This is a genomic window from Microcoleus sp. Pol11C3 (assembly GCF_036701485.1).
Taxonomy (GTDB): domain Bacteria; phylum Cyanobacteriota; class Cyanobacteriia; order Cyanobacteriales; family Microcoleaceae; genus Microcoleus.
The window spans coordinates 1-56,186 of sequence record NZ_JAUBQW010000026.1 but is presented as its reverse complement, the minus strand read 5'-3'; the positions used below and the strand labels follow the sequence as shown (position 1 = coordinate 56,186).

Annotated in this window: 43 protein-coding genes, 2 pseudogenes and 1 riboswitch; of the genes and pseudogenes, 21 read left to right on the top strand and 24 right to left on the bottom strand. The window is 45.2% G+C overall.

The window, feature by feature from the left end:
• Positions 1-84: 84 nt before the first annotated feature.
• From QUA40_RS09150 to hpsA, 6 genes are all read right to left on the bottom strand, one after another.
• On the bottom strand, positions 85-279 hold the full coding sequence (locus QUA40_RS09150; protein ID WP_333124276.1) for a hypothetical protein: 195 nt from the start codon (positions 277-279) through the stop codon (positions 85-87).
• Entirely contained in the window at positions 258-896 is a 639-nt protein-coding gene (locus tag QUA40_RS09145; RefSeq protein WP_333124273.1) for a Uma2 family endonuclease, read from the bottom strand. The genes QUA40_RS09150 and QUA40_RS09145 overlap by 22 nt, the downstream gene beginning before the upstream one ends.
• 112 nt (positions 897-1,008) lie before the next feature.
• Positions 1,009-1,617: a GspH/FimT family pseudopilin gene (locus tag QUA40_RS09140; RefSeq protein ID WP_333124271.1), complete on the bottom strand. Its 609-nt coding sequence runs from the start codon at positions 1,615-1,617 to the stop codon at positions 1,009-1,011.
• A 58-nt stretch (positions 1,618-1,675) separates the two neighbouring features.
• Complete coding sequence (hpsC, locus tag QUA40_RS09135) at positions 1,676-2,704, bottom strand: hormogonium polysaccharide secretion pseudopilin HpsC (RefSeq protein ID WP_333124269.1); 1,029 nt, start codon at positions 2,702-2,704, stop codon at positions 1,676-1,678.
• 85 nt (positions 2,705-2,789) lie between these two features.
• Positions 2,790-3,428 (bottom strand): hormogonium polysaccharide secretion pseudopilin HpsB, encoded by a 639-nt coding sequence (hpsB, locus tag QUA40_RS09130; RefSeq protein WP_333124266.1) that lies wholly within the window; start codon positions 3,426-3,428, stop codon positions 2,790-2,792.
• A 40-nt stretch (positions 3,429-3,468) separates the two neighbouring features.
• Positions 3,469-8,481, bottom strand: a complete 5,013-nt coding sequence (gene hpsA, locus QUA40_RS09125) for a hormogonium polysaccharide biosynthesis protein HpsA (RefSeq protein ID WP_333124263.1) — start codon at positions 8,479-8,481, stop codon at positions 3,469-3,471.
• Between the two features lie 553 nt (positions 8,482-9,034).
• Here hpsA and QUA40_RS09120 point away from each other — a divergent pair.
• A complete protein-coding gene (locus QUA40_RS09120; RefSeq protein ID WP_333124260.1) occupies positions 9,035-9,925 on the top strand; it encodes a sulfotransferase domain-containing protein in 891 nt (296 codons plus the stop codon).
• A 4-nt stretch (positions 9,926-9,929) separates the two neighbouring features.
• On the opposite strand, the gene QUA40_RS09115 is transcribed toward QUA40_RS09120, so the two are convergent.
• The 3 genes from QUA40_RS09115 to QUA40_RS09105 form a co-directional block, all read right to left on the bottom strand.
• Positions 9,930-10,337 (bottom strand): hypothetical protein, encoded by a 408-nt coding sequence (locus QUA40_RS09115; protein WP_333124258.1) that lies wholly within the window; start codon positions 10,335-10,337, stop codon positions 9,930-9,932.
• 408 nt (positions 10,338-10,745) lie between these two features.
• Positions 10,746-10,934: a plasmid partition protein ParG gene (locus tag QUA40_RS09110; RefSeq protein WP_333124255.1), complete on the bottom strand. Its 189-nt coding sequence runs from the start codon at positions 10,932-10,934 to the stop codon at positions 10,746-10,748.
• Between the two features lie 458 nt (positions 10,935-11,392).
• Positions 11,393-11,518 (bottom strand): hypothetical protein, encoded by a 126-nt coding sequence (locus QUA40_RS09105; RefSeq protein WP_333124252.1) that lies wholly within the window; start codon positions 11,516-11,518, stop codon positions 11,393-11,395.
• 28 nt (positions 11,519-11,546) lie between these two features.
• Between QUA40_RS09105 and aroF the strand changes: the two genes are divergently transcribed.
• Together aroF and QUA40_RS09095 are read left to right on the top strand one after the other, a co-directional pair.
• Positions 11,547-12,398, top strand: a complete 852-nt coding sequence (gene aroF / locus QUA40_RS09100; RefSeq protein WP_333124249.1) for a 3-deoxy-7-phosphoheptulonate synthase — start codon at positions 11,547-11,549, stop codon at positions 12,396-12,398.
• A 140-nt stretch (positions 12,399-12,538) separates the two neighbouring features.
• The gene (locus QUA40_RS09095; RefSeq protein ID WP_333067593.1) at positions 12,539-12,739 is read left to right on the top strand and encodes a heavy-metal-associated domain-containing protein; all 201 of its coding nucleotides are present in this window, start codon (positions 12,539-12,541) and stop codon (positions 12,737-12,739) included.
• Between the two features lie 2 nt (positions 12,740-12,741).
• Here QUA40_RS09095 and QUA40_RS09090 read toward each other — a convergent pair whose 3' ends face one another.
• A complete protein-coding gene (locus QUA40_RS09090) occupies positions 12,742-13,149 on the bottom strand; it encodes a metalloregulator ArsR/SmtB family transcription factor (RefSeq protein ID WP_333124246.1) in 408 nt (135 codons plus the stop codon).
• A gap of 145 nt (positions 13,150-13,294) precedes the next feature.
• On the opposite strand from QUA40_RS09090, the gene QUA40_RS09085 reads away from it, so the two are divergent.
• Together QUA40_RS09085 and QUA40_RS09080 are read left to right on the top strand one after the other, a co-directional pair.
• Complete coding sequence (locus QUA40_RS09085; protein WP_333124244.1) at positions 13,295-13,462, top strand: metallothionein; 168 nt, start codon at positions 13,295-13,297, stop codon at positions 13,460-13,462.
• A 289-nt stretch (positions 13,463-13,751) separates the two neighbouring features.
• The gene (locus tag QUA40_RS09080; protein WP_333037090.1) at positions 13,752-14,012 is read left to right on the top strand and encodes a DUF7219 family protein; all 261 of its coding nucleotides are present in this window, start codon (positions 13,752-13,754) and stop codon (positions 14,010-14,012) included.
• Positions 14,013-14,123: 111 nt separating this feature from the next.
• On the opposite strand, the gene QUA40_RS09075 is transcribed toward QUA40_RS09080, so the two are convergent.
• Positions 14,124-15,173 carry a metal ABC transporter solute-binding protein, Zn/Mn family gene (locus QUA40_RS09075; RefSeq protein WP_333124240.1) on the bottom strand — a complete coding sequence of 350 codons (1,050 nt, stop codon included), beginning with the start codon at positions 15,171-15,173 and terminating at the stop codon, positions 14,124-14,126.
• 90 nt (positions 15,174-15,263) lie between these two features.
• On the opposite strand from QUA40_RS09075, the gene QUA40_RS09070 reads away from it, so the two are divergent.
• Positions 15,264-15,983 carry a metal ABC transporter ATP-binding protein gene (locus tag QUA40_RS09070; protein ID WP_333124237.1) on the top strand — a complete coding sequence of 240 codons (720 nt, stop codon included), beginning with the start codon at positions 15,264-15,266 and terminating at the stop codon, positions 15,981-15,983.
• A 96-nt stretch (positions 15,984-16,079) separates the two neighbouring features.
• Positions 16,080-16,916, top strand: a complete 837-nt coding sequence (locus QUA40_RS09065; RefSeq protein WP_333124235.1) for a metal ABC transporter permease — start codon at positions 16,080-16,082, stop codon at positions 16,914-16,916.
• A 76-nt stretch (positions 16,917-16,992) separates the two neighbouring features.
• On the opposite strand, the gene QUA40_RS09060 is transcribed toward QUA40_RS09065, so the two are convergent.
• The 5 genes from QUA40_RS09060 to QUA40_RS09040 form a co-directional block, all read right to left on the bottom strand.
• Positions 16,993-18,090: a WD40 repeat domain-containing protein gene (locus tag QUA40_RS09060; protein ID WP_333124233.1), complete on the bottom strand. Its 1,098-nt coding sequence runs from the start codon at positions 18,088-18,090 to the stop codon at positions 16,993-16,995.
• Positions 18,091-18,092: 2 nt separating this feature from the next.
• Positions 18,093-18,233 carry a hypothetical protein gene (locus QUA40_RS09055; RefSeq protein WP_333124231.1) on the bottom strand — a complete coding sequence of 47 codons (141 nt, stop codon included), beginning with the start codon at positions 18,231-18,233 and terminating at the stop codon, positions 18,093-18,095.
• A gap of 46 nt (positions 18,234-18,279) precedes the next feature.
• Positions 18,280-19,251, bottom strand: coding sequence for a GTP-binding protein (locus QUA40_RS09050; RefSeq protein WP_333124228.1), 972 nt, complete (start codon positions 19,249-19,251; stop codon positions 18,280-18,282).
• A gap of 181 nt (positions 19,252-19,432) precedes the next feature.
• Entirely contained in the window at positions 19,433-20,467 is a 1,035-nt protein-coding gene (gene cobW, locus QUA40_RS09045; RefSeq protein WP_333124226.1) for a cobalamin biosynthesis protein CobW, read from the bottom strand.
• 186 nt (positions 20,468-20,653) lie between these two features.
• The gene (locus QUA40_RS09040; RefSeq protein WP_333124223.1) at positions 20,654-21,064 is read right to left on the bottom strand and encodes a DUF1636 domain-containing protein; all 411 of its coding nucleotides are present in this window, start codon (positions 21,062-21,064) and stop codon (positions 20,654-20,656) included.
• Between the two features lie 22 nt (positions 21,065-21,086).
• Positions 21,087-21,233, bottom strand: a riboswitch (cobalamin riboswitch).
• 148 nt (positions 21,234-21,381) lie between these two features.
• Here QUA40_RS09040 and QUA40_RS09035 point away from each other — a divergent pair.
• Positions 21,382-23,379 (top strand): serine/threonine-protein kinase, encoded by a 1,998-nt coding sequence (locus tag QUA40_RS09035; protein ID WP_333124221.1) that lies wholly within the window; start codon positions 21,382-21,384, stop codon positions 23,377-23,379.
• A gap of 58 nt (positions 23,380-23,437) precedes the next feature.
• Positions 23,438-24,700, top strand: a complete 1,263-nt coding sequence (locus tag QUA40_RS09030; protein WP_333124217.1) for a serine/threonine-protein kinase — start codon at positions 23,438-23,440, stop codon at positions 24,698-24,700.
• Here the strand turns inward: QUA40_RS09030 and QUA40_RS09025 are convergent.
• The 3 genes from QUA40_RS09025 to cynS all read right to left on the bottom strand — a co-directional run bounded on the left by QUA40_RS09025 (position 24,692) and on the right by cynS (position 27,428).
• Positions 24,692-25,141, bottom strand: a complete 450-nt coding sequence (locus QUA40_RS09025) for a type IV pilin-like G/H family protein (RefSeq protein WP_333124214.1) — start codon at positions 25,139-25,141, stop codon at positions 24,692-24,694. The genes QUA40_RS09030 and QUA40_RS09025 overlap by 9 nt on opposite strands.
• A 233-nt stretch (positions 25,142-25,374) precedes the next feature.
• Entirely contained in the window at positions 25,375-26,757 is a 1,383-nt protein-coding gene (gene clpX, locus QUA40_RS09020) for an ATP-dependent protease ATP-binding subunit ClpX (RefSeq protein ID WP_333124211.1), read from the bottom strand.
• A 227-nt stretch (positions 26,758-26,984) separates the two neighbouring features.
• Entirely contained in the window at positions 26,985-27,428 is a 444-nt protein-coding gene (gene cynS, locus QUA40_RS09015; protein WP_333124208.1) for a cyanase, read from the bottom strand.
• A gap of 439 nt (positions 27,429-27,867) precedes the next feature.
• Here cynS and QUA40_RS09010 point away from each other — a divergent pair, with 439 nt between their 5' ends.
• The 4 genes from QUA40_RS09010 (at position 27,868) to QUA40_RS08995 (ending at position 34,142) form a co-directional block, all read left to right on the top strand.
• The gene (locus QUA40_RS09010) at positions 27,868-28,212 is read left to right on the top strand and encodes a slr1659 superfamily regulator (RefSeq protein ID WP_333124205.1); all 345 of its coding nucleotides are present in this window, start codon (positions 27,868-27,870) and stop codon (positions 28,210-28,212) included.
• 147 nt (positions 28,213-28,359) lie between these two features.
• Positions 28,360-30,498: an ATP-binding protein gene (locus QUA40_RS09005; RefSeq protein WP_333124202.1), complete on the top strand. Its 2,139-nt coding sequence runs from the start codon at positions 28,360-28,362 to the stop codon at positions 30,496-30,498.
• A 603-nt stretch (positions 30,499-31,101) separates the two neighbouring features.
• The gene (locus QUA40_RS09000) at positions 31,102-31,428 is read left to right on the top strand and encodes a hypothetical protein (protein WP_333124200.1); all 327 of its coding nucleotides are present in this window, start codon (positions 31,102-31,104) and stop codon (positions 31,426-31,428) included.
• A gap of 131 nt (positions 31,429-31,559) precedes the next feature.
• Positions 31,560-34,142 (top strand): PAS domain S-box protein, encoded by a 2,583-nt coding sequence (locus tag QUA40_RS08995; RefSeq protein WP_333124197.1) that lies wholly within the window; start codon positions 31,560-31,562, stop codon positions 34,140-34,142.
• A 96-nt stretch (positions 34,143-34,238) separates the two neighbouring features.
• Here the strand turns inward: QUA40_RS08995 and QUA40_RS08990 are convergent, their stop codons facing one another.
• From QUA40_RS08990 to QUA40_RS08975, 5 genes and pseudogenes are all read right to left on the bottom strand, one after another.
• Positions 34,239-34,700, bottom strand: a complete 462-nt coding sequence (locus tag QUA40_RS08990) for a VOC family protein (protein WP_333124194.1) — start codon at positions 34,698-34,700, stop codon at positions 34,239-34,241.
• Between the two features lie 493 nt (positions 34,701-35,193).
• On the bottom strand, positions 35,194-35,679 hold the full coding sequence (locus QUA40_RS08985; RefSeq protein WP_333124192.1) for a glutathione peroxidase: 486 nt from the start codon (positions 35,677-35,679) through the stop codon (positions 35,194-35,196).
• A 373-nt stretch (positions 35,680-36,052) separates the two neighbouring features.
• Positions 36,053-36,748, bottom strand: a pseudogene (locus QUA40_RS28980) (ISL3 family transposase).
• 241 nt (positions 36,749-36,989) lie between these two features.
• Complete coding sequence (locus QUA40_RS28975; protein ID WP_445301136.1) at positions 36,990-37,196, bottom strand: transposase family protein; 207 nt, start codon at positions 37,194-37,196, stop codon at positions 36,990-36,992.
• Positions 37,197-37,490: 294 nt separating this feature from the next.
• Complete coding sequence (locus QUA40_RS08975; protein ID WP_333124279.1) at positions 37,491-38,624, bottom strand: succinylglutamate desuccinylase/aspartoacylase family protein; 1,134 nt, start codon at positions 38,622-38,624, stop codon at positions 37,491-37,493.
• Positions 38,625-38,862: 238 nt separating this feature from the next.
• On the opposite strand from QUA40_RS08975, the gene QUA40_RS08970 reads away from it, so the two are divergent.
• The 8 genes and pseudogenes from QUA40_RS08970 to QUA40_RS08935 all read left to right on the top strand — a co-directional run bounded on the left by QUA40_RS08970 (position 38,863) and on the right by QUA40_RS08935 (position 55,947).
• Positions 38,863-41,601, top strand: a complete 2,739-nt coding sequence (locus QUA40_RS08970; RefSeq protein ID WP_333124190.1) for a DEAD/DEAH box helicase — start codon at positions 38,863-38,865, stop codon at positions 41,599-41,601.
• Positions 41,602-41,928: 327 nt separating this feature from the next.
• The gene (locus tag QUA40_RS08965; protein ID WP_445301137.1) at positions 41,929-44,670 is read left to right on the top strand and encodes a family 10 glycosylhydrolase; all 2,742 of its coding nucleotides are present in this window, start codon (positions 41,929-41,931) and stop codon (positions 44,668-44,670) included.
• Between the two features lie 513 nt (positions 44,671-45,183).
• Entirely contained in the window at positions 45,184-49,128 is a 3,945-nt protein-coding gene (locus QUA40_RS08960) for a PAS domain S-box protein (protein ID WP_333124185.1), read from the top strand.
• Positions 49,129-49,135: 7 nt separating this feature from the next.
• Positions 49,136-50,560, top strand: coding sequence for a response regulator (locus QUA40_RS08955; RefSeq protein ID WP_333124182.1), 1,425 nt, complete (start codon positions 49,136-49,138; stop codon positions 50,558-50,560).
• Positions 50,561-50,770: 210 nt separating this feature from the next.
• Positions 50,771-51,164, top strand: a pseudogene (locus tag QUA40_RS08950) (response regulator).
• Positions 51,161-53,731, top strand: coding sequence for a response regulator (locus QUA40_RS08945; protein WP_333124181.1), 2,571 nt, complete (start codon positions 51,161-51,163; stop codon positions 53,729-53,731). The pseudogene QUA40_RS08950 and the gene QUA40_RS08945 overlap by 4 nt, the downstream one beginning before the upstream one ends.
• Positions 53,706-55,364: an adenylate/guanylate cyclase domain-containing protein gene (locus QUA40_RS08940; RefSeq protein ID WP_333124178.1), complete on the top strand. Its 1,659-nt coding sequence runs from the start codon at positions 53,706-53,708 to the stop codon at positions 55,362-55,364. Before QUA40_RS08945 ends, QUA40_RS08940 begins: the two co-directional genes overlap by 26 nt.
• A gap of 67 nt (positions 55,365-55,431) precedes the next feature.
• Positions 55,432-55,947, top strand: a complete 516-nt coding sequence (locus QUA40_RS08935) for a DUF1499 domain-containing protein (RefSeq protein ID WP_333124174.1) — start codon at positions 55,432-55,434, stop codon at positions 55,945-55,947.
• The last annotated feature ends 239 nt before the right edge of the window (positions 55,948-56,186 follow it).

Genomic DNA, 56,186 nt, shown 5'->3' with positions numbered 1-56,186 from the left:
CGTCTCTATTTTCAGCGCGGCTTCTTGGCTCTATCCTTTATGCAGCAAGCATTATAGGTACGTTGTCACCCGCTAAGTGAAAATTTATGCGAATTTAAAAAAGCTGGGGGTAAGGAGATGGCAGTGGCGTTTCCCTACAGAAAATTTGTCGATCGCCCATATTGATTCGATCGCCGGTAGTGATTCGATCGCCCGTATTGATTCGATCGCCGGTATTGATTCGATCGCACGGTGTGGGTTTTGCCCGATCGCCCCCGCTAAATTTGCGCTTTCACCCAAGATCGAAAGGCTTTCATGGCGACGTTTCTGCCGGCTGTTTTGCTTTGTTCTAAATATTGGGGGATGAGCTCGGTGATGGGGAAGTTGGGAAACTGGAGACTGCGATCGGACTGTATGTATTTTCCATTTTGCAATACACTGATTTGCAGGTTGCGGCCGTTGTAGCGCCACAATTCGGGTACTCGTAATACTTCGTAGTTGTTGAACTGAGTGCGGGAGGTGAGGTCGATTTCTATGGCTAAATCGGGAGGTGGGTCTGTTTCTAAGTCGATGCGATTTTTGCCTCTGACTGCGGCTTCGTTTTGGATGTAGAAACAGGTATCTGGTTCTACTCCTTGAGCCATTTTTTGATTTTTGAAGGTGGTGGAACCTAGAGACCAAAATTCTCTGTCTAATTCTTCAAGGAGAATTTTTACTAAGTCCCCAATATTTTCTTTGCCAACTTCGTGTTCGGGTAGGGGAACCATGATTTCTAATGTTCCTTTGCTGTAGGAAAGTCTGGATGCGCGACTTTCTCCCAATTCCGTTAGTAGGGTTTCAAACATGGGCCAGGTTATGTCTTTGAGTAATAGTTGATTTCCTGGCTGGATGATTATTTGTTTTAGTTCTAACTGCATATTTTGACTGTTTTAATATGATTTGAAATATAAAATAATTTAAGTTAATATATTTTAGCAATTCTGCATTTATGCGGAATTGATGCTATGGATTAAAAAATATCTAGGGGGGCTACTTACAACCCTTTCCTGTTGAGGTATCGAATGTCCCTTCATCTGTTCTCATTCCTCCTAGAAGAGTGTCCACAATTACACACTGCTTTGTACCGCCGCGAGATGGAGCAACTGTGACATAAAATGGAGTTATACCTGTGGTGAGATTGCCTTGGTAATCAAAAACGATCGAGTTTGGAGGCGTGGTAGGAGCAGCAGGTGTATTAACGGTAAGCGCAATGGTTTGGGGTTTAATTTCGCCTCCGGCATTTAACTGCTGGGTAATATTATTGATCGTAACGGTTGGCGGATCAATAGCGGGACTAGCATTAGGAGCATAATTGAATGTAACTGTGACACTGCTCTTCGTTCGCTTTGCTTCGCTTTGTGCAGTTCGTAATGATTGGAAAACTCGATCGTTCACAGTGCGGACTCTTTGTCTGTTGATGAATGCCAGCCAGCTTGGAGCGGCGATCGAGCTTAATATACCTATGATTAACGCTATCACCAGCACTTCTAGAAGGGTGAATCCTCCATCGCCTTTTCTGGATACAGTTTTGTTGAAATTAGGGCTGGGCTTGGCAGCCAAGTTATGCAAAAATTTTAATAATATTGGTGGGGTTTTCATGGTATTATCCTATTGTTTATCGGCGGGCGGCGATTCGGAAATGTGTTTCCGGCATCAGTTACTTTCCTCGTGCACCTAAACCTTGTACTTGAACGGTTGCTGTTGGGAAATATGCCGAACTGCTTGTTTTGAACTCAGCATCGTTTGGTTGAAGGCGGCGCAGGCTATTTCCTCTGATAGTAACTCGGGCTATGTTTTTAGCTGTATCTACACAAGCGTAGAAGCTATTGGTTGAGCCGTCGGCTGTTAATAAATCTCCTTGAGTTAATGCTGGTGCTGGTGCTGGTAGGTCTGTGACGCCAAGAGTAGTTTTGCACTGTGGTGGAACTGGAACGTTGGCTGTACTGTGGTCGATGTAATTAACCAGAACTTCCGGATTTTTTGCTGTCTGTCCCACAACAGTCACATTTTCTGTTGGCTTGCTGAGATCGAACAGTGAGTTAAAAGCTGGATCTTTCTTTTGAGCATCTGTTGTCTCAGTGTCAGGGTAATAAGCCAAAGTTGACGGGTTTTTTACTCCATCTCTAATTTCATAGCGGGCAATACGGGTAGGACAAGTGCCTCCTGAAGGTTGACACCAAGTAAGGTTATTGTCTTTAAACTGGTAGTACGCAACTAATGAAAGTACGTAGGTGTCGTTGCATTCACCAGGCTTAGTATCGCAGGTGTTTGGTTTTGCAGTAACAGTCGGATTAATAGGAACAGAATTTTTTATCTGTTGTCGCTTCCAGAACACGAGGATTGGAGTTCCGTTAGCAGGAGCAGGTAATTTTCCACTCGTAGGAAGAGTGCTATTATTAACAGCATTGATTCCTTTCTGATCGTAAATATAAATAGCTTGACTCAAATCTTGGGCGATGAAATCAACGGCGGCCTGAAGGTCTTGCTCGGTGTTTGACTTGACTTGTTCCCTCCTGTCGGTATTGAGCATATCGACTACAAAACCGAGCATCGGGGTAATGATTAAAAAGGCCATAATCGCTCCGACTAATAGCTCGACCAGAGTCATGCCCTTTTCGGTTTGAGCTTGCTTAAAGTGATTTTTTTGGTGCTGACTTTTGAGAAGCAACCTGAGTAAACTTTTCATTTTTACTTCTTCCTTTGCCGAGTGATTGGGAGGGATTTTAAGCTAATAACACTCACTGTAGTTATGGGCATACAGTAGTTCATTATTATTTGAGGCGATCCAAGATTGACTTATACGAAGGATTTCCGGTAGCGGGAATCTCTGTAGACATTTCTACTACTGGCCTTGTCCGATCGCCCAAACCAGAACCCACAACAGATTGCTTCGCAGTCTTTGGGGTCGGATTCAAAGTTACACCCGAAGCAAAGGAATCAGCCCTGTAAACTCGGACTAAGAGCTGATAGCCTTTTAATGTGGGATCGTTATTAGTAATAGATGGATCGGGATTTAGCCAAGCGCCCTGGACGTAAAAATCTTTAGTGCTACTCGTCTCACAAAGTCCTGTTCCATCCATGTCAACGCAGTATAAATCGGCGTTATTTCCCGGAACTGGTGCGTTAGCCAAATCTGCCTGAGTTGTCGCTGTGTATCTAGCGGGAAACCCTTTTATTGTGGCGTCATTAAACTTAATTGACTGCGATCGCAAACCGTCAATGTAAGCTTTAGCCGCCTGCGTGGCCAGTTCCGTCCGCCGCGCTTGGACGCGAGTTGCTACTGAGAAAGCCATTACAGGGGCGATCGCAATCATCAGCACCGAAACTACAATCATCGCTACCAATGACTCGATAATCGTGTAGCCACCATCTCGTGACTGGGATAAATTTTGTTGTTGTCGCTTAGTCATAAATAGGACTCCAGTAATTGCGCGGCGGAAAGTTAGAGGGTTAAGTGGAGCAGTTATTTCGCTCGGCAGTTGTGAGGGTGTCGGTGGCTTTCGTGGTGGTATTTTCTACCACTCCGCACATCAAAGTTTTTACCCACTCGTCATTCCGAGGTACTTCCCGGAAATACTCGGCCGGGGTAGGTGTTGAGGGAGGAGTCGTGAACTTTCGGGTAAACAAGTCGGGCGGCTGAGATAGCAGACCCACGTCAAAACCCCAACTCCGCAGGGGCGGCGTGAAGAAGGGAAGGCGACCTACCTGATTGCCACTAACGGTGATGTTGGCGTTACTGGTTCTGTAATAAGGCAATGGAGTACCGCCACTGTAAGTGATACTTGGTGCAGGTGGGCTCGGTGGGTTTGGCGATGAATCGAAAAGACTGCGCAATTTAGTTTGAGCACTCTGCTGCGGAGCCACCGGATTAAGAATTGGGATATAGGGCGCGGTGCTGTAGGCACTCCGGTTGAACTGGATAAAGGCACCCTGGATTACCGATGATTCTACGTTCGCATCCCAGCTTTCCAAGAATCGGGCCAAATTTTGCACACCGCCATTAGAGTCACCGACGCCACTACCAAGCGATCGGGAAGGAGTATCATTCGAGCCTACAACCATATTAGATGTTGTCTTTACAGCCTTGGGTATCCAACCGGTAGCGGCCACGACACCTGCACCTGATGGCAAGCTGGTCGATGAAGTAGCCACTGGTGCTGTCGTCACAGTTTGGATCTGCAAAACCGGCATTAGTAGCGGCTGCCATTTGTCATTTGTGGCTAATTGTGGCAGATCTGCACCGCTCCCGTCCTTCTTAGCCTGGTTAAACACAAAGGGAAATTTTTCTGAACCGTAAGTCACCGCATTAGCGCCTGATGTAGCAGTCGTGCCAAACCACAGAGAATTAGGTGTTGTTAGATTTGTGCCTGGCCCATTAGCAACTGTTGTGCCGCTAATCCCTAATGGCACAGGAGCCGTTGGCGTATCCAGCGGGTCACTTGTAGCGGTACGAAGACTTCTCAAAAAAGCAACACGGCGGGGGAAGCGCTGCAATTCTGGCGCTGGCGCAATAGCAGTTGTTCCTGCCAGATATTTTTTAGCGATAATGTCCTCACCAACTGTTGCCTTGCCAAGTGTTGCCGGATTTACATACCAGTCCTTATCCTCACAGGCAGAAACTGGGATTTTGTTACAAACTTCCATTACATACTCTGGGAAAGCCCCGCGTCGCTGTACTGGAGTGACGAAGTTGTTGAAGTAAGAACTATTAACAGGATTGCTGTTGTTTGCGTAATTTGCATCCGTAAGTGCTGTGCCTCCTGTGTTGACTAATTTGCCGCTCGTAGCTGTGAATGCCCCGCTGGAAAGTCCGTTTGTGACAAAGTTGTTGCTGTAAAATCCTTGCTGTTTGCGAGGCATTACAGCAGCAGCACCGGCATTATTTCGGAGGTCAAAATCTCCCTCGTTGCGGAAGCCAAAACGGTAATTTTGTGAAAGCAGGGTGACAGCATCTGATAGTACGTTTGCGGGACGCCAAGTATCGCCTGTTGTACAATTACCAGCTAATCGGGGGTCATTTGGGCGACAGGCAAAGTTTTTATCGAGGTTTGTACGATCGTAAAAGCTACTCAAATCACCGGGCGGATCAAACTCTTGGTGGGAGTGAAGGTTAAAATCACCTTGGATATAAACGGGCAAATTAGATGCCAAAGTCAGCCCCTTTTCTAGGACTACATCCGCCACAGTAGGAGTAGTACCGGGGCCGGGAACTCTGGCTAGCTCCTTACCATTAACAAGTAGAATTCCGTTGGGCTTGCGAGTAGGATCTAGTAGGGAATCTGTGGGGCTGACTGTTGCGCTCCTACTTTCATCTATGCCACCTGTGGCAAGAGCTGGGCGAAAACTGCGATCGGGCAGCGCGTCGTCGCGACTGGCATAAATAATCCCGCTGTTTGGCAGTAAAGGCTCGTTGATTCCAGAAGGTTTAGTTCGCCGCAGTAAATCGAGGTCTATCCGAGTAGCGCGAATTTCTAGGGGTTCCCGTTCTTCTAAAGGCAGATTATAGTTCCCTGTTAATTTTGCTGCTTGCGCTACTGTGGTGGGGCTGCTCAGCGTAAAGGCTTCGTTAACGTTTGTTGTCCAGTCATCGCGATCGATCGCCTTGATTTCTCGACCGTTCAAAAATGCTACTTCTCTGATTGCCCCGTGAGGAATCAATGCCGGATTGGGAGCTATAGTACCCTTGAGAATTCCCAGAGCGCAAAGAGTAGAGTCAATAGCAGCTTTTTGTGCTAAAGTGCGAGCGGCGGGAGCCACCACAAGAGCCTCTCTCAACGGCTTGTTGGCAAACCGACCGTCAGGGAAGACTAAATTAGCTTGCGCGTCCAACGCCACATTTCCGCTACCGCTCAACAACCCATTAGCAGCGACTGTGGCAGTTCCGCTTGGTCTGGCTCCCACTCCTGGGGAGGGGTAGGTGATGCCGTTATTAGACCCAATTTGACTGCCGCGAACTCCTAGTTCTCCAAAAGGATCTCCTACAGGCTGACCGCTGACATCTGGAAGTGTACTTAAATTTCTTGCCGTCGAAGCCGTGCTGGGGTCATAATAGCTGCTGATGCAGGCTAGCGGTTTGTCATTCAACTCTCCCTTCGCCGGGGGACTATCTGCATAGTGATAAACTACTGTTGCCCGCATCCGCAAATCGCCCTTGGCATACTGGGGAGTGTTGGGGTCGATCGAGCCTGTAACGGGGGATGGCAGCCCAAATGGCGGTAGTCCTCCCGGAGGATAAGGAGTGGCTGGCGCGGTTCCGACAAAGGGAACCCACTTTGTCGGATCAAAAGGGCCTGGAACACTATTGTTATAAACTTGAGACCCTAAACCCAGTGGCGACATCGGCATAGAGTCCGGCCAGACGACGGGGAACGTTTCTGTAGCGGGAGTTGCCGGGTCGTCGTAAGTTGCCGTGTCCCCAGTTACGGTAGTCCCAGCAGAATTTACCCAACTGGGGGGTGGCAGGAAAGAATATTTGCGCTCGTAAACCCCTGCACCAGTAATGACACGCAAGCCGCCATTGCCGTCTAATGGATTTTCCGGGTTTCTCGCCGCTTCTCCTTCCCAGAAACCGTCGCGATCGATCGCTCCGACATCCGCGAGCTTCGTCACCTGTGGCGATCTTTCCCGCGTAGTGCCGCCGTCGGTCGGATTCCACTTCGCTGCTACTGTTTCCGGTGTCTTGATAAATTTGGCGCCGTCCCATCTGAGGGCTGGCAAGTTGTTGCCAGCCACAACGCGATCGCCCAGCAATTCTTCTTCAGTAGGAGGTTCTGGTATGGGGTTGGTTGCGTATAGCTTATCCAGCTTTAGGTTGATGTTGGTGTCTCCAGGGTTTGGAAGGCTCCATTTGTCTACAGGTCTTAGGGTGTCTTGGGTGCCTAGAATGGGTGGGGTTCCGGCCGGTGTTGCCCATGCAAGACCGTACCCTGCCGTTGCGTCTCCTCCAACAAGAGGCACTTCCGCAAAAGGAACCTTCCGGGTGAGCTGTTTAAAATATTCTGTCAGCGCTTGTTTGCGATCTTGGGTCTGCTTAGGCCGCTGCTGCACTAACAACGGATCGTTAGTCTCGGGGTTGGGGCTGGCGGGGTTTCCCATCTGCGCTTCTACTAGCAAATCTAGGCGCTTTGTATAGGCTTCGTTGTTGTAAAGAACGTCTAAGGTAGGATTGCTAGCTGATTCCTCACTGGTCTTAATTTCTAATTTTTTACCCAGCATGAATGCCGTTCTTCCGCTCCCAGGCAGGCTAGCTTTTTTGTAAAGGTGTACGTCCACTGCATTTTTGGTCGTGTTGTCAGTTGACAGACCATTTACTACATTGCCTGCGACAACAATTTTGCTGTTTTCTTGCTCGTAGAAACAAGACTCTGGGCTGCTGACCTGATAGAGTTTGATGCTGTTAGCGTTAGCCGCCCCTGATACCAGTAAATTACTGTTTGTAAATAGCCGCCCATTTAGATTCAGCGGAGGTCCCGGCGATATTTCTAAATCGTCTTCATAAACCACCGCGTTGTTGGCGATAGGAATGCGGCTTTGGTCTTGCTGATATTCCAGGGCTGAAATGCTGGTAGTGCCTGTGAATTTTTGATAATTACTACCCAATGCGGTCGCTTCGGTATCGGTTATGGGTACGTTAACTGTATAAACAAAAAAACTTTTTTTAAGTTTGCCGTCTAGCCTGTACCAGCCTGAGTCGCCCGCTAAACTAGCAGCAGTACCTCCACCCTGCAAGCACTTAGGATTAAGTCCGGCCACCGACATCGGCGGCGTTCTTGCTTCCAGCGGTTTTCTTGGTCTTAAGAACTCACCCAGAGTAGGGCTAAGCTTAGTGTCGTCCCTTGGGGGGGTGCGGAAGAATATGCCGTAGAGCGTAAAAGTGTCAAATTTGCCGTCGTTGTTCGTATCGACGGGATATCTCCAAGCAGTGTTTATAGATTCATTTGTTTCGATATTAAAATTAGGATCGTTAACGCGAAGATCGGGAGTTATGCCGCCGGTACCGTCTAGGTTATACTGAAGTTTCAGACGTTTTTCGTCCCCGAAGGTATAATAATCGGTTACAGTCCCACTTGTTGGAATTGGGTTTGCTATCAGCAGGTACAAATCTGCATCGGAAGGAGTACCCCTACCCTGGCTTTGATCCAGCATAAACTGAATTTTTGCTTTTGCCCGATCTAGCGCGGGAGTCGCGGCCGCCAGCACCTGCTGGTTCACGCGCACGTTACGCGCCGTATTCGCCCGATCGAACGATCGCAGCGTAATCGCCACAGTCAACAAAATCACTACCAGCAACACCATCGTCACCGTCGGCAGCACAAACCCCGCCATCGGTAGTTTAGCCCTGCGGCCCATAGCCATCAGCGCTTGCAGCATTGCTCTCATCAGCCGCTTAGCCCCGGATCTGGTAACACCAGCAATCCGCCGCAGCAGGGATACGATAACTTTGGATAATTTGCTCTTAAACATTGACGCCTTCCTGAATAATTTCAGAGATGGTATTGCAGGTAGTTACTGCTCGACAGTACAATCCCATCTTTATTGTTCCCATTTTTTGCAACTTACATATCAGTCTCTTGCACAAATTTAAATCTGTACTTTGGCTGAAAAATAAAACCCACAAACCCGCAACCAAAACCACCCCCGATAATATATTTTTCCGAGAAAGATTTGCCCCGCAAGGATGAGAGTTCCCTAACTCCACTCTAATCTAGTTAAATAGAAATGTCAGTACCAAGATCGAGAGTGAATTAGATCACCCCAAAACAGTGATCGCGATCTTATCCGATGTATTTCCCAGCCCGCCCAGACGGGCTTTGTTTGTGTAAGCTCGGTTTCAACCACCGGAATCTAGAATGTAAAGTGGGCGATCGAATTGTGGTTAGGCGTATCCGTGCGATCGAATCTAAATTGGGCGATCGAATTTCCGCGATACCTCAAAGTGCGATCTCAAATCTTGCACCCTTGCCAATCAGCCTTTTAGGGGCGGGATCTTCGGCCCACCCCACAAGAAAATTGAACTATGAGTGGAACAGGCATCTTGCCTGTTCTCCAAAATGGTGCAAGATGTCAGTGCGATCGAATTTTCGTTTTACCCCCCGGCACACTGTCAGTACAAGTGCCAAATATCAACCTACCATCCCCACCAATGAAACAACCCTCCAAACCCCCCGACTTCATCATCATCGGTGCCCAAAAAGGCGGCACAACCTCTCTGTACAATTACCTAATCCAACATCCCCAAATCCTCCCCGCCGCCGAAAAAGAAATCCATTACTTCGACTTAAACTTCGACAAAAGCCCAGACTGGTACTATGCCCAATTTCCCCAGTCCCAAACAGGCGAAAATCTACTAACCGGAGAAGCCAGCCCCTACTATATCTGTCACCCCCAAGTTCCGCGACGAATCCACGATTTATGCCCGAAAGTTAAAATAATCGCCCTGCTGAGAAACCCAGTAGAACGCGCAATTTCCCACTATTATTACTATATCAAAATAGGCTACGAATCCCTATCATTAGAAAGTGCGATCGCCTCCGAACCCGAAAGACTCCAAGGCGAAATAGAAAAACTCATAGCCAACCCAAACTACTACAGTTACGAACACCAACACCACAGTTATTTAACCCGCGGCATTTACGCCGATCAACTCCCAGCCTGGATGAAACTTTTTCCCAAATCACAACTTTTAATCCTCAAAAGCGAAGACTTGTATACCAATCCCTTCGGCACATACAACAGCGTCTTAAAATTTCTAGAATTGCCGCCGCACCAACTACAAACCTACGAAAAGTACAACGCCACCCAATATCCGCCCATCGGCGAGACAGTATACGACCAATTGAGAACATATTTTCGATCGCACAACCAAAGACTGGCCGAATTGTGCGATCGAGATTTCGGCTGGGACTAAAATATTAAGCAGTGGCCGTAGCATTTGCTTGCAGAGGCTCGATTTCCTCCGGCGTAGCGTGACGGCGCGGATCATTAAAGCTGCGTGCCGCTAGCCAGTTAGGATTTTGGGCCCCCTCGCAACCAATCACGTAAAGCGAAGATTCGTTAAAAGCAGCCCAGAGAGCATCACAAGCCTGTTTATCCATCAGTGAATCTGCGATCGGGCGATCGTGAATTAGAGCAAATAAATCAAACTCATTTCGTTTTGGATTCCACTGATATTGCAAAGTAGGAGCATAACCCATTTCGATCAATTGTACGATCGCGCGATCGGGCGTATATCCGTCCAAATGCACCCGATTGAGATAGATAGACACTTGGACATACTCATCTCTGGCAGGTAGCAGTCGGTAATTCGAGTTAGTCATCATTATTTGTCTCCGTGCAGTAGTAATAAGAGCGGCCTGCAATATCGGGGCGTTTTTCAGCCTTCATTTTTTGCTGAACACATCGTCGCTTAGCATAAAGGTCTTTTTCAATTTTCAGTTTCGCCGGGGGCATAAAAAGGACGGTGAGGAAGCAGTTCGGCTTCTAAATCCTCCCAAGATTTCTCTGGGTTATCTGAATCTCTCAGCATTTGCCCCTCGCGGTTGGTTCGAGGATGCCGTTTATTCGATATAGTCCAATACGGTTCAGATAAGACAGAGCCCCCCTAGCCCCCCTTAAAAAGGGGGGGACAATAAATTGCTCAAAGTCCCCCTTCTTAAGGGGGATTTAGGGGGATCTCCGGGGAATTAGCAGTGTTAACTGAACCGTATTGCGATATAGTCGATCGGTCATCAGTCTGTTTCCTCAGTTTTGGCGATCGTCTTGACGCGCTGGGGCTTTGGGTCTAAAACGGGTTCATTTTCATGTAACCAAGTTTCGATGTACTCCAACAGAACCTCATTCATGCTGAGGCTACGCATGGCGCAAGATGCTTTGAACTTGGCTCTTGTCTCTTCAGGTAGATAAATTTTTACGGACACAGTTTTACTTGGAGTCAAAGTTTCCATATCGCTATATCGATTTGTCTATGTGTCTAGCCTGACACACAGGCGCGCGATCGGATAGGGTCGTTTGTCGATATAAGGACTTATCGTTTTGTCCCTATGTCGATATAGTAACAGACATAGCCAAAAAAACGACAACCGCGCCGAGTTAAACGGCAATGCCGTTTCGCTACATTTTGCAAAAAAATGCTTGACATTCCTACCAGTCTGTGCTAGCTTGTCAAGTAGTATTGTGTTTAATCCACAAATCGCAGCACTTCACCTATGTTCACAACAAGCAGCAATTTTTATTTTTGGTACTGGAGAGTTCGCCCGGAGTGAATTTACAATTCACTGTGAACATCCGGGCGAACCGCAGATTAACACCTGCGGTTTTGTTTTTTCTACTTTTTTCCCCAACAACCAATCGAGTACAAGCGAAAACAGCAATGACATTATTCAGTAACTGGTACTACAGCTTTTATTTTTGGCCCCACAGGAGTTCTGGGTAAATTGTCGCGCTGTCTTTTCGCACCAACCCGGAACTCCTTAAAAGTTTCGGGTTTTTTGTTGTCAACCATCCACTTAAATTTCCAGGAAAATACCCTCATGTTAGAAGCCAAACTCGTCACCAAATCTCATCCCGAACACCAAACAATAGTCAAACTCTCAGAAACAGTCTCAGTCGGTGGCACAGAATTATTAATCATCGGCGGCCCCTGTACCGTCGAAAGTTCCCAACAAATGGAAACAGTCGCCAGCCAACTCTCAGCAGCATCGGTGCAAGCTTTGCGAGGCGGAGTCTACAAACCTCGCACATCTCCCTATGCTTTCCAAGGGATGGGAATTGAGGGACTCAAAATTTTAGCCGATGTCAGCCGGCGTTACGGTTTACCTGTGGTGACAGAGGTAATGTCGATCGCCCAAATCGAGCCAGTTGTCACTTATACTGATATGCTGCAAGTAGGCAGTCGCAATATGCAAAACTTCGAGTTACTAAAGGCGATCGGTCAAGCCGGAAAACCAGTCCTGCTAAAACGCGGCTTGTCAGCCACAATCGAAGAATTTGTGATGGCCGCCGAATACATTCTCAGCCACGGAAATCCTCATGTAGTTCTCTGCGAAAGAGGCATCCGCAGCTTCGACAATTACACGCGAAACGTATTAGATTTAGGTGCAGTCGTAGCGCTGAAACAGTTAACTCATTTGCCAGTAATTGTAGACCCTTCTCACGCTGTCGGCAAGCGAGAATTAGTCGCACCACTCGCCAAAGCAGCGGTTGCTTGCGGTGCAGACGGATTAATTGTTGAGTGTCACCCGCAACCGGAAAAATCGGTTTCTGACGCGCGGCAAGCTCTTTCTTTGGCAGATATGGTAGATTTAGTTGCGAGTTTGCGGCCTGTAGCCGTCGCCGTTGGGCGGTGCATACCCGATACTAAGTCATTAGTCATCAGTCATTAGTCATCAGTCATTAATCTGCGCCGGAAGAGATACTTCTTGTAGCGTCAGAATTTATTCTGGCGCCCTTTTGCTTTGAAAGCGAAATTAGATTAAAATAAAAGCACAATCAATACTGTCATCTACAAGAGTTGGGTTTTATTATGGCACTGGTACTCAAAGTTCCGTCGATCGTCTGTTCTGGCTGCGGTGATACAATTACCAAATCCATCAAAACAGTTGACTCCGATGCTTCTGTCAATGTCGATGTGGCAGCTAAGACTGTTACGGTTGAGGCTCAAGCTTCTGAAGAATCAATTAAACAGGCGGTTGTGGTGACAGGCCACACCATCCAAGGAGAATAATATTAGGCTTCGTCTAAGTGTTCGGCGACTGCTTGGTAAAGTTCAAAAACGTGGCGATCGAGTAAACTATAAAAAACTTGTCTCCCAACCTTGCGGTAACTTACCAACCGCATCGCCCGCAATGCCCGCAACTGATGCGATACTGCTGACTCGCTCATACTCAACGCCGCAGCTAAGTCACACACGCACAGTTCTTGTTTTGCCAAAACCGACAGCAGCCGCAGGCGGTTGGCATCTCCCAAAAGACTGAAAAACTCTGCCATCCGCTGCGCTTTTGCGGTGTTGAGAACTTGTGTTTGGATGTTCCCGGTCCGCAAACAGTCAACTAGGTGCGATGGATCGCACGTTGGTGTATCGTTTTGTTCGCGAGGCTGACGTATCGCTCCATTAACAGCAGAGTTGGGTGACATCTTTTCCCGCCTGGTTTTAATTCTCATTTTCATTTTAGTGCGATCGGCAAACCTTTTGTTACAAAAGTTTTACATTCCCTTGACTTATATCTGAATATGTGTTCAGATATAATTATCAACAAACAAACCACGAGGGAAATCTAAAATGACTACTGCCACCCAAACAAAATGTGCCTGTCCTTCATGTTCGTGCGTTGTCAGCCCCAGCGAAGCCATTGAAAAAGACGGCAAAACATACTGTTCCACTGCTTGCGCTGAGGGCCACCCCAACGGTCAAGGCTGCGGCCACGCCGGCTGCGAGTGCCACAAGTAAATATTCGGCTTCAGAAAAGGTTAATCAACCACTTTAAAATCTATCTAAAGGGAGATGCGAATAGCGCATTTCCCAATTTTTTTGCTTTTAGGTTAAAGAAAAGTTAAAATAAAGCTAACTTAAGGTTAAGACTGCATTAATAGACTAAATACAGAGCGAAAAAGCACAATTGCTACTTACGCAATACAATAGAAGCAAGTTAGCGCCGCGATACTGAGTACAAATAGTGCTATTAACAGCAGAGACCGAACCAAAAGTTGAATACCAAAAGTTTAATTAGGAGGGGGCAATGAAAGAGCGGGAAGATTTTTTACATCCTCGCAATCGCTACTACGGTGATTTCACGCCAGAAAACTTGGCGTTTAATGCCAACTTGCAAGAGTTTGCTCAAAAAATAACTTATATTTGCTCGCTAGAAACAGGGGGGAAAATTAGCGCTGAGAAAGCCTATAAAGATATTAAGATGCTTTGGAAAGACTTAAAATCCTCTAAGAAGCAATTAGGAATTGGCCAAAAACCCCCCAGTACCGAGGAGCCAAATTCACCTTAAATTCCTCGCAGCAAACGCTGCGCTTGCAATCGAAAACCCCTGCGATTGCGAGCGCTGCTTTTTGCTGTGTACCCAATAAATGTAAGGGGTACACGAAGCACCCTAAGAACTCTATGGTTTGGGAGTTGGTATTGCTTCTGTTGCAAAAGGAGTGCAATTGCCGCCCAGGCCAGAAATAATCGCGCAAGTATTATTTTTCAGCATTCCCTGATATGTATCAGCACCAGTGCCGGGGCCGCCCAACTCGTCGCTGTAAAGTTCCTTGTCCGAAATTTTGACATTTGCCTCCCTCGCCACAGTCTCCATCAACTTCGGATTAGTTGTAGTTTCAGCAAAAATTGTCGGCACTCCTGCGGTCTTAATTTCTGAGGACAATTGGGCAATTCTTGCTGCGGTGGGCTGTTCCTCTGTTGTCACACCCTGCAAAGCTCCCGCAATCTCCAAACCGTAAGCATCGGCATAGTAACTCAGAGCATCGTGAGTTGTTACTAACTTGCGTTTGTGGGCTGGAATAGTCGCAATCTGAGATTTTATCCAAGTATCTATTTTTTGCAACTCATCTGTTAAGCTTGCTGCATTTTTTGTATAAAGTTGAGCATTGGTGGGGGAAACTTTAATCAATTCATCCCGAATTGTTTTTACCATACGGATACCATTTTGAGGGTTATGCCAAACGTGAGGGTCAGGGACTTTTTCACCTTCTGCATGGGGTTGGTTTTCCGCTTTATCTTCGCCGTGTTCGTGCTCGTGTTTGCCCATCAGCGGTTTGGGAACGGCGAGTTCGTGTACGGCAATTTTGGGGGCGGAATTACTGCTGAATTGAATTAACTTAATGATGCTGGGTTCGTGGTTGTAGCCGCCGTATAAAATGAGATTTGCTGTTTCAATGGCTTTGCGGTCTTCCGGCTTGGTTTGGTAGGCGTGGGGGTCGTCTCCCGGCTTGATGAGACAGGTGGTGGCGATCGAACTTTGAGCAATTTCTTTAGTTATGTCGCAGATAACGCCAGTCGTAGCGACGACTTTGGGCAAGTTGGCGCCGGGACTCTCTGACACCGGATTGCTGGCGTTCTGTCCTCCACTGCATCCAACCACTCCGCAGCCAATTACCAAAACAGCCGCACCGCACAATCTGCGGGTTTTTCCAGCCCAGTTCGTTAACATTTTTACCTTTGGAACGATAATCGTTATTGCTTTTTCGAGTTATCCTATTCTAGTAGCTACGAACAAGAATCGTTCTCAAAATCTCTAATTATGCTAGAAGTGCAAGACTTGGCTGTCAATTATCGAGGAATTTCGGCCCTCAACAGCGTGAATTTCCATTTAGAATCGGGACAATTAACCGGTGTGTTCGGCCCCAACGGCGCGGGGAAAAGCACGATGGTGAAAGCGATGCTGGGATTGATCCCGGCCTGTCGGGGTTTGGTCAAATATCAGGGGCGGCTGCTGAAAGAACAGTTGTCGCGGGTGGCTTATGTGCCGCAGCGATCGCAAATTGACTGGGATTATCCGATTACGGTGTGGAATGCGGTAATGATGGCGCGAACTGTCCAGACTGGTTGGTTTCGCAGCCCCTCGAAGCAGTCGCAAGAATTGGTGAAAGCTGCTTTGCTGCGGGTGGGAATGTGGGATTTGCGCGATCGACAAATTGGCGAACTGTCTGGCGGACAGCAGCAGCGGATTTTTTTAGCAAGGTCGATCGCCCAACAAGCCGATTTATTCTTCTTCGACGAACCTTTTAACGCGATCGACAAAGCAACAGAAGAAATTATTTTCGATATTTTTGCAGAACTCAAAGCCGAAAATAAAACATTGCTAGTAATCAGCCACGATTTAGGCGAAACTTTAAAACAGTACGACAATTTATTGTTGCTAAATAAGCATTTAATTGCAACTGGCTCCTGCCGAGAAGTTCTCACCGCAGCCAATATTCAAAAAGCCTATGGATACGATTTAAGTTTGGTTTCGGCGTAAGGAAAAAAAGATTTATCTTTAAAATTGATTGTGGCACGGGTATCCTGCCTGTGCAGTTAATTGTGGTTGAAAAAACCCTATTATTAACCTAATTCAATGTTAAATTTTCTAATTGAGCCGCTACAATTCGAGTTCATGCGAAATGCGATCGCCGTCGGCATTTTGCTAGGCATTCTCTGCGCCGTTGTCGGATCGTATTTAATTGTACAGCAAATGGGAATGATGGTTGACATGATTGCCCATTCAGTATTAGCAGGATTGCCGGTAGCTTTTTCTTTAGGTTTCAATATTTCTATAGGCGCGTTTATATCGGGAATTATCAGCGCTGTGATTATGGCGTGGATTCAATCACAATCTCGTTTAAAAATTGATGCTGTAATGGCATTAATTTTATCTACATTCTTAGCAATTAGCGTCACGCTGATTAGCCTGTTGCGGACAACCAAATTAGACTTAGATGGGTTTTTGTTCGGGAATATCTTATCAGTTGCACCTAGTGACGTGCAGCAGACTTTTGTCATAACTTTGATTATTTTGGTGGCGGTTAAACTCCTTTACAAAGAATTGCTCTTTTATACTTTTGATCCGCTGGGGGCGCAAGCGTCCGGTTTGCCTGTAAACTGGATTTATTTGGGGATGATTTCGGCGATTACGCTGACGATTGTTGCGAGTTTGCAAACTGTGGGCGCGCTGTTAGTAATTTCGCTATTAATCGGGCCGGGAATTACGGCGTATTTATTGGTAAAAGAGCTACATTTAATGATGGGATTAGGAGCCATTATTGGGATTACAGCTAGCGTGGCTGGTATGTATCTCAGCTATTATTTGAATATGCCGTCTGGTGCGGCAATTGTATTAGTTGTTTTTGGGCTATTTTTACTGGCTTTGCTGTTCAGTCCCAGTCAAGGAGTTTTGACAAGAAAGAGAGGATAACACTCTTGGACGCATAGCCTCTATCTGTTGTGCGTTTTTTACGCTTACTTACGCAAAAAGTAATTTAACGCCCTACTTATAACAGCTTGCTGAGCCCGAAATCTTTGCCGCCCATAGATTGTGACCAAACCAACAATTCACCTCCACAGCCGCCCGCGACCAGAAACTGGCCTTCGGGATGCCATGCGAGACAGGAAAAACCGCCCTCTGCACCTTCTAGAATTTGCAGCAATTGTTCTGCTTCGTACCACAAACAAACTTGACCGTCTGCGGCGGCGGAAGCTAATAAAAACGTGCTAGGTTGAAAGGCGATCGCATTTACCACTTTTTCATGTACCTCCAACGCCCTACCTTCCCAACCGACACTTTCATCAGTGTCTCTTTCCCAGACAGAAATGCCTTGAGAACTCGAAGCAGCTAACAAAGGTGCACCCAAAGAATTAGTTTTATCCGACCAAGCTAACTCCCGAACTTTCCCCGGAAAACCCTGCATTACCCACGGTTCAAAATTACCCCATTCATTAACAATGAGAGTATTGTCCATATTGCCACAAGCTAAATATTCCCCTTGTGGCGACCAAGAAACTGCACCTGTTGCAGAGGGTACTGATAAAATTTCCGGGTCTTCGTCCCAGTCTTCGCCATGCCAAACTTTGACACCTTGATAGCCGCTAACTGCCAGATATTGAACCATCGGATGCCATGCTAAATCCAGGATAGATGATGAGTCGAAATTCAGCGTTACTTCAACAACATTATCCTCAGCATTCCATACTTGAACGTAGCGGCCCATACTGAAAGCTAACTGGTTGCAGTTGGGACTCCAAGCTAACTTATCAACCCAGACGCGCTGGTTATCCAAATCAGCAATTAATTCCCCAGAATTAACGCGCCAAATTCGCACTTTTCCGTCTTGTCCGCCAGCAGCTAGGAATTGACTGTCGCGGGAAAAAGACAAGCAATCGGCTGATTTACCCGTGGCAGTTTGTAGCGTTTGCAAGGACAATTCATTAACTGCCCCTACTTTCGCCAGCATCACTTCGCCCGCAGCAGAAGAGACTGCTAAAGTTGTGCCATCCGGCGACCAAGTAACAGCAGTTACGTAGTCAGACAGCATTGTTTTGGCATGAATTTCCAGGGTTTGTTCACTTTTATTTGTCTTTTTGTTACCCATATTTATTGAATCAGAGATGTTGCACTATTCTTAAGAACGGGCAAGATGCCCGTTCCACAAGAGATGAAGTTTCTTCTTGTGGAACAGGCATCTTGCCTGTTCCGTTCCACAAAAGATGAATTTTCTTCTTGTGGAACAGGCATCTTGCCCGTTCCTCAAAGGCTGATTAAAAATGCTTCAATATATCAGTTAAACCAGACATTTACGGAAATCCTCTCGCAATTGATTTTCCTTTAAATTGCGACCGATGAATACAAGCTCGTTTTTCGGAGTTTCTGTAGCTTTCCAAGGTCTATCCGGTCGGCAATCAAACACCATGTGTACTCCTTGGAAAACAAACCGCTTGTTGTCTCCGGCGACATTCAAAATGCCTTTTGTCCGAAAGATATTCGGGCCTTGAGTTCGCAACAATTCCTCCATCCAATCGCTAAATTTGTTGCGGTCAATAGCGCCGGATTCTACTATTGCTACTGAGGTAACTGTTTCGTCGTGTTCGTGAGTGTGTTCGCCCAAAAAGTCTGGTTCGATTTCTAAAGCCCGGTTCAAATCAAATGCTTTAACGCCCAACAAAGCATCCATTTCTAATTCAGCGTTGCGGGTGCGGTGAATTTTTGCCATTGCATTCATGGCGCGAATCCGCTTTTCTAATTCGGCCAGTTCTTCCTCAGTTACTAAATCGGTTTTGTTTAGTAAAACTACATCGGCAAAGGCAATTTGTTCTTGAGCTTCGTCTGCGTCCCAGTGCTGCCCGATGTGCTTGGCATCGACTACGGTGAAAACTGCGTCTAGCAGTAATTTGTCCCGCATATCTTCGTCTACAAAAAATGTCTGAATTACGGGTGCTGGGTCGGCTAAACCTGTGGTTTCGATGACTATGTGGTCGAATTTGTCTCGCCGCTTCATCAAGTTACCGATAATCCGAATTAAATCGCCTCGGACTGTACAGCAAATGCAGCCGTTGTTCATCTCGAAAATTTCTTCATCGGCATCAATTATCAGTTGGTTGTCAATGCCTACTTCGCCAAATTCGTTGACGATGACTGCAACTTTTTTGCCGTGTTCCTGTGTTAAAATGCGGTTCAGTAGCGTAGTTTTGCCTGCGCCGAGATAACCCGTGAGAACGGTAACAGGAACTGATTCGATCGCCCCAGCAGTCACCATACTTGACCTCGATTATTTTACAATGATAACCATTATCGCTATTTTACACCAGACTTGCTGGCAGTAGTCACAATATTAAATAATGTTAATAAATTGTTCGTGAGAGCTTCTAGAGGCGAGTGTTACCAATAATATTTGCTGCAATTCAAAATATCGATCAACCCGCCCCCTCAAATTACAATTAATTGTTAATCATAGCTGCAATTCGATCGCGCTCTAACTCTCTACCAATAATCACCAGTTTGGTTTGGCGGAGTTCGGAAGGTTGCCAAGGACGATCGTAAAAATATTCTATGCGTGATCCGACACCTTGCAACACCATCCTCATCGGTTTCTTGGGAACCGCCACAAACCCTTTAATCCGATAGATTTCCTCCTGCTGCATCAAGGATTGCAGCTTTTTCACCAAAGCTTCAGGTTCAAATTCGCGATCGGCAATAAAGAAAGTCGAGTTAATATCATCATCGTGTTCGTGTTCCTCCTCAGTGTCATGGTGACTCGGGCGAGACTCCAAATCATCCTCAACCGCCGCATTAAATCCCAACAGCACATCAGGGTTAATTTCGCCACCTTTGCAGGGCACAATTTTCACACTCGGACGTAACTCTTGCTGCAACCAGCTTTGGACTTTCTGGTGAGTTTCCGCATCTACGCGATCGACCTTCGTTAAAAGTACCATATCGGCACAGGCTAACTGATCTTCAAACAATTCCTCGATCGGAGTTTCGTGGTCTAAACTAGAATCAGCCTGCCGCTGGGCCATCAAAGCATCGATATCACCGACAAAAGAACCGCTAGCAATAGCTTCGCAATCGACAACAGCAACAACACCGTCTACAGTAGCACCGGTGCGAATTTCCGGCCAGCGAAAAGCTTGAATTAAAGGTTTAGGAAGTGCGAGACCAGAAGTCTCTATTAAGATACAATCAATTTGTTCTCTACGCTTCAACAATTCCTGCATAGTCGGCAAGAATTCCTCTTGAACAGTGCAGCAAAGACAACCATTTGTTAGTTCAACAATATTGCTGCTTACATTTTCTTCTTCGTCGCAAACTTGGCAATCGCGCAGCAGTTCTCCGTCAATTCCGATTTCGCCAAATTCGTTAACCAGAACAGCAATGCGGCGACCTTGATTATTTTGCAATAAGTGGCGAATTAAGGTAGTTTTGCCGCTACCCAGAAAACCAGTGATGACAGTAACAGGAATTTTGTGCATTGATAATTTTGTGCTTATTTGGTGATGGGATATCTTCCAGGCTCTGCCTGGGAATACTAATCTAGAGGATCTGCCTCGCTGGAATAAAGGAGCGCTTTTAATACCAAGCAGAGCCTCTGCGTATGCGTTACCAGGCAAAGCCTAGGAACGAGAAGGAAAAAACTAAAGTCCTTACTACAAACCTATCTAATTTCCCAGTGGTGGAATCTTCGCCAAAACGCCTTTTTTCAAAGCTTGAGGACGCTCAGACCAAGGCAACAAACCATCCGGTTTAGCATAGTATTGACCCGCGCATTCGAGAACCGCTTCGACGCTTTCCGACTCATTTGCAGGTAAATCACCAAACAGATAAGTGTACTTTCCCACAGCCGCAAAAGACACCGCACAAGAGTGACTGCAAGCACTCATGCACTCAACTTCTTGAATCTCAAATTTATCAGAAAACTCCCAATTTTTAGCGAGTTGCGACAAATTTTCCATAAATTGTTGGCCGCCGCTTTTACCTTCGCGCTTGCCGTTTTTCCAAACACTAGCGCAAGCAGTGCAAACAAATAGACTGTGCTTTGTGCGTACAGCCGCATTAATTCCATCCATCATCCGTACCTCGCAGATGCGTTCAAAAGTGAGTTAGATATCGGCGGGCATTCTGACTTGAGAAACCACAAGGGTTTCATTACAGTTGCGGGACAGCGCCGGACTTGCACCGAACTTTCCCCGTTTCCTCTAACGGCTGCTCCCCGCTAGAACCGATCGCGAATTCAAATCTTACCACACTTGCCGCCCTTTCCCTAAAAAGTTATCTTGGTAAGAGCGCTTTTTAATATCTACCCACATAAATTAACCCCGTTCGTAGTAAGGACTTTAGTCCTTCTTAAATAACGGTTAAAGGACTGAAGTCCGAACGATCAAACCTTATGAACGCTTTTCCCGACTTTTCCACACATGGCTATCAAGTATCCCGCGAACTCGGATACAACAGTTTGGGCGGCCGCGTCACCTATCTCGCCACAAAAATTAACACAACAAACTCTGTTGTCATCAAGCAATTTCAATTCGCCCAATTAGGTGCTAGCTGGGCGGAATACGAAGCTTACGAACAAGAAATCAAAGTGCTGGAAAGTTTGGATTTTCCAGGTATCCCCCGCTATTTCGATGCTTTCGGGACTGACAGCGGATTTTGCATGGTGCAGGAGTACAAAAATGCTGAAAGTGCGATCGCCCGGACTTTCTCGCCGCCGGATATTAAACAAATTGCGATCGCCACTTTAGAAATTCTAGCTTACCTGCAATCCCAGAAACCGCCCGTAATCCACCGCGACATCAAACCGGAAAACTTGTTAATCGATGACGAGTTAAATGTTTACCTAGTAGACTTCGGTTTTGCCCGCTTAGGAGGCGGAAACATCGCCGCCAGCAGCGTAGTCAAAGGCACGATGGGATTCATGCCACCAGAGCAAATGTTTAACCGGGTATTAACACAAGCATCCGACCTTTACGGCTTAGGGGCGACGCTGATTTGCTTATTGACTGGTACAAAATCTGTGGATATCGGCAACTTGATCGATGATAATTATAGCATTCATTTCCGGCATTTAGTTCCACCATTGCCGCAGGGTTGGATGAACTGGCTGGAGAGGATGGTAGCACCGAGATTGCAAGACCGATACAAGTCAGCCGCTGATGCTTTAGCTGTTCTTCAATCTCTGGATGTTAGCTGTTTGCCGAAAGTGAGAAGTAATCGCGATCGGCTAAATAGTATTGCTACGGACTATAGAGAAATATTAACACAATCCCTCGTAATCAGCAACCCAATTCCAGATACAATACTTTGCGGCAGATGGGAAGTCGCACCACATCCGAGTGACCCGCCGCACACACCTTACGACCACCCTTGGATCTCCTTTGAACCGCAGAATTTTGAAAACAATGAGGTTGATTGCCAAATCATAATTGATACTGGTAAATTATTGGCTGATAAAATTTACAACCGTCAGCTTGTATTGCACGCAAATTCTGAGCCTGATACTTATACAATAGAATTGCAAGTCACAACATCTCCCCTACCCATACCCCAAAATACTACTTTATTAGCTAAGGGAAGGCTGAATTTTATGTGCTGCTTTGTATTAGCAGGTTTTCTGTTGAACATGATTGCACATCTCTATTTAACCGACTACAACTATTTGACTGCTCTCGGTATTTTTTCCACTGCATTATATGGACTTGCTATGGCTGAAATCACAATCATGGCAAAATCAAATAGACTTAAGTCTAATTATTGGTTTGGAGCGTTACATAGATGGTTGACTGGATTAATTTTATATATTTTGACCGTCGTTATTTTAGTCATGTTTAACTTAATAATCTTTGACGATAATACAAGATATCAATTATTAGGTGCATTTATTGTAATAATGATTGCTCCGATCTTAACTTTATTTGGACATTTTTTGGGAAATATGAATAGACCTGTAAGTATTTTATTTCGCTTTTTATTGTCATCTGCATTATGTTGTGTATCCTATAGTTTTCTGGAATTAATATTTGGTGGAATTGATATAAAAATCCTAGGTTTTATTTTCCTTGCTCCTCTTTTTTACCTAACTGCTAATTCGGTAGTTTACAATCTAATTTCAGAGCTGACGACCCAAAAATATATTAAAGTAGATGCTACCAATATAGCCTTTATCACTGCCGGATTTGGTACTAGCTTAGGAGTAGTATTGCCAGTATTTTTAAATTTTTACACTCAACTAGAATGGGTTGAGCCAATGGAAATGGTAGCTTTAGGAGGAGTGACTATCGTCTTTCTATCAGTTACTGCTATTCCATTACTTGAACTGATTGTTTTTCGACCCAGAAGAATTCTTGCCAACTATCGAAAATTAGAACCAAATTTAATTAAGCCGTAACCAATTGTTCGGTGATATTGCACTCTTTTTAAGGAGTGAAGTCCTTAGTACGAAACCTATGAATGATTTTCCTGATTTTTCCAACTATGGCTATCAAGTAACTCGCGAACTCGGACACAACCGCGCGGGCGGTAGAGTTACTTATCTTGCTACCGAAATTAATACTAAACGTTCCGTTGTTGTCAAACAATTTCAATTTGCCCAGACTGGCGCTAATTGGGCGGAATATCAAGCTTATGAAAAAGAAATTCAGATTCTGCGAGAACTAGATAACCCCAATATTCCCCGCTATTTAGACTCCTTCCAAACTGCATCGGGTTTCTGCATGGTACAGGAATACAAAGATGCTAATTCCCTCGCTACTTCGCGCCAGCAAACACCGCAGCGAACCAAGCAAATTGCTATCTCTGTTTTAGAAATACTCAAATACTTGCAAAACCGCGTTCCGCCAGTGATTCACAGAGATTTAAAACCGGAAAATATCTTGGTGGACGATCGCCTAAATGTCAGCCTTGTCGATTTCGGATTTGCTAGAATTGGTGGGGGAGAAGTAGCAGCCAGCAGCGTTGTCAAAGGAACTTTGGGCTTTATGCCACCCGAACAAATGTTCAACCGCCAGCTAACAGTCGCATCCGATTTATACAGCCTAGGCGCCACGCTAATTTGCTTGCTAATCGGCATCAATTCTACCGAAGTTGGCAGCTTGATGGACGACACGGGGCGGATTAATTTTAAACATCGCTTACTGCAGCTAACTCCAGAATTTCTTGACTGGCTGCAAAAAATGGTGGAACCCAATTTTAAACACCGCTATGCTTCAGCAGATGCGGCCCTAAATGCCTTGATTCCCCTAGAGATAGTTCGCCAGCCTAAAAAGTCAAACATTGCACTGATATCAGTGGGATTATTGACAGTAATCCTTGGTATTTTTATCCCATTTTTCATGAAATCTCTTCAACCTCAAAAAGTAGTTAAACTCAAACAGAAGTTAAAACCTCAGACTCAAGTGATGTTCACTACCCAGCTAGAAGAATCTCAAAATGTTAAAGATTTTGTGTTGGTGAAACAACAACAGAAAGTCTATTTTGTTGTAAGCTTTACCAAGTTGCCCTCCCGAGAATATGAAGGTGTTTGTAAGGTATTTGACTCTCAAGGAAAATTGGCAGCCCAGGGTGAATCTTATTTAACAACAACGGCAGATAGACTAAATACTTGGTGCTGGTACAACTTTAAATATGATGACAAGCCTGGGAATTGGCAGTTTGAATTTTATTTAGACGGTCAAAGAGTGGTGCAAAATAGTTTAAAGGTATTACCTTAAGATAGTTGTACCGGGCGGGCAGTGAATTGTTTTGCCGTCAAGAGTTGGCGGAATCAGAGTTAATCCATCACCTTTGCTTTCGCAGATGGCCGAAATTGTTATTAGTTGATTGCTGCTAACATCTTTTTTGAATTTGAAAGCAAATACTGCTCCTGTGTATGATTGGCCGCCACTGCTTTCAGGTCGGGCAATCACGATCGCGCTTTCAAATTGTGCTGGTTCGCGTTTATTGTACGAGGTTTGAACTGGGCCCATTGATGACAGGATTGTGTAATTATAGGTGTTATTTATTTTTTCTTGAGCTCTGACTCCCAACTTGTCAAGGGAATCACTAAATTTGTTATTTTCTGCATAGTAAGCTTGCTGCCTTTCATTAATCGAAGCAATATATTTTTGTACTTCTGTCGCAACATTAGATTGTTTGGATTCTGAAGATTTCACACTGTTTGACATTACATTTGATTTGACAATAGTGTTGAGTTTGAAATCGTAAAAAGACGATATTATGCCAGCTAAAAAAACGCTATAAATCAAAGTACGTAACAGCCAACTTGATAGTGAAAAGCTGGATGTTTTACTTTTTTTAGCTATATCTGTTGACATTTTTTTAAGTTCTCATAAGGTACACCTGCTAAGTATGTAAGGTACGCAGCGCGCACCCTACAAACTACAAATTAAGCTGTTTCGTGCTGTTTGCGCCATGCGGGATGCCACAGCAATTCGGCAGTCGATCGCTTCTCGACCATTTCAGGAGTAATCATACAGTTAGCCACATCCTTGCGAGAAGGCAACTCGTACATCACATCCAGCATTAACTCTTCTAAAATGCTGCGGAGAGCTCTCGCGCCAGTTTTGCGACGATAGGCCTCCTGGGCGATCGCCCGTAGCGCTTCCGGCTGGAATTCCAATTCCACGCTGTCCATCTTCAACAGCTTTTGATACTGCTTCACCAGCGCATTCCGGGGCTCAGTCAATATCTGCATCAAAGCTGCTTCATCCAGCGGCGAAATCACCGTCACCACCGGTATCCGCCCGACAAACTCAGGGATCAAACCAAACTTAACTAAATCGTCAGGCTGTACCTGCTGCAAAATATCAGCGGCGCGCTTGTCTTTCGCCGGCAAAGTCGAGTTGCTGTCAGTTTCTGTTGGCTGAATAAAGCCCAAAGATTTTTTACCCAAACGCTGTTCAACTATTTTTTCCAAACCGACAAAAGCACCGCCACAAATAAATAGAATTTTGCTAGTGTCAACTTGAATAAAATCTTGGTAAGGATGTTTGCGGCCGCCTTGCGGGGGAACATTAACCACCGTTCCTTCCAACATTTTTAGCAGCGCTTGCTGCACTCCTTCTCCCGATACATCCCTGGTGATCGAAGTGTTTTCGCTTTTGCGAGCAATCTTGTCAATTTCATCAATATAAATAATGCCACGCTGTGCCGATTCGACATCAAAATCCGACATTTGCAACAGCCGCAGCAAAATATTTTCTACATCGTCGCCGACATATCCAGCTTCTGTCAGCGTCGTTGCATCGGCTACCGCAAACGGCACTTCCAGCATTTGCGCCAAACTTTGCGCTAACAAAGTTTTGCCACAACCTGTGGGCCCGACTAGCAGGATGTTGGATTTTTGCAATTCTACATCGCTGTCAGGGGAAGACTTGTCGCTATCTTTAGCTTGGTCAACGCTCAAGCGCTTGTAGTGGTTGTAAACTGCTACAGAAAGGACTTTTTTTGCTGAATGCTGACCGATGACGTGGTTGTCTAAATGCTGCTTAATATCTGTCGGTTTCGGAATTTGAGCTAAAACGATTTTCGATTTGTTCGATCGACCCGGGCGCCGCGTTCCTTGTCCCTGAGACTCTCGCACCTCTGATTGGGGAATCTGTTGACCAATTGTTTTACTGGAGTCAAAGAACTCCTCCTCTAAAATTTCATTGCACAGTTCCACGCATTCATCGCAAATGTAGACCCCGGGCCCAGCTATTAACTTGCGGACGTACTCTTGCGACTTGCCGCAAAAAGAGCATCTCAGATGGGAGTCATATTTTGACATATTTGCCTCTTACTTTACGGTTGCGGTTGCTTGTTTCGACTGAGGAAGTTGCAGGGGGAGCGACCTTAGCTTTGCCCTAGAAGGGTTTCCCGATCGGACACCCAAGCCAGTCAAGCTTCGCGATCTCTATTTCTAAGTTAACACTTTTGAGGCTTTAGTCATTAGTCATTAGTCATTCGAGCAAATTTTAATTTTTAATTCTCACTTAAAAGTAAAGCCACACGGGCTTACCATTTTTTGTATTCCAAAAATTTTCCCGACATAATTATTTTCACTCGATCGCCTTTTGGGTCTGCTTCTTTCTCGACATCCAAAGTAAAGTCGATCGCGCTCATAATCCCGTCACCAAATTTTTCGTGAATCACTGCTTTGAGTGGCATCCCGTAAACTTGCAAAATTTCATAGAAACGATAAATCAGGGGGTCAACTGGAACAGAGGCCTCCAAAGAACCTTTTAACGCAGGTTCACAGAGAACCGCAGTCGTCTCGCTATCTAGTCCCAAAGCCGAGACAATTTTCTCGGCTTCATCTTCTGATGCGGTAGCTTGACGGTAAATAACCGCCGCAATCCAAACTTCGTCGCGCCCCAAAACTTTTTCCAAATCTGCAAAACTAATTCCCTTAGCTTTTTTAGCCGCCAAAAGCTTTTCTGTAATTCCTGAAATTGCCATTAAATATTCTCCCCTTCACTTCTGTGTCAGATGTGAAATATGTCTCACATTTTGGTGATTTTGTCAATACTAACTTTAGAAAAAAAATCGAATTGATAGCTCGGAACTTCAGCAAAAGTTGGTCTCGTTAACCCCCGCAACTCCTACAATTTGAGATTTGAGATGTTAGATTCGCAATGACTGATGACTACCAGGGTTGAGAGCTAGTCAACAGTTGCATTCTTTTTTCCAACTGGTATCACAACTGGTAAATCCTAAAATAACTCATAACTGCCTTGTGGCAATGGTACAGTTGGCAGTATATGTAATAAAAGTTACACGCGCAAAGGCATTGGGCATTCGGCAAACGGCTGAATTTTGATCGTGCCAGCCTGAAGCTCAATCCTCGCTCACGCAGCCAAAGCCCCTTTACCACTCAAAACCGGCAACTGACAAAAGTATGGAGATTCAGACCAAAGATTACACGATCCAGTACGATCGCGATACCCAAACAGTCACCTGTAGCGGCTCGTTCCGACTCAGCCAGGTGGAAGAATACGCGCCGATCGTCGATCTGCTCAACGAAGTGGCTGACTCCTGCCCAAACACGGTGACTCTAGACTTGCGAAAGCTAGAATTTTTAAATAGTTCAGGAATTAATATTGTCTCAAAATTTGTGATCAGAGTGCGCCAGCAAAAAAATATTCAAATCGCCATCAAAGGTTCTAAACAGATCCCCTGGCAGATAAAATCCCTGAAAAACTTGCAGAGGCTGATGCCTTCCTTGCACTTAGAATTGGAATAGTAGAGAAAAAGGTAAAGATGAGCCCCATGCTAAGTCCGGGAACGAGGATCAGGGTGGCTCAAGTTAATGAGAATAAGTCATAGTTAAACTGGCACAAAACCCTAAAAAACTTCAGAACAGACTAGAAATTACCAATTTTCAATTGCTATGCAGGAAGAACCATCGACAGAACAGCTACTTTTGGACGTTCAGCGACTGAGTGCAGAACTAGACAACTTGAAGCGCGAAAAGGCTGACCTAGAAATTATGCTGGAGACTACCACCGAACATTCGGATACGATGGAAGCTCACTTGCTCAGCAAAGCTGAGTTGGCACTGCGTTCAAGCCAAGAGCAGTTTCGGGCGATCGCCTCGGCAACTCCCGTGCCCGTATTAGTTTCTCGCCTCTGTGACGGCTTAATTCTGTATGCGAACGCTCAATTGGCTTCTCTCCTGAACCTACCCCTAGAAAAATTGATCGGCCGCAGCACTCCAGACTTTTACTTCAACGCCGCCGATCGCCCAAAGGTACTTGAGGCACTTGCTAAAGAGGGATACCTGCAAAACTACGAACTCCACTGCAAAAAATCAGACGGCACCGCTTTCTGGGCGATGCTCTCGGTTCAGTCGCTGATGTTTAACGGGGAGCCGACGGCATTGTGCGCCTTGTACGACCTCACCCAGCGCAAGGAAGCAGAACAAACCCTCCAAGAGAGCGAAAAGCGGCTCCGCCGCCAGAGTTTGGCTTTGTTGCAGCTAGGTCGGCAGAGGACTCTCAACAGCGGTGCGCTGAATGTGGGAATTCGCGAAATTACTGAGGCTGCCGCCCGCACTTTGGATGTGGAAAAAGTCAGCGTCTGGCTTTACAACCCTGGAAGATTTGGAACTTGCTACCCGATCAATCCTCAGCTAAATTTTACCGAGAGAGCGATCGCCCACAACCAAACACAATCACTCGATACAGAGACGGCCGCCCCAGAGGAACACGAGTCGGTCAATCGTTCTAAATTTACAATCCCCAACCTCAAATTAGTTTGTCTCGACTTGTACGATCGCACTCAGGAGAATCATTTGAGCCGGGAGTCCATATCGGCAAGCGATTTAAATTTATCAAATTTAGATGTGGAAGGCGACGCACCGGGCGAAAATTTGCGATCAGACAATGCTTTAGAACCTACGACAAAGACTCAAAACTCTCTAAAAACAAATTTGTCCCACTTATCTTCGGTAGCGGAACATTCCGCTGTGCTGCCGAATTCCAGCCAGCCAAATTCATCCATCTTAAATGTAGCAATTAGGCTCGGTGGGCAGATCGTCGGTATCCTGTCTCTCGAACATATCGGCGCGCCCCGCCAGTGGGCTCTGGAAGAGCGCACATTCGCCGATTCTTTGGCAAATTTGGTAGCGCTGGCGATCGAAGGATTTGAGCGCCAGCGGGCTCAGGAAGCACTCTCCAAAGCCAAAGCGCAGCTAGAAATGACCGTCGATCAGCGCAGCGCTCAACTCACCGCCGCCAATAAACTGCTCCGCATCGAAATTGCCGAGCGCAAAAGAGCCGAAATAGCTTTGCAAGAAGCCTTACACAAAGCTGAAGCAGCTTCTAGAGCTAAAAGCACTTTTTTAGCCAATATGAGCCACGAGCTGCGGACGCCGCTCAACGCGATTATCGGTTACAGCGAAATGCTACAAGAAGAAGCACTCGAATCGGGACTCGAAGATATCCTTCCCGATATCCAAAAAATTTTTAACGCCGGCAAACACTTGCTGACTTTAATTAACGATATTCTCGACCTTTCTAAGATAGAAGCGGGTCGGATGGAACTTTACTTAGAAAATTTTGACCTAGGCAATTTAATAGAAGAAGTCGTTGCAACTTTGCACCCTTTGGTCGAAAAAAATCACAATCAATTGCAAGTTTCTTGCTCTGAAAATTTGGGAGTGATGTATGCCGATTTGACTAAAGTCCGGCAAATTCTGTTCAATTTGCTCTCGAATGCCCTGAAGTTTACCGAAAATGGAACCGTTCTGTTGAGCGGGACTCGCGAATCAGCAGGTGGCAGCGATTCGGTTTATTTGCAGGTATCCGATACGGGGATTGGGATGTCGGCAGAACAGCAGCACGGTTTATTTCAACCTTTTATTCAAGGGGATGCTTCGACTACTCGCAAGTACGGCGGCACTGGTTTAGGATTAGCCATTAGTCGCTTGTTTTGTCAGATGATGGGCGGCGATATCACTGTGGAGAGTAAGTTAGGTGTGGGTTCTACTTTTACTGTTCAATTAAAGGCAAAAGTTGATATTAGTTAGAAGGAAGTTTGGCAACGGATTGTGTACGGGATTTGATGGATTTTACGGTGGGGGTTCGGCAACGGATTGTGTACGGGATTTTACGGATTTAAGGAAAGGAAGAGATGGAAGAATTCTCCATTACCAATTCCCCCCTTACCATAAAAAATTGGTTTAAAGCCTCTCCCTGATCGGGAGAAATTAAAAGAAGACTATTCCTTACTCCAATCCTCTTCTTCCAGGTAGAGGTCGCTATCAACTGTCAACTGTCAAATGTCAACTGTCAACTGAACAATTCCCTTTTTAATTGTGACACGGATCGCGATTAACCTCTGTTGCCGATCACACAGTAGAATTTTTTTCCCGCCTAGAATACCTGTATTATCCCAAAATTTTCCCGCAGGCAGGATCTGGCTCCTCGCTGCATTCACAAGTCGCACCTCAACCTGATTAACGGGGTGGGGGGTTGCTTACAGCAAGGCAATTTGGTAAAAGTAATGCTATGGTCGGGAACCAGTAGAAGGCAAAGTTAACAGGAAATCAGGAATTATCAAAAATCTCTGGACGCAGAAACACAATTCTGCTTTTTGCCTTCATACTCTTGCTTCTACTGGCGAGATAGCAATGCTGCTTTCAGCAGCGCGCAAGTTCTCAGAATCAAAGGAGTGCATCTACATGATTAAACCTTGCAGTCAACCGCTAAAAATAAATCCTTTCACTTGTTATCGCGATCCCGCTACAGGCAGGTGGACTACTGTAGTTACAAGTGTTCAGAACGCTTGCGAAACAGACTCTAGTTTGAAAGCAAAAGCCGAAGGCGAAAACGAAGGTAAAGCAGAAAGGCTCGTTTCTGCTTCTCCTGCTGTCTCACTGCCGAAAAAAGGTCTTTCCTTCTCCTTGTCTCCGTTTAAAAACCGTTCAAAAAAATCTGCTGTTAGTCTCAGCAGGTAGCTATAACAGGGGTCTAATCTAGTTTCCACGGTTAGTCCCCGGCGATCGCCAAACAAAAAAAAACGAACTTATCCCTACCATAAATTGCCAAAAAGCGATATACTGGCAGCAAACTTTCTCCTTCAATATCCGTGAAGTATTTGCTCGATCGCTGCCTCCAATTTGTATGGACGGACCGACCAATTCGCCAGCGGGGAACAGTCATCATTGCTATCCCCGTGATTTGTCTGTTTGCTTCGCTGATAGCAATTGCAGGGCTCCGGGATAGTACCCTAGAACTCAGAAAGCGGGCAGATACTAATAGGGAAATACTTCAGGAAACTAACCACTTGTTAACAATGGTGGTGGATGCGGAAACTGGCATTCGGGGTTACGCCTTGACGAAGCGCCGGGCATTTCTAGCACCATACTTAGAAGCAAAGAAGAGTTTGCCTCCGCTGCTGGCTAAACTCAAAGTTATGGTTCGAGGAAATAAACTGCAAGATCACCGACTTGAAGAAATAAAAAAAAGTACCGCACAGCAAATAAATTTCTTGCAAAACACTTTGAATAAGCTCGACAGTTCGGCAACAAGCGTGCCGTCGTCGGAAATAATTCAGGTGTTTGCTCAAGGCAAATTGAAGATGGATAAGCTGCGCGCAAACATTGATGCCTTTGCTGATGCAGGCGAAGCCCAGCAGAAAGCTTTAGATAAGCAAAGACGAGAGTTGATAGATTTAACTAATTTCGTGCAAGTTGCTGGTTTGCTTTTCGGCTGTTTGGGTGCAGGGGCTTCCTGGTATTTATTTGATAGTTTAGAGAAGGAATTGAGGAAGCGGGAAGCTGGCTTGCAAGAAAGTAAAACTCGCATTCAAGCTGTAGTAGATAATGCGGCTGACGGGATTATTACTTTGGACGAATGGGGAAAAATTGAGTCTTTTAATAGGGCAGCAGAAAAGATTTTTGGCGAGACCGCTCGAATAATTGGCTCGAACCTGCGGCGGCTGATAGCTCAACCGCAGCCGCACAACACAGCGGGGGATTACTCGATCGAATATTTTATGTTAAATCCCGATGCCAAGCTGAAGACTTACCAGCAAGAAACAGTTGGACTTCACAGCGACGGAAGCAAGTTTCCGATGGAGTTGTCGGTCAGCGAAATGCGTCTGGCAAATCAACACTTGTTTATTGCGATTTGCCGCGATGCCAGAGGACGAAAACAAGCTGAAGAAACTCTACGCAAGCAAGCGCAAATGCTGGATTTGGCTAACGATACGATCGCGGTACTAGACTTGAATGGGGCAATTTCTTATTGGAATTTGGGGGCGAAGTGGCTCTACGGGTGGGGGAAGTCGCAAGCAATAGGAAAAAATATTCACGAGCTTTTGCAAACAGAATGGACCCAACCTTTTGAGGTAATTCAAAAAGTATTTTTCGAGAAGGGTTCTTGGCAAGGGGAACTGCTGCGTACCAAGAAAGACGGTACAAAAATAATGGTGGCAAGCCGGTGGACTTTGCAGTACGACGATCAAGATCAACCGTTGGCTATTTTGGAAATCAGCAACGATATTAGCGATCGCAAGCGCTCAGAAATTGCTTTAGCCCAAAGCGCGCAGCGGTTTCGCGCTACTTTTGAGCAGGCGGCAGTCGGCATGGCTCAAAAGACTCTAGAAGGCAAATTTCTGTTAGTCAATCAAAAACTTTGCGAGATTTTGGGCTACACCCGCCAAGAATTGATGGAAAAAAGATTTCAGGACATTACTTGGCCGGAGGATTTGGCAGGCGAACTGGAAATTTTGCGCCAATTATTAGCAGGAGAAGTTGAAAATTATGGTATGGAAAAGCGCTACGTCCGCAAAGATGGAGAGTTGGTGTGGGCAAACTTAACGGTTTCCCTGCTGCGAGAACAAGATGGCAGTCACTTTCTGATGGGTGTGGTAGAAGATATTAGGGAACGCAAAAAAGCTGAGGAATCGCTGCAGTTGCACGCTCAAGAATTGAGTTGGATAACGAACTCACTGGCTCAAACTACGAATGTTTTGAGAAAGCGGAATCAAGAATTAGACCAGTTTGCTTATGTGGTTTCTCACGATTTGAAAGCGCCACTCAGGGCGATCGCAAATCTCAGCAGTTGGATAGAAGAAGACCTCAGCGAGTCGATGACAGAGGATACTATCCACCAAATGAACCTGCTGCGCGGCAGAGTTCACCGAATGGAAGGTTTGATTGAGGGACTGCTGCAATATTCCCGCGTCGGACGCATTCAAGTGCCTTCAGAAATGGTAAAAGTTGAGAAGTTATTAGCAGAAATTATTGATTCGTTGGCGCCGCCCTCTGGATTTGAAGTGAAAGTTGAACCGGGAATGCCAACTTTTGTGACGGAAAAATTGCCGTTACAGCAGGTTTTTTCTAATTTAATTAGCAACGCCATCAAGCACAATCGAGGTGAATCGGGTCACGTAAAAATATCGGTTAAAGAGTTAGATGATTTTTACGAGTTTTCTGTGGGGGATGACGGGCCGGGCATTGCTCCTCAATATCACGATAAAGTTTTTGTAATTTTTCAGACCTTGGAAGCTCGCGATAAAGTAGAAAATACTGGGATTGGTTTGTCGCTGGTGAAGAAAATTGTCGAAGGTCAAGGAGGCTGTATTTCCCTAGAATCTGCTGAAGGTGAGGGAGCAACTTTTCGGTTTACTTGGCCGAAGCAACCTATTAGCAAAGACCGAAAATAAAACAACTTTAAACGTAGGATGTTTAGGGAGCGCCGCGATCAAAAGAGTAAATTTAGTAGGGTGCACACGGACTACCGAGAACGCCAGAGCGACTGTTTAAACTGCATCACAACGGATTTCGATGATAAATCCATCAGGATCGTAAAAGTAAACGCCGCGTCCTGTAGCGCGAGTGACGGGGCCGCTATCGATCGCAATTTGATTTGACTTTAGCACTTCCAGAGCGCGATCGAACAAATCCGGCTCGATATCGAAGGCTAAGTGGTTGGCGCGGGTAAAAGCTTTCTCCGGGTCTGGGTTTGGCGGTTCTAATTCGGGCTGCCAAAATAAGTCAATAACAGTGCCGTCAGGGGTGACGAAACTAGCGACTTTACCAGCGGCTACCATTTCTGTTAAAGTTGCGGGAATTTCTGCACCTATTAGTTCGTGCAAACCCAGAATTGTACCGTAGAAGTGGCGGGAAGCTTTCATGTCGCGCACGTTTAAAGCGATATGGTGAACGCGCCGCAAGTTCCCCGGCGCGAGGACAATTTTGACGTTGTTTTCCGTAGTTTGCATGATTGTCAATTGCGAATGTTCAAATTGAATGTAGTTGGATTTATTCAGATGGTGCCCTGTAAAATAAGCATTTTAAGTTGGTAGTGAGGACTGGACTCCCTGGATTTCCAGGAAGACTTCAGTCCTCACTACCAAAACTTTTATTCGAGTCGTGCGATCGCACATCATAATCCATTAGTATTATTTTTCTTTAGGAAACGATGCCATGCCTACAAAAAGCATGGCCAGGCCACCTGCCAGAATTGCGAAAGCAAGTAAACCTACCACTAAATCTAATCCCGATGTATTTTCCATTAAATTAAACTGTTCTCCAATTAAATACAATCATCAGTATTTGTTCATGGTTGAGTGCTTGCACACAATGGGGAAGAACACAAGAAAAAAATTAGCTCTTAACTTATTAGAAAAAAAGCCTATTAATTTCTTCCCTCTTCCCTAAACATCCATCCGTTAAATCAGTTAAATCCTGTACACAGGTTAGTTGCCGAACTTCTTATTTTGCCAATTCTCGATCGATAGCAGCGATCAGTTCGGGCGAATCGGGGCCAACACTGCTGCGGAATCTGGCAACCACTTCACCCTGTTTGCTAACTAAGAATTTCTCAAAATTCCAGGAAACCTCACCCTTGGGATCGACTGCATTCGTAAGCTTAGCGTACAGCGGGTGCTGCTGAGTACCTTTAGCGCGTACTTTGTCAAATAATTCAAAGGTGACGCCGTATTTGGTAGTACAGAAATTGACGATTTCTGGATTACTTCCGGGTTCTTGAGCTCCGAAGTCGTTGCACGGAAATCCTAAAACACGGAGTCCAGCCGCGCTGTACTTCTGGCTCAATTCTTCGAGTCCTTTATATTGATGTGTATAGCCACATTTGGAAGCTACATTAACTATCAAGAGTACCTTACCAGCGTACTCTCCTAGCTGCTTGTCTTCGCCTGCGATCGTTTTTACTTTAATATCGGAGATTGTGCTGGGCATTTCCAAATACTTTTAAATTTGACCACCACAATTTTACCGCAAGTCGGTACAATGTTGTCTAGAGGTCGATCGCTAAAAATTTTAATATCCCGGTCGGGGCGGGTTGACGGCTCTCGCGCTGATATTATATATATGGGTGAACCCGCGCCTACCAAAATTACGGTTAATTTACCGAACAGGATCTTAGTAAATGGCGGTCAAGTTTCGCCACAAAACTGATCGCCACAGTCCGCTGTTAGATTTCAGTTTCTCGCTAATAGCGATTTAATGTGAAGTTGCACCTATCTCGATCCCCCTAAATCCCCCTTAAGAAGCTATGCCTTACTCACATCTTTCTTAACAAAACTGGTTCTTCCTTACTTACTATGCCAAACTAACAATTAAAATGCTGCGTAAGCAAACATCTATTTTTGTAATTCTCAAAATTCCTAAAGCCATATGCCGAACGTTTTATTAACTTGAGCTTGTTATTGATACCCTCAACAACACCACTTGTTGTTTTACAATCAAAGTAAGCAATTATTTCCTTTGTGCCAATTGGTAATAGTCTTCACACTTTCAGGAAAATATTGTTGAGCTCTTTTCTGCCAGCTCCCAATTCTCAACAATCCCCTGAACCAATTACTTTTTTATTTTCAAATATTTCTCGGAACTTTTCTTTTAATGTAGGTATTTTTGCGAGAGGAGGACACACTTTTTTAACTGATATTAATTTGAGCTTTTGCTTCTCTTTTAAACTCGTTTCATTCTTGAGTAAGGAATATTTACTGTCATTTAGTCCGGACAATATTTCTTAATAGTCAGCTATTTTTTGGAGCAATTTGTTGTTTTTACTTGCATCTACTACTTCCCTTCTTTCGCGCTTTCTTTGTGTGTCTAACTCCTTGTTGACTTGTACCATTAAATGAAATCTGTCCGCTACTACTTGAGAATTTGGCATCAGTTTTTTTACTAGGGTTTTGTAGCTTTTCCACAAATCTATACTTACTTCTTCTATTTTTTCGCTTGACCTCTGAACCCCAGGATTTAAGCACTGGCTCGATTTCTGCTTGCGTTCTTCCTCTGACAATTGTAATCAATTTAGATGTTTCTAAATCAATTAATACGGCACAGTAATTTCCTTGACCTTTGATTAAAGCTATTTCATCACTTCCTAGTTTTTTTAAATTTGATGGTTTTGACGATAATTCTTGTGAAGCATCTGACAACATTCTTTCTATTTCTTCTGTGGTTACTACTCCTTGTTTTGCTACACTACTAATATCACTTTATAAAACTAATTTTATCATGCTATTTGCTAGTCGTTTTGTCTAAGTTATTCGGTTGTTCACAAAGTCTAATTTTTCGCTAAATGGTTTGCCACATTTTTTACATTTAAACTGTCGCCTGTTTATTTCTAAAAATACTGGCTGCTCTCCCCAGGATAAATCTTTTACTACATCTCGATGATTTTGATGTAATCTATTACTTTTTGTCCCGCAATGATGACAATGACTTTCTCGCTCGGTTGACTCCACCTGTAATATTATTCATTCTAATTCCCGGTAGTTGGCTCATTTGAGTTACTTTAATTCCTTGTATGTTCAGGAGCTCTGTTAGAACTTTAGTACCCTTTTTGGTGGTCATGACTGTAATTCGATGTCAAAAAAATTGGAACTATTTATAATAGACAATTAAACCAGCCTTAATGTCAAGCCTGACAAGGAGTTGATTTACATTTTGACATATTTATTAAATTTATTTTACTGAGGTAGCTATTGATTTAGCATAGTAAGTAAGGAAGAACCAAGAAACCGGGTTTCTTGGTATTCTCAATCTGCCATCACAGACAACACATACTCTCCTTGATTTACTGAGTGATTGATCGAAACATCAAAAATGAAAACATCCGACTCAGCACAAACATCAACCAAACTCGGAAATTCCCCATTCTTATTAAAGCTGAGAATTTGATATAGCCGATCGCCCTTTGTGACATAACTCCCCAATTGCACTCGACTTTGAATCATCCCGCCCGCTGGCGCATAGTATTTGAACACAGAATTCTTGGGGGTGAAAATAACTTGATGATTCGCTGTTTCCGGGAGAGGAAATCCATCTATTTTCAATAAGCTTTTACTTGCTAAGTAATTTTTGATGCCCCGCAAGCCATTCGCCACCGACTCGGGATTCATTTCCATCCCCGAACCTAATTCTAAAGTCCAAGCTTCCACATCAAATTCAATGGCACTTCCCAACTCTGCCAAAATCTTCTCCAAAGCCAGCCAAGGCTTGAGAAACGCCTCGTCAAAAGCATCGCCGTCGTACTCGTTCATCAAGATTGCCCGATCGAGCAAAAAAGCTTTTGCACTCTCCTCGCGGGAATTAAAACAGTAAAGGTAATCTAAACTTTGATTCGTAGAACTGTGCAAGTCCAGCACATAGTCAGCATCCAAACACAAAGATTGTAGCTGATATCGGTAAAGTTCGCTGTAGGGACGGCAACTAGGAGCGTTGAGTTTTGCCAACTCTTTGGCAAAACTCAAAGCAATCGCTTTTCTGTAATGAACTTTGACAGTATCGGCATCGAGATGAATGTGAGAATTAGCAAAACCCAGAATATCTTCCCCTTGTTTTTCAAAATCCCAGAAAATCCGGTTCCAATTTACCCCATCATAAAGATTGTAGCGACCAGGGGAAAAATGGTGTGATCGCTGACTGACACCCACAGGATTGCAAACAGGAACTAGCCAAATTTCCCCGCTTAACTGGCTGCTGTCCAAAGACATTAAAAACTCAATTAATTGGTAAATCACAGCATTACCGCTAATCTCAGCGCCGTGGAGGTTAGATTGGAGATAAGCTTTTTTGCCGGGAATCGCACCTTGGAACTGATAGACTTGCAGTGAAAGCCGATCGCCCGAAGCAAGCTGCACCACAGGAATAGTCGAAATAATAGGAATCATAGACAACGAAACTTGGGGAATGGGGAATGGGGCATGGGGCATGGGGCATGGGGCATTGGTAACTGGTAATTGGTAATTGTTACTAATGACTAATGACTAATGACTAATGACAACTGCCAACAGACTTATTCCTTCATAGCCGATTTGCGGGCGTTGGTCTAAAATCAATACAGTCCTCTGCTGACTTGCTTTCAGCAAGATTTAAGCATACTTATCCTGCAACCTTATAATAATCCTTGTGCCAGACACTGCCCAGAACCGCCCAGAGCTGGATCTGAAGACCATATTTCCCTTCGAGCTAGATAACTTTCAGAGAGAGGCGATCGCCGCCCTCGATGCAGGTAAATCCGTTGTCGTGTGCGCTCCCACAGGCTCCGGAAAAACATTAATCGGCGAATACGCCATCCATCAAGCACTCTCCCGGGGGCGGCGCGTCTTCTATACCACTCCCCTCAAAGCACTCTCTAACCAAAAGCTGCGCGACTTCCGCAGTCAATTTGGAGACGACAACGTAGGTTTGCTGACGGGCGATATCTCCTTCAATCGAGATGCGCCGATTTTGGTGATGACTACCGAAATATTTCGGAATATGCTCTACGGTACGCCGATCGGAGAAGTCGGTACTTCCCTCACCGGAGTCGAAACCGTGGTGCTCGACGAGTGTCACTACATGAACGATCGCCAGCGTGGTACCGTCTGGGAAGAATCCATCATCTACTGTTCGAGCGAAATTCAACTTCTCGCCCTCTCAGCAACCGTTGCCAATAGCGAGCAACTCACAGACTGGATTAACAAAGTCCACGGGCCCACAGAGCTCGTCTACTCAGACTTTCGGCCAGTGCCGCTGCAATTCCACTTCGCCAATCAAAAAGGGATATTTCCCCTGCTAGACGAGACCGGCAAAAGAGCGAATGTCCGGTTAGTCCCCAAAAAGAAGCAGCAAAAAGTAGAAAGAGGCAGCATCCCCACTCCGAGTTTGACCGATGTTTTGGCCCGGTTGGACGATCGAGATATGCTACCAGCAATTTACTTCATCTTCAGCCGTCGCGGGTGCGACCAAGCAGTCGCAGAAGTCGGCAATTTCTCCCTAGTTAACGAAGCCGAAACAGCCGAACTCAAACGCATCATTGACGATTTTTTACAGCGAAACCCAGAAGCAGAACGATTCGGTCAAAAAGAAGCACTTTTAAAAGGCATCGCCGCCCACCACGCAGGCATTTTGCCCGCTTGGAAAGGTTTAGTAGAAGAACTCTTTGGCAGAGGTTTGATTAAAGTCGTATTTGCCACCGAAACCCTAGCAGCCGGGATTAATATGCCCGCCCGCACCACAGTTATTTCCACCTTGTCCAAGCGCACTGACAAGGGACACCGACTGCTAAACGCTTCAGAATTCCTGCAAATGGCCGGTCGGGCGGGTCGGCGGGGCATGGACAAGCTGGGGCACGTAGTCGCAGTTCAGACACGCTTTGAAGGCGCAAAAGAAGCCTCATATTTGGCAACAGCCAAAGCCGACCCCCTCGCCAGTCAGTTTACTCCCAGCTACGGCATGGTGCTGAATTTGCTGCAAACTCACACTCTCGACGAAGCTCAAGAGTTGGTAGAGCGGAGTTTTGGTCAATACCTGTCTACCTTGTACTTGCAGCCGCAGCAATCAGAATTAGATCGGCTGCAAACAGAATTGGCGGTGCTGGAAGAGTCCCTGGCGGCCGGAGGAAATGTCTCCACCCTCGAAAAACACCTCGCCCATTACGAAAAATTGCAGGGAAGACTCAAAGAAGATAAACGTTTGCTGAAAACTCTATTGCAGCAAGCTGAAGAAGCGCGATTTAAGGAGATGTCCGTAGCTGTGGCTTTTGCAGTGCTCGGAACGGTTCTGAGCCTCAAAGGTAAACACGTTCCGACAGCCAAAAGATCGCACACAACTCCTGTACCAGCCGTATTGGTTGCCAAAATCGCAGGTTCTGGCCAAGCTCCAAATTTGGTGTGCTTGGGCAAAGATAACCGCTGGTATATCGTCGCCATTAGCGATGTCGCTACCCTGCACGCCGAATTACCCCGCTTGAGCGTTGCAGATACCTTGAACCCGCCTTCGGAAATGCCATTAAGACTCGGCCAGTGCCGCTTGGGAACTGAAGAAACTGCTTCAATTGCTGCATCGATCCCAGAATTGCCCGCACCAGTACCGAGCCCAGAGGCGATCGAGCAACAGCAGAAAATCGCAGCCGTAGAAGCTAAGCTAGAAATTCACCCGGTTCTAGAATGGGGCAATCCCGGTACTTTGCTCAAACGCCAGCGCCGCCGGGAAGAATTGAAAAAAGAAGTTCGCAAAAGCGAACAAGACTTAGAAAAGCAGCGAGCTCGCTACTGGGAGCAATTTCTCAACTTAATTGACATCTTGCTGAATTTCGGCTGCTTGGAAAGAGTAGTTTCGGCAACTGGAAACCGAGATGACTCCTCCGACAGGTTGTTACCCACAATCTTGGGTCAAGCTTGCGCCGCCATTCGTGGTGATAACGAACTGTGGCTGGGTTTGTCCCTGATGTCTGCGGAATTTGACGAACTTGACCCCCACCACCTCGCTGCTGCTTGCGCGGCCTTAGTTACAGAAGTTTCCAGACCGGACAGTTGGACTCACTACTCGCTGTCGCCAGAAGTTTTGGCACCTTTGGACAATCTGCAAAAAGGCTTGCGCCGCCGATTGTTTCAAGTGCAGTACCGCCACGAAGCTGCGATCCCGATTTGGCTGGAACGGGATTTAGTGACTTTGGTTGAGCAGTGGGCTCTGGGTGTTGAATGGCTGGAACTGATTAGTCATACGAGTTTGGATGAAGGGGATGTGGTGCGGATTTTGCGCCGGACTTTGGATTTCTTGTCTCAGATTCCTCATGTTCCTCATGTTTCGGATTCTTTGCGGAGGAATGCTTGTCGGGCGATGCAGTTAATCGATCGATTCCCGGTGAATGAAGCTGCAACTTAGAAAATTGTTGACAGTTGACAGTTGGCTGTTGGCTGTTGACAGTTGACAGTTGGCTGTTGGCTGTTGACAGTTGCATAAAGTTAAGCTTTCCCGCATCTAAAGTTTATTTTTGGTTGTTCAACCCAAATGGACGCAGATTTTAATCTAAAATCTAAAATCCAAAATCTAAAATCGAGCGAGCGCACTTTTTCCTGATTCAGGTTGCAGGGCAGGATAGAAAATTGTATGGTGCGGATTGATCGCTCTTAATTGTTATTAAATTTTTGTCTAGCGGTGCGCTGGGTAATTCTCCTATTTATGATGCAACAAATCAAAAAGCCTCATCAAATGCCTGATGCCTGCTCCCAGGCTAAAAAAAATCGCTTTTTCACTTTCTTGCAAAGAGTCTTAATTGGAACTCTAGCGAGTACATTACTCAATCTCTTCATCCTATTTCCATCTCCGAGTTTCGCAGAAGTAGTTCTGGGCGTTGTTCGCAGTTCGGAGAATTCTCCTGACTGGGTAAAGATTACCACGCGCCTCTGGGAAAGTGGCATTGCTTACAAACCAATCAATCTGGAAGAAATCAAAACTACGGCGGATTTAGCAGGTGTTAACGTGCTTTTTTTGCCCAACCTTGAAACTTTGAGTCCGGCGCAAATTAAAGTTTTAGAAGCTTGGGCCTCCCAGGGCGGCCGCTTGATTGCTTCGGGCCCTGTCGGCCGCAGTTCCCCTGCCTTGGTGCGCCAATCTTTGCGATCGCTCCTTGGGGCCTATTGGGCTTTTCCGTTAACCCAACCGGCGACGCCACAACCACGCAGCCGCTGCCGGGATCTGGCTTGCACTACTTCCAGCAGTTGGATGCCACCAGAACAAAAAAATGCCTCAGTCCAAGGCGGTGTCTTGATTCCGGCTGATGCGAACAGTCAAACTATTGCTACTTGGAAAGATAGTTCCGGTTCCTCCGCAGCCATCGCCACGGATCGCGCTACCTATCTGGGCTGGCGCTGGGGTAGCGACGGTTCGGGAAATGTAGATAAGGCTTGGCTGCAAGCTTCGATCGCCCGCTGGGGAGGAAAGATCGCTTCTGGGCCTGTAGCGCCGCCCACTGCTGCCGCGACCCCACTACCAAGTCCCCCCTCCAGAGTCACTAGAAACAGCCCTAATTCGCCGCTTAGTAACCCGCTGAGCCGACTTTCTCCCTCGGGTGCGCTTCCCGACCCAGTACCTGCAACTTTTACAGACCCTTCGGATCAGTCAGCGTCGCCCGGTTTGGACGTGCAGGCAAATTCCAATAAGCCGATCGTCAGCATTGAAGCGTATTTGATGCGCCAAGAACTCACCAACCTCCTCGGCAGGTTTGAAAGCGCCCTGACAGCAGCTAATTCAGCTAATACGCCTGTTAATCTCAATGCTGCTACCTCCCCTCAACTGGTGGCTGCAGAACAGGGCGGAGGCCGCCCGGCAGCCAGTCGCCCCCCTGTTCTGCAAGCGATCAGGGTACGGGCGATCGCCCAAGCGCGGCAGGTTTTGCAAACTTTTGACCAACTCCTGCAAGAGCAAAACTACGCGGAGGCTAGAAAGCAGTGGGTGGAAGCGCGGCAGTTGCTGTGGGAAAATTACCCGAAGGAAGGACAGCGGGTTGGGGCGGAAATTCGGGCGGTTTGGCTCGATCGCGGGACGATCGTCGCAGCACGATCTGAGCAGGGTTTGGCCGCAGTGTTCGATCGACTCGCAGCCGCCGGTATCAATACCGTTTTCTTTGAAACTTTGAATGCCGGATATACGATTTATCCCAGTCAAGTTGCACCGCAACAAAATCCCCTGACTGTTGGCTGGAACCCGCTGGCATCTGCGGTTAAATTAGCTCACGAGCGAGGCATGGAACTGCACGCTTGGGTTTGGGTTTTTGCCACAGGAAATAAGCGTCACAATACTTTAATTGGCAAGCCTAGTTCTTATCCAGGTCCGGTGCTTTCCGCCCATCCAGATTGGGCAAATATTGACAATAAAGGACGCACGCAAAATCCTAACGATGGTAAATTTTATATCGATCCGGCGAACCCGGAAGCGCGTAATTATTTGCTGCGAATTGTCAGCGAAATTACTAATAACTACAAAGTAGATGGAGTGCAATTAGACTATATTCGCTATCCTTTTCAAGATGATAATGCGAATTTTACTTACGGTTACGGTATTGCGGGAAGGCAGCAGTTTAAGCAGTTGACTGGTGCAGATCCGGTGAATATTTCCCCCAGGGACGGCAGTTTGTGGCGGCAGTGGGTTGAGTTTAAAACTAATCAAATTAATAGTTTTGTAGCTGAAGTTTCTCAGCTTTTACGGCAGAATTATCCGCGCACTATTCTGTCGGTGGCAGTGTTTCCGCACCCGGAAAGTCAGCGGATTTACAAAATTCAGCAAAATTGGGAAGTTTGGGCTCGTCAAGGTATTGTAGATTTGATTGTGCCGATGACTTATGCTTTGGATACGAACCGACTTCAGCGCATCACCGAACCGTTGGTAAAGGAACAAATGCTTGGTTCGGCTTTGATTTCTCCGTCGGTTAAGTTGTTGAGTTTGCCGGAAGTTGTGGCGATCGACCAAATTCAAGCTTTGCGCGATTTGCCGACTGGGGGCTATGCTATTTTTGCGGTGGAAAGTATCAGCAGCGGGATGCAGGGCTTTTTTAACCGCACTCAAGGCCCGCCAGTGCGTTCCACTTCTGCAGCCGAGCCAATTCCTTACCGACAGCCGTTTGCAGCGGCGGCTTCGCGCTATACTGCTCTCAAGCAGGAATGGAGTTTTTTGTTGGCTAACAATCAGTTGCGGATGTCGGAATCTGAACTGAAAGTTTTGCAAAGTCGAGCAGATGAATTGGCGCAAGCTTTGAGCAAGTTGGCCGCAAATCCTTCTACGAAAAGTTTAGCAACTGCTAAAAGATTGTTAAGGAGTTTTCAATCTCAATTCCAATCTTCGATGCGCTTGCATTCTGCCGACAATAGCTATCAGGTGCAAACTTGGCAAAATCGTTTGGAGAGTTTGGATATGCTGTTACGTTACGGCGAAAGGAAGGAGTTGAATCGCAGGTAAATGCAGGTTTTTGGGCGGAGTTCTTGTGTAGCTACTCTTGGTTCAAACTGAGATGTTGCACTAAGCTGTTCTGCCTTTAAATTGTCTGTCAAAAAAAATCCAAGTTTGGTGGGGTGGGCGTCCCGCCCGCCCAGAATATACAAATTAAATGCGCGACAGGTTATTCTCGCTTAACAGGCTGGACGGCCTGTTTCACAAAAAGTGCATTTTCTTGTGGGGAGTAGGGGTTGGGCAGGAGAGTCCGCCCGTTCAAGACTTATTGAGAATGGTGCAATAGATCAGATGATTTCGACTTAGGTCGATCGCACCCACTTATCTGTATCAGTAGTTACGAAAAAGCTCTGAGTATAAATACGCTATATTGAGTTAAATTGATCGACGGTACTGTCGTCAGTAAACTACAGCATAAGGAGAAAAGGAAGGGCAAAGGGAACATAATTTACACTCAAAACTCCCACCCATTACCAAAGCCCAATTCCCAATGCCCAATGCCCAATTCCTCTTAGGATAAATATGTTTCCTAAACCCCTCAATCGTTTGGCTACAAAATTTATCGGCAAAGCTCCATTACAAACGGTGCTCGTGGTTCCTTTTTTAGTGCAAATTGTCGGTACGGCAGGAGTTGTAGGTTGGCTGTCGTTCCAAAACGGTCAGCGGGCAGTCAACGATGTTGCCGCTCAGTTGCGGGGAGAAATTAGCGATCGCATCAAAGACCGCATGGAACATTATATGTCCATTCCCCACATTGTAAATCACCTGAATCTTCAATCGATAAAATTGGGACAGTTGAACCTAGAAGACCCGCCAAAACTAGAACATCATTTCCTCGAACAAATTCAATATTTTGATTCTATTAGCATCATTTACACAGGCAAAGAAAATGGAGAACATTCGGGAGCCATCCGCACAAAAAATGGGATTTTGATATCGGCTGCCGACAGCTCTACTGGCAATAAATTAGCTCGATATACTGCGGACTCTCAGGGAAACCGCGTTCAATTAGTGCAAATTTCAGCCAATATTTACGACCCGCGAACTCGCCCTTGGTACATAGCTGCCGCAGCGGCAAAAAAACCTATCTGGACTCCAATTTATACAGATTTTTTGACGAGGGAACTGGCAATTACTGCTGCTTTGCCTATCTACGATGACGCTGGCAAGCTGTTAGGAGTAGCTGGCAGCGATTTGCTGTTTTCCCGAATCAAAGAATTTCTGGTTAGCCTCAAAATTGGCAAATCGGGACAAACTTTTGTGATGGAGCGATCGGGGATGTTAATTGCCACTTCAACGCCCGGTCAAGAATTCGTGGTGGAAGGTAAAGAAACAAGGCGCATTAAAGCTTCAGAAAGCGAGAATCCGGTAATTCGCCAAACTGCACAATATTTAGATAAATCCTACGATAGCTTAGCTAAAATCAATAATTCTCAACAGCTTACTTTCGATGTTGACGGCAAGCGAAATTTTATTCAGGTAGCTCCTTTTAAAGACGAGCGGGGGTTGGATTGGCTGATTGTGGTAGTTGTGCCCGAGTCCGACTTTATGGAGCAAATTAACGCCAATACGCGCACGACTTTTTGGCTGTCGGTTGCAGCTTTGATCGGGGCGACAATCCTGGGAATTCTTACTGCTAAATGGGTAGTTCAGCCGATTTTAAAATTGAATGCGGCGGCGAAAGCTTTGGCGCGGAATGAATGGGATACAAAGCTCACTCTGAATCGCGAAGATGAACTCGGAGAACTTGCCATTGCTTTTAACAGCATGGCCGAGCAATTGCAGCATTCATTTACTTCTCTGTCGGAAAGCGAAAACCGAGTAAAACAATTTTTAAATGCAGTACCGCTCGGGATTTTTATTGCAGAACCCAACGGTCAACCTCACTACATTAATCCTACCGGAGAGCAACTTTTATCTCAAGGAATTGTGGCAGCAGATGCCGAAAGTTTACGTCAATCCTACCGAGTTTATTTAGCTGGCACTCAGGAAATTTACCCGGCGGAACGCGACCCAATTTTAAATGCTTTGCAGGGTAAAAGTGTAACTGTTGATGACATGGAAATCTCATCGAGTGACAAAACTGTTCCCCTGCAAGTTTGGGGAACCCCTATTTATGACGCTCAAGGACATATTATCTACGGGATGTGCGCTTTTCAAGATATTACAGAACGCAAACTAGCGGAGAAAGTATTAAAGGAATACAACGACAATTTAGCAGTGCAAGTTGCAGAACGTACCGCCGATTTTGCCAAGGCAAAAGAAAAGTTTTCTAAAGCTTTTCGTTTAAGTCCTAATGCGATTACCCTGACTAGAATCAGCGATGGTCGCCACATAGAAGCCAATGAGAGCTTTTGTCGGATGATGGGGTACAGTCACGAAGAAATTATTGGAAAAACAGCGGTAGAACTCAATTTTTGGGCGAGTTTGGGAGAGCGCGATCGTATGATTCAAATGTTAAAAAATAAGACGGCTCTTCACAATTATGAGCTGAGGTTTCGCAATAAAAATGGTACAGAAAGAACGGCACTGCTGTCTATAGAAACCATCGATATTGAGGGAGAAGCTTGTTTTTTGTCGATTTCTAGCGATATTACCGATCGCCAAAAAGCAGAAACTGCCCTCCGGGAAGCAGAAGAAAAGTACCGCAACATTTATGAAAATGCTTTGAATGGAATTTTTCAAACTGCTATTGACGGGAAATACATCAGCGCTAACCCCGCTTTAGCTAACATCTACGGTTACGACTCGCCGGCAGATTTAATAGCAGCCCAGCCGAATTTCAATAACCAGCTTTACGTGAAACCCAACCGCCGCGACGAATTTGCAGCGCTGATGAACGAGTCCGGGATACTATCAAACTTTGAATCGGAAATTTACCGCAAAGATGGCAGCATAATCTGGATTTCGGAAAATTGTCGCGCTGTCTGCGATGAAGCAGGAAATTTACTTTACTACGAAGGTTTTATTAAAGACATTACTGATAACAAACAAGCGGAAATCAAAATGCAGCAGGCGAAAGAAGCGGCCGAAGCAGCAAACAAAGCTAAGAGTACCTTTCTCGCCAATATGAGCCACGAATTGCGATCGCCCCTGAACGCGGTCATCGGCTTTGCTCAAGTCATGATACGCAGTAAAACTTTGTCTCAGGAAAATCAAGAAGATGCCGGAATTATCCTGCAGAGTGGCGAACATTTACTGGCTTTAATTAACCAAGTTTTAGACTTATCAAAAATCGAAGCCGGACGCACGACGATTAATGAAAAAAGCTTCGACTTGTACCAACTAATCGACGATTTAGAAGATATGTTTGCTCTCAAAGCTGAGCAAAAAGGTTTGCAATTAATCTTCGACAGAGACGCCGAGGTTCCCCATTACATTTGTACAGATGAAGTTAAATTGCGGCAAGTCTTAATAAATTTGCTCAATAATGCAATTAAATTTACTTCAGAAGGGGGAGTGTCGGTGCAAGTCAAAGGAGGAAAGCGGAATATACATAAAAACAGCACAGACCAATTGCCCGGCCGCTACTGGCTGCATTTTGAAGTTCAAGATACTGGTGCAGGCATTGCTGCTGAGGAAATCCATCAGTTGTTTGAAGCATTCGTGCAGACGAAAACAGGTAAAGATTCTCAGGAAGGAACGGGCTTAGGTTTAGCTATTAGTCGCCAGTTCGTGCAATTAATGGGAGGTGAAATTACTGTTAGCAGCGAGATCGGAAAGGGTGCAGTATTTCAGTTTGACATCCAAGTTCATCTGGTTGAAGCTAGTGATATTGAAAGCAAAAAAACTCAACGTCGAGTTGTTGCCCTCGAACCGAATCAGCCGAGTTATCGCTTGCTAATTGTGGACGACAAACCTTTGAATCGCCAACTGTTAGTAAAACTTCTTAGTCCACTCGGATTTGAGTTGAGAGAAGCGAATAACGGTAAAGAAGCGGTTGATATTTTTATGGAGTGGGAACCGCATCTGATTTGGATGGACATGAGAATGCCTGTCATGGACGGCTATGAGGCAACGAAACAGATTAAAACTACAACTAGCGGGCAAGCAACGGCGATTGTGGCCCTGACTGCTAGCGTTTTGGAGGAAGAACGGGCGGTGATTCTTTCGGCGGGTTGCGATGATTTTATGCGGAAACCGTTCCGAGAGGAGGATATCTTTGTGGCAATGGGAAAACATTTAGGAGTACGCTATATTTATGAAGATCCAACCGCAGTAAGTGCCGCAGGTGTAGAGGAGTCAAGTCAGGAGGTGCTGACACCGGAGGCTTTCGCGTCTCTTTCTCCAGACTGGATGGCTGAATTCAAGCAAAGTATTTTGAGTGTGGACATGGAGGCGATCGCAACTTCGATCGCACAAATCGGCACTCTCAATCCCTCTCTTGCGGCCAAACTTCAAGATTGCATTAATAATTTTGAATATGACAGAATTTTGAACATAATCGAACTCAGCGAGAAACAGTAAATACCCGATGACTTCAACTTTACCTATAACCAATAGAGCTAATATTTTAGTAGTGGACGATACGCCCGAAAACCTGCGGCTGCTGACCGGAATATTGAGCGAAAAAGGCTATCAAGTTCGCCCCGTACCCAATGGCAAGCTAGCATTGTCTGCTGCTCAAAAAATACCCCCGGATCTAGTGCTGCTGGATATTATGATGCCGGAAATGGACGGCTATCAAGTTTGTCAGCAACTCAAAACTTCTGAAATTACCAAAGACATTCCTGTTATTTTTATTAGTGCAATCAATGACGTGCTGGATAAAGTTAAAGCTTTTGCAGTGGGCGGAGTTGACTTTATTACTAAACCGTTTCAGGTTGAAGAAGTTTTAGCCCGGATAGAAACTCATTTAAAAATTTGTTCATTGCAACAAACTTTGCAAGAAAAAAATCAAGATTTAGCAACGGCGCTGCACCAACTGCAAGCCACTCAAGACCATTTGATTCAATCGGAAAAAATGGCAGCCCTGGGACAACTGATTGCCGGCATTGCCCACGAAATCAATACCCCCCTGGGCATTATAGGTTCCTCTATTAATAATATAGCTAATTTTTCAGACGAGTTTTTAGATAAATTTCCTCAAATTTATCTAGAACTTTCTGACGCAAGCAAAGCTTATTTTTTAGCTTTACTGTACAGAGCCACCCATCAAAAAAATTTATTTACCAGCAGAGAGAAACGAAAATTTAAGCAGCAGTTGGCGGCGGATTTGATGGCAGAATCTGTTGAAAACTCCGAGGAAATTGCGGATACTTTAGTTGACATGGAAATCTACGAAAAAATAGAAGAGTTCTTGCCGCTTTTTAAATCGCCGGATTGGGAAGTAGTTTTAAATAGTGCTTACCAGTTTGCTAGCTTTAAAAAAAGTATTAGCCTGATCCAAAGAGCAACAGCGAAGTCTGGGAAAGTAGTATTTGCCTTAAAAACCTACGCTCATTTTGATAGCAAACCAGAAAAAGTCCAGGCGAACTTGCACGATGGCATTGAAACGGTGTTAACCCTTTATCAAAATCAACTGAAACACGGTATAGAAGTAGTTAAAAATTATGGAGAGTTACCCGAAATTAAGTGCTATCCCGATGATTTAAATCAAGTTTGGACTAATCTCGTTCATAATGCCCTGCAAGCAATGGATTATAAAGGTATTTTGACGATTGAAACTCGGCAGCAAGAGGCAAATATTTTCCTCACGTTTACTGATAACGGCAAAGGTATTCCCTCAGAAGTTCTTCCCAAAATTTTTCAGCCGTTTTTTACGACTAAATCTGCGGGCGAAGGTAGCGGTTTGGGATTGGATATTGTGAGAAAAGTTGTGGAAAAACACGAAGGCACCATTGCTGTAGATTCTGTACCGGGGGAGACAACTTTTACAGTCTCGCTGCCAATTTATTAAACAAAACTTACCTGCATGGGGCTGATTCCCGGTGACACTTGTCGCTGTCTCGCTGACAAATACAAGATTTATTACGAGAAACCGGGTTTATCTTCGGAAGTGCTATTAAAATAAGATAGGGCACAGATATCTTGCATAGTTGCCCGAAATCAATAATGTAAAAGGAAGTCATGTCGGTAAACCTACTAAAATTTAAGCAGAGAGGAAAAGATGAATAAGCCTGTAATTCTTTGCGTTGACGATGAACCCGATATCTTGAATACTCTCAAGATTCAGCTAAAAAATGAATTTAAAAATGATTACTTTTATGAATTAGCGGAAAGTGGTGATGAAGCTTTAGATTTACTGGAGGACTTTCAAGAACAAAGCTCAGGTGATTGTGGTTGTTTCTGATTGGCTGATGCCGGGAATTAAAGGTGATGAACTTTTAATTAAAGTTCACCAAAAATATCCTAAAATTATTAAAGTGATGTTGACTGGACAAGCGGATGCAGCGGCTGTTCAGCGGGCAGTAGAAGAAGCAGATTTATACTGTTGTTTGTACAAACCCTGGCAAAGCAAAGACTTAATAGAGACTATAAAATCTGGGCTGGCTAAGTTATGAAAAAACCTGTGATTGTTTGTATTGATGATGAACCTGACGTTTTGAATAGTTTAAAGATTGAACTGAAAAAGGCGATCGGCGATCGGTGTATAATTGAAACCGCTGAAGGGGGGGCTGATGCTTTAGAGTTGCTGGCTGATTTGCAGGCTGATGAATACGAGATTGCTTTGGTGCTTTCCGATTATATCATGCCGGATATTAAAGGGGATGAACTGCTCCGACGAATTCACGAAAGCTCGCCGGAGACGCTGACCATTATGCTAACGGGGCAAGCAGATTTGGAAGCCCTGAGTAATGCTATTAAGTATGCTAAATTGTACCGTTATATTCCTAAACCTTGGCAAAATGAAGACTTAAAATTAACGGTAGTAGAAGCAGTTCACAGTTATTTACAAGATCAAAAGTTAACAGATGAAATTCATAAGCGCCAAGAAGTGAATGAGAAGTTAAAGCTAGCAAATGAGGCGCTGTCTGCGAGTGAAAGCCGCCTGAGTCAATTTTTAGAAGCTTTGCCAGTGGGGGTATCTGTTTATCATCCCGATGGCTCGATCGCCTATTTCAACCAGGCAGCGCGGGATTTGTTGGGTGCAGACACTATCCCGGAAAGCACTGCGGAACAATTAGCTGCCACTTATCAACTTTATGTTGCCAATAGTGATGAGCTGTACCCGCCGGATCATCTGCCAATTTTGCGCTCACTGAAAGGAGAATCTGTCAAGGTTGACGATGTAGAAATCCGTCAAGATGGCAAAAGAATTGCGATCGAGATCAATACCACGCCGATTTTTGACGCTAGCGGAAATATTGTTTATGCGATCGCAGCTTTTCAAGATATTAGCGATCGCAAACAATCCGAAAAAATACTAGCAGAATACCACCACACCTTAGAAGCCCAAATTGATGAACGCACACAACAACTGCAACAAGCCGCATTAGCTGCTGAAGCAGCAAACAAAGCTAAAAGCACGTTTATTGCCAATATGAGCCACGAGTTACGCACCCCTCTCAATTCTATACTCGGCTTTGCACAACTCATGGAACCCAGCCCGGATCTTAGTGTCGAAAACCGACAAAATATGAGAATTATTCGGCGTAGTGGCGAACACTTGCTGACGTTGATCAATGAAGTCTTAGACTTGTCAAAAATCGAAGCGGGGCGGATGACGATCAACCCAAAAAACTTCGACCTCTACCGCTTTCTTGACGATTTGCAAGATATGTTTCAACTGCGGGTAGAGAATCAAGAATTGCAGTTGCGTTTCCAGCGCGATGCTGACGTTCCTCAGTACGTGCGAACCGATGATATTAAACTGCGGCAAGTGCTGATTAATCTTCTGAGTAATGCGATTAAGTTTACGCAAAAAGGCGAAATTATATTAAGAGTTATAAAATTAGAAAAATCGGGATTTCTGGATTTATTGGATAGTCCCATAGCTTGCTTTGATACCACAAGAAGTATTCGGGATTTTTCGAGAAGTAGCAGTGATTTTGCCAAGGTTGAATGCAGCGATGAGGCAGAGGATTTAACTGTGCCGGATTTTTTCCTTCTATTTGAAATTGAAGATACAGGAGTTGGCATTGCTCCCGAAGAATTGGGCAATATTTTTAAGGCTTTTGTTCAAACAGCTTCCGGTCAAAAAAATCAGAAAGGTACGGGTTTAGGATTGAAGATCAGCCGTCAATTTGTCCGCCTGATGGGAGGAGAAATCGTGGTAGAAAGTCAACTGGAACTCGGTACCACTTTTAAATTTGAAATTCCAGTCGGTGCGGTTTATGCTGCTGAGCTTCCCGATCCGGAACTTAACCGCGAAGTTAGTGAGTTGGAACCCAATCAACCGTGCTACCGGATTTTAATTGTGGACGATCGCGAAGACAACCGCCAACTTTTAGTCAAAATGCTTTCTCCTTTAGGTTTCCGGGTGGAACAAGCCACCAACGGCCAGGAAGCCATAGAAATGTGGGAAAATTGGCATCCGCACTTAATTTTGATGGATGTGCGAATGCCAGTGATGGACGGCTACGAAGCTACTAAACAAATTAAGGCTAGAATCAAGCAGAGAGAGCAACAGCAGCAAGGAAATGGGGCCATGAATATTTCCGATCCCGACTCCCCGATTCCAAAGATTATTGCTTTGACAGCTAGTACAATTGAAGGGAGGCAAGCGTTTGCTTTATTGGTCGGCTGCGACGATTTTATTAGCAAACCTTTCCGCAAAACAGATATATTTGATACCCTCACCAAACATTTGGGGGTGAAGTATCTCTACTCTAACTCAACGGACTTTATATCAACAGGCGAGCGAAATAATTTATCTGGCTCCCTCCCTAATGCTGCGCTTGCTTATTTACCTAGACTTCCGGCAGAATGGATAGACAACATGAAGCAGGTAATCCGCAGTGCTGATTTTGACTTAATTGTCAGAACAATCGACGAAATAAGGGAGCCTCATCCTGAATTGGCGGAAATCCTCCAGGGTTATCTCGATAATTTTGATTACCAGAAAATTCTCAATTTAATTGCCGAGGCGGAGGAATCAGATAATGCAGATCAAGGCGGAACAAACTGAAAACTATCAAGCAGATATTTTAGTAGTGGACGATACGCCAGATAATCTGCGTTTGTTAATTAGAATACTGCAAAAAAACGGCTATAAAGTTAGACCAGTTACTAATGGTTTTTCTGCCATAGATGCGATTCAATCTAGCGCCCCCGATTTAATTTTACTCGATATTATGATGCCGGATCTAGACGGCTACGAACTCTGTCAAAAACTGAAATCAGAACCGCAGTTTAGGGAAATTCCCATTATTTTTCTCAGCGCGTTAGAAGAAGGAATAAATAAGGCAAAAGCTTTTGAAGTGGGCGGAGCCGATTATATCACAAAACCTTTTCAGGTAAAAGAAGTATTGGCGCGAGTGAGCAATCAACTTACTGTGCGTTCATTGCAAATGCAATTGCAAGAAAAAAATCAAAAGTTGACCCATCAAAACGTCCAGTTGCACCAAGAAATCGCCGAACGACGCCAGATTGAAATGGAAACGACCTTGCTGCTGAAGGCAACTCAAGCTATTAGCAAATCTGAGGACTTTGAGTCTGCTATAGATGTGATTTTAGGTTTAATTTGCCAAACTATTGAATGGAATCTGGGGGAAGCTTGGATTCCTTGCAGTGAGGGCGTTTTAAAATGCGCTACAGGCAGGTACGTCAGCGACTTAAGTTTTGCCGAATTCCGAAAAACAAGTTGGCAGTTGATTTTTGCTCCCGGTATGGGACTCCCAGGCAGGATTTGGCACTCGCAGCAGTCTGAATGGATCGAGGATGTTTCTACGGCACCGGAACAAGTTTTTTTACGAGCGGAAATTGCGGTTAGTGTGGGATTGAAAGCGGCTTTTGGGGTGCCAATTGTGGCGGACAACCATGTGTTAGCTATTTTGATTTTTTATCGCAAAAAAGTTTTGGAATGTCAGCCGCGCTTGTTGGAATTAGTGAGTGCGGTTGCTACACAGCTCGGTTCGCTGATTCAGCGGAAACAAGCTGAGGCAGCGCTGAAATTGCAGCAAGAGCAAACAGAGAAATTGCTGCTGAATATTTTACCCAAACCTATTGCCGAACGCTTGCAAAAAGAGCAAAAGTTGATAGCGGATCATTTTGATGATGTGAGCGTATTGTTTGCTGATTTGGTGGGTTTTACAGAGTTTTCTGCTCACAAAAGCCCGACGCAGTTGGTAGAAATTTTGAACGGGATTTTCTCGGAGTTCGATAGGTTGTCTGAATTGCACGGTTTGGAAAAGATTAAGACGATTGGGGATGCTTACATGGTGGTGGGGGGTTTGCCGACGCCGCGGGAGGATCACTCTGAGGCGATCGCACTTTTAGCTTTGGAGATGCAGGCAGCTTTGAGGAGGTTTAATGTCAAAATGGGAGAAAATTTTCAATTGCGGATTGGAATTCACAGCGGTTCGGTGGTGGCGGGAATTATTGGGATTAGCAAATTTAGCTATGATTTGTGGGGGGATACTGTTAATGTTGCTTCGCGGATGGAGTCCAACGGATTGCCGGGTAAAATTCAAGTGACGGTGCAGACTTACAATCGTTTAAAAGAGCAGTTTGTTTTTGAAGAACGGGGTCATATCCCGGTTAAAGGTAAAGGAAGAATCCTGACTTACTGGTTGATTCAAGAACAAAGTAAATCTTTGTGATTTTTAGAGGTAATATCAATTAATATTTAAATTAGATTAAATTTGCACTTTCAGGAGGGCTAATCCTTTGCAAACAGTTGAAACAAAATCGCCGACAGCTTTGAAAAGAGTCCTAGTTATTTTAATGTCATTGATAGCAGTAGCGGTACTGTCGATCGCTACTTTTATCGCTATACCAGGAGAAAAAACAATGTTTGCTGGAACAAGACCTGCCAATATCGGGATTGTGTCAGGAAAACTCGCAGCGTGCCCGAGTTCCCCCAACTGCGTCAGCAGCTTCAGTCAAGATGCCGAACACAAAATTGAGCCTTTGGCATACACTTCGTCCCAGAGTGAAGCGATGGTAAAGCTCAAAGGGGCGATCGAGTCCTATGGAAAAACTAAAATTATCACGGCAACTGATAATTACCTGTATGCGGAGTTCACCAGTGCTTTGATGGGGTTTGTGGATGACGTTGAATTTTTGGTAGATGATGAAGCAAAAGTCATCCATGTGCGATCGGCTTCGCGTCTGGGAGAGTCGGATATGGGAGTTAACCGCAGTCGGATAGAAGCTATCAGAACTCAATTCAATCAACTCTGAACTTAAAATTTCTAGCTTTCCTGAAGCCCCTCTCCTGCAAGATGAGGGGCTTTGATATTTTGGTAATACTATATAATATTGATTTTTCACAACCTAGTTAACAATTATTAACATTAGGCACAGCGCAAAGGATTGTCCAGCAGAGGGAGTAGGACACAGCAATGCCGTGTCCCTTGTATGTTAAGAGTAGTCTGGTGGAAGACGATGAAAAAGTCTATCTGCTTCGGTCAGGTGAAGCT

Bases quoted from the DNA above. Each gene is read 5' to 3' on its own strand.
- cobW (WP_333124226.1), bottom strand. From the start codon at position 20,467: ATGCACAAAATTCCTGTTACTGTCATCACTGGTTTTCTGGGTAGCGGC.
- QUA40_RS09030 (WP_333124217.1), top strand. From the start codon at position 23,438: ATGAATGATTTTCCTGATTTTTCCAACTATGGCTATCAAGTAACTCGC.
- QUA40_RS09145 (WP_333124273.1), bottom strand. From the start codon at position 896: ATGCAGTTAGAACTAAAACAAATAATCATCCAGCCAGGAAATCAACTA.
- QUA40_RS09105 (WP_333124252.1), bottom strand. From the start codon at position 11,518: ATGGTTGACAACAAAAAACCCGAAACTTTTAAGGAGTTCCGGGTTGGT.
- QUA40_RS09065 (WP_333124235.1), top strand. From the start codon at position 16,080: ATGTTAAATTTTCTAATTGAGCCGCTACAATTCGAGTTCATGCGAAAT.
- QUA40_RS08985 (WP_333124192.1), bottom strand. From the start codon at position 35,679: ATGCCCAGCACAATCTCCGATATTAAAGTAAAAACGATCGCAGGCGAA.
- QUA40_RS09085 (WP_333124244.1), top strand. From the start codon at position 13,295: ATGACTACTGCCACCCAAACAAAATGTGCCTGTCCTTCATGTTCGTGC.
- hpsC (WP_333124269.1), bottom strand. From the start codon at position 2,704: ATGAAAAGTTTACTCAGGTTGCTTCTCAAAAGTCAGCACCAAAAAAAT.
- clpX (WP_333124211.1), bottom strand. From the start codon at position 26,757: ATGTCAAAATATGACTCCCATCTGAGATGCTCTTTTTGCGGCAAGTCG.
- QUA40_RS09035 (WP_333124221.1), top strand. From the start codon at position 21,382: ATGAACGCTTTTCCCGACTTTTCCACACATGGCTATCAAGTATCCCGC.
- QUA40_RS08975 (WP_333124279.1), bottom strand. From the start codon at position 38,624: ATGATTCCTATTATTTCGACTATTCCTGTGGTGCAGCTTGCTTCGGGC.
- QUA40_RS08955 (WP_333124182.1), top strand. From the start codon at position 49,136: ATGACTTCAACTTTACCTATAACCAATAGAGCTAATATTTTAGTAGTG.
- hpsB (WP_333124266.1), bottom strand. From the start codon at position 3,428: ATGACTAAGCGACAACAACAAAATTTATCCCAGTCACGAGATGGTGGC.
- QUA40_RS09140 (WP_333124271.1), bottom strand. From the start codon at position 1,617: ATGAAAACCCCACCAATATTATTAAAATTTTTGCATAACTTGGCTGCC.
- cynS (WP_333124208.1), bottom strand. From the start codon at position 27,428: ATGGCAATTTCAGGAATTACAGAAAAGCTTTTGGCGGCTAAAAAAGCT.
- aroF (WP_333124249.1), top strand. From the start codon at position 11,547: ATGTTAGAAGCCAAACTCGTCACCAAATCTCATCCCGAACACCAAACA.
- QUA40_RS08990 (WP_333124194.1), bottom strand. From the start codon at position 34,700: ATGCAAACTACGGAAAACAACGTCAAAATTGTCCTCGCGCCGGGGAAC.
- QUA40_RS09120 (WP_333124260.1), top strand. From the start codon at position 9,035: ATGAGTGGAACAGGCATCTTGCCTGTTCTCCAAAATGGTGCAAGATGT.
- QUA40_RS09005 (WP_333124202.1), top strand. From the start codon at position 28,360: ATGCAGGAAGAACCATCGACAGAACAGCTACTTTTGGACGTTCAGCGA.
- QUA40_RS09040 (WP_333124223.1), bottom strand. From the start codon at position 21,064: ATGATGGATGGAATTAATGCGGCTGTACGCACAAAGCACAGTCTATTT.
- QUA40_RS08940 (WP_333124178.1), top strand. From the start codon at position 53,706: ATGCAGATCAAGGCGGAACAAACTGAAAACTATCAAGCAGATATTTTA.
- QUA40_RS09060 (WP_333124233.1), bottom strand. From the start codon at position 18,090: ATGGGTAACAAAAAGACAAATAAAAGTGAACAAACCCTGGAAATTCAT.
- QUA40_RS09075 (WP_333124240.1), bottom strand. From the start codon at position 15,173: ATGTTAACGAACTGGGCTGGAAAAACCCGCAGATTGTGCGGTGCGGCT.
- QUA40_RS09095 (WP_333067593.1), top strand. From the start codon at position 12,539: ATGGCACTGGTACTCAAAGTTCCGTCGATCGTCTGTTCTGGCTGCGGT.
- QUA40_RS09055 (WP_333124231.1), bottom strand. From the start codon at position 18,233: ATGCCTGTTCCACAAGAAGAAAATTCATCTTTTGTGGAACGGAACAGG.
- QUA40_RS08965 (WP_445301137.1), top strand. From the start codon at position 41,929: ATGCCTGATGCCTGCTCCCAGGCTAAAAAAAATCGCTTTTTCACTTTC.
- QUA40_RS09010 (WP_333124205.1), top strand. From the start codon at position 27,868: ATGGAGATTCAGACCAAAGATTACACGATCCAGTACGATCGCGATACC.
- QUA40_RS09000 (WP_333124200.1), top strand. From the start codon at position 31,102: ATGCTGCTTTCAGCAGCGCGCAAGTTCTCAGAATCAAAGGAGTGCATC.
- QUA40_RS08945 (WP_333124181.1), top strand. From the start codon at position 51,161: ATGAAAAAACCTGTGATTGTTTGTATTGATGATGAACCTGACGTTTTG.
- QUA40_RS09115 (WP_333124258.1), bottom strand. From the start codon at position 10,337: ATGATGACTAACTCGAATTACCGACTGCTACCTGCCAGAGATGAGTAT.
- QUA40_RS09050 (WP_333124228.1), bottom strand. From the start codon at position 19,251: ATGGTGACTGCTGGGGCGATCGAATCAGTTCCTGTTACCGTTCTCACG.
- hpsA (WP_333124263.1), bottom strand. From the start codon at position 8,481: ATGTTTAAGAGCAAATTATCCAAAGTTATCGTATCCCTGCTGCGGCGG.
- QUA40_RS09090 (WP_333124246.1), bottom strand. From the start codon at position 13,149: ATGTCACCCAACTCTGCTGTTAATGGAGCGATACGTCAGCCTCGCGAA.
- QUA40_RS08960 (WP_333124185.1), top strand. From the start codon at position 45,184: ATGTTTCCTAAACCCCTCAATCGTTTGGCTACAAAATTTATCGGCAAA.
- QUA40_RS09070 (WP_333124237.1), top strand. From the start codon at position 15,264: ATGCTAGAAGTGCAAGACTTGGCTGTCAATTATCGAGGAATTTCGGCC.
- QUA40_RS09080 (WP_333037090.1), top strand. From the start codon at position 13,752: ATGAAAGAGCGGGAAGATTTTTTACATCCTCGCAATCGCTACTACGGT.